Below are 56,274 nucleotides of genomic sequence, written 5' to 3'. Positions count from 1 at the left end.
ACCGCGGCGGGGCTGATCGTGACCGCTGCCCAGGCCGGGTACGCGCTGGGCCTGATCCTGCTCGTTCCCCTCGGGGACATCATGGATCGCCGAAGGCTCGCCGTGAGCCTGTTCGCGCTGACCGCCTTCTTTCTCCTGGTGACGGCCGCGGCCCCCACAGGCCCCCTGTTGATCGCCGGGACCCTGCTCACCGCGCTGACCTCCGTCGGGGCTCAGGTCGTGGTGCCGTTCGCGGCGACCCTCGCGGCTCCGGCCGAACGCGGCAGGATCGTCGGCGTCGTCATGTCCGGCGTACTGCTCGGCGGCCTGTTCGGGCGGCTGGCCTCCGGCGCACTGTCCGAGCTCGGCGGCTGGCGGACCGCGTACTGGGTGAACGCGCTGCTCATGGCCGCCATGGCGATACTTCTGCACAACCGGCTCCCCCGGCTGCCCCGGCCGCGCGACGCGGCCCCGATGTCGTACACCGGACTTCTGCGCTCCACCCTGTCCCTGCTTCGGCTGGAACCGCTGCTCCGCCGTCGGGCAGCCATCGGCGCGTTCTCCATGGCTTCGTACAGCGTGCAGCTGACCGCGCTGACGTTTCTGCTGACCCGGCCCCCCTTCCGCTGGGGCGCCGCCGCCATCGGGCTCTTCGGTCTGGTGGGCGTCATCGGTGTGGTGGGCATGAACTTCGCGGCCCGGTTGAGCGACCGGGGCCGGGTGCAGGCGGTCTCGGGAACGGCGGCCGCGCTCCTCACGCTCTCCTGGCTGCCACTGCTGGCCGGCGAGTCCTCCCTGCTGTGGCTGGCGGTCGGGGTGATCTCGCTGAACATCGCCCAGCAGGCGGGGCTCAACAGCAGTCAGAACGTGATCTACACGCTCCGCCCGGAGGCCCGCAACCGGATCAACTCCGGATTCATGACGCTCTTCTTCATGGGCGGGGCAGCCGGAGCCGCGCTCGCTTCGGTGGTCTGGGCGCGGGCGGGCTGGAGCGGCATCTGCCTCCTGGGCGGTTCGCTGGCCGCCGGAAGCCTTGTGCTGTGGGTTCTGGAGCGCGTCCGGATACCCTCCGACGCACGTTCCGAATCCGTCGCCGTCACTCGTTGACGGTCGTCAGCAGCACCACGGCGTCCTCCAGCGCCAGCAGCCCATGCCGCTCCTGCGGGATCGGGTGGAGTCCTCCGGCGCTCAGCTCCACATCGCCGGAGGGCGCCGTGAGGCGCACCCTGCCGCGGAGCACCTGGAGAGAGGCCGCGGCGGGTGCATTGTGCTCATCGAGGGCGGAGCCGGAGGTGAGGGCGATGACGGTCTGGCGCAGGGGTTCCTCATGCAGCAGGCGGTGGGCGCTGCGGCCGTGTGCTGAGGTGCGGGCCGCGGCCAGATGCTCGTCGGCGAGGGCATTCAGATCGTCCATATGCCCACTGTGCCGCAGCCTCCGTCCCCCCGCGAACCTGCCGGAGGTCCACCGCCCGGACTACACCGGTCGCCCCGCCGGCTCCCCCCGCGGTCGGTTCCGCCGCCAGGACGCCGTGCCCTGCGGGATCCTCCGCTCCTCGTCCAGTGGGCCGCTGGTGGCAGAGGGCGCGACGGCAAGATGCGGGCCCTGCGGCTGCGGGCCCCGCTCGTCGTGCGCTGTCAGCCGGCCGGGATCAGAGGCCGCGGGTGTACAGGAGCCGGTTCGGCGAACCCGGACTCAGGCAGGCCATCAGCCGTTCGCGGTCCACCGGTATCTGACGTCCGGTTCCTTCTCCTCGTTGCGGCTGCCGTCGTCGAACTCGACCGCGGTGAAGCCGTACCGCGCGTAGAAGGCCCGGGCGTCGGTGTTGCGCTGGAAGACGTACAGAGTGAGCTCGTCGGGGGCGATCTCGCGCGCCTTGGCCAGGAGCAGCGAGCCGATGCCCCGACGCCGTACATCGGGTCGCAGATACAGGTGTTCCAGCTCCGTTCCGTCGAGGGAGGCGAACCCCAGCAGCTCCCCGGTCCCGGTCTCGGCGATCCACACCGTTGTTCCGGGCAGGACGACATGGGTCATCCAGGCCAGCGTGTCCTCGTCGCTGTGCACCTTCGGCAGGTACGGCATGGCTGTGGCGCGGGAGGCGAGGAAGAGCCTGGTGAGCGGCTCCGCGTCCTCGGCGGCGGCCTCGCGCAGCAGGATGCGGTCGGCCGCTGCGGACTCGTTCGGTGCCATCTTGTCCCTTCCCCTTCGGTCGGAACCCGCCACTTCTCGGACTCTGCGGTGGGCTGCTCGTCGTCGTGGACGAACATATGTCGGGGCCGAGCCACGTCTCCACAGGATTTGGCCTGTTCATCCGGGCCGGCTCTCCGCTCCGCCCCGGTGTGTGTCCACGGCGGGGCAGTGACGGACCGGCGCAGGCCACCCGCGAAAATGACGGAGGGGAAGATCGCACGTACCGACCGATACGGAGGAGTGGGCAGATGCCGCACGAACGAGCTGGACAGCCGGCCCGGCCGGAGGATCTCACCGATGTGGCCCGGCTGGTGACCGCGTATTACACGCTGCACCCGGATCCGGCCGAGCCCGGCCAGCGGGTGGCGTTCGGTACCTCCGGCCATCGGGGTTCGTCCACGGCCACCGCGTTCAACGAGGACCACATCGCGGCCACCAGCCAGGCCATCAGCGAGTACCGGGCGCGTCAGGGCACGAACGGGCCGCTCTTTCTCGGTGCCGACACCCATGCGCTGTCGGAACCGGCCCGGATCACCGCCATCGAGGTGTTCGCCGCCAATGACGTGACCGTGCTCATCGATCCGGCCGACGGCTACACCCCGACCCCGGCGGTGTCGCACGCCATCCTCACCCACAACCGCGGCCGGACCTCGCAGCTCGCCGACGGCGTCGTGGTCACTCCGTCCCACAACCCGCCCGGTGACGGCGGGTTCAAGTACAACCCGCCGAACGGCGGCCCGGCCGGCTCCGAGGCCACCGGCTGGATCCAGGAGCGGGCCAACGAGATCATCGCGGCCGGAATGAAGGACGTACGACGGCTGCCCTACGTCCGCGCACGGGCGGCGTCGACCACCGGGACGTACGACTTCCTCGGCAGCTACGTCGCGGACCTGCCGTCCGTGCTCGACCTGGACGCGATCCGCTCGGCCGAAGTACGCATCGGTGCCGACCCGTTGGGCGGTGCGTCCGTCGCGTACTGGGGCCGTATCGCCGAACAGCACCGGCTCGATCTGACCGTGGTCAATCCCCTGACCGACCCCACCTGGCGGTTCATGACGCTCGACTGGGACGGCAGGATCCGGATGGACTGTTCCTCGCCGTACGCGATGGCCTCGTTGATCGGGCAGCGCGACCGTTTTCAGATCGCGACCGGGAACGACGCCGACGCCGACCGGCACGGCATCGTCACACCCGACACCGGGCTGATGAACCCGAACCACTACCTCGCCGTCGCCATCAACTACCTGTATGCCCACCGCGAGCAGTGGCCGGCCGCAGCAGGCATCGGCAAGACGCTGGTCTCCTCGGGAATGATCGACCGGGTCGCCGCCGACCTCGGCCGCGAGCTGGTCGAAGTGCCGGTCGGCTTCAAGTGGTTCGTGGACGGGCTGGCCGACGGATCGCTCGGGTTCGGCGGTGAGGAGTCGGCCGGGGCGTCCTTCCTGCGCCGTGACGGATCGGTGTGGACGACCGACAAGGACGGCATCATCCTGGCGCTGCTCGCCTCCGAGATCCTCGCGGTGACGGGCAAGTCCCCGTCGGAGCACTATGCGGCGCTCACCGCCCGGTTCGGCGAGCCGGCGTACGCCCGGATCGACGCTCCCGCCGACCGCGAGCAGAAGGCCGTTCTCGCACGGCTCTCCCCCGATCAGGTCACCGCCGACACCCTGGCCGGTGAACCGGTCACGGCCGTGCTGACGGAAGCGCCCGGCAACGGCGCACCGATCGGCGGCATCAAGGTGACCACCGAGAACGCCTGGTTCGCCGCCCGTCCATCGGGCACCGAGGACGTGTACAAGATCTACGCCGAGTCCTTCCTGGGCGCCGACCATCTCGGCCGGGTGCAGGAGGAGGCCAAGGCCGTGGTCTCCGCGGCGCTGGGCGCCTGAGTTCGGCCGGAGCCGCCTCGGGCGTGTGTCGAAAGCAGCGTCGTCCGCCCGCAGGGCGGGGCCGGGGGCGTCCGGTGCGTGCGATCGCAAGGCGGAGGGAGGAGAGCGCAGCGGGCTGCGCCGACGACCGACAACGCAGCGAGATGGGGTCTCCCCTGCTCGAGCGAAAGCCGAGAGCTTGGGGAAGTGCCGGACGCCCCCGGCCGGACGGGACTTTCGAAACACGCCCTCGGGCGGCCCCGGCCGTTCGGCGGGCTCAGCGCACGATGCATTCGGGCCTGGGGCGGGACATGACGCGACGTTCCGCTTCGTGCGGGGCGGCAACGGTCCGAGGCCCGGATCGCGGGACCACCGCCAAGAGAATTTCTTGATTCCGGAGCTGTCGGGTGAACCCGGGCTGAAGCGGGTCGCACCCTTGGCGTCCGTGAGCAGTGGCTGCGGACCGGCTGGGCGGAGGCCGTTCAGCGCGACACGCCGGGCACGTAACAGCGTGTATCGCTAGAATTTGGCCATGGGAGGACGGCCTGCCACGCCGACTGTGCCCGAACGCATTCTCGAAACCGACCCAGGCCCCACAGTGATGAGTCCGAGCCGGATTACCACGTCGGGCGCGGCCCCTCGAACGCCATCGTCATCGGCGATGCACGGGTTTTGTGGTGGAGGCAGGCACCCATGGTGACTCCGGAGTTCCGCCCGACACACGTCGTCCCCCAGGACGGGCTGCCCGCCTGGGAGGGGCCGGACGTGTCCCGCCCCACTGAACCACTCGACCCGCTGCTCCCGGTACAGCTCATCGACCGGCGCGGGGACTGGGGGCAGGTCCTGTGCGCCAACGGCTGGTCGGCCTGGGTCGACGGCCGCCTGCTCGTCTCCGTACCGCACGGGCCACCGTTGGCCGGGCAGTCGCTCGCCGGTACGGCGGACCCCCGCCCCTTGCTGGCCCGGGTCCAGGAGTCGCTGGCCCAGTACCGGCGCGCGGCGGAGGAACTGGCCGACGAGCATATCGACGGGGAGACCTTCCGCCGCCGTACGCAGGGGCTGCGGGTGGGGATGGTGGTGGACGGCGAGTCGGTGTGGCTGTACGACGCGGAGCACGAGCGCTGGGTGTACTGCGACGGAACACGGCTGAGCACCTACGCGGCCTCGGCCGGACCGGGCCGGCCGAGCGGGGCTCCGGCGGACGGCCCGGCGGAGGCGGTCGAAGCGGATCCGACGCAGGTCGTCGCGCCCGAGCAGTTGGCCGGCCCCCGAGCGCCGGAAGAGGACGACGGAGAACCGGCACAGATCGTCCGCCCGGAACAGATGACCCGGGACCAGCCGTCGGAAGAACCGTCGTTCTTCCGTGATCGCGGCGGCGGTTAATCCGTCTGCCGCTGAGCGGTGGCGAAGCGCGCAGGGTGCGTCGACGCTTGTCCCTACCCACCGATTCGCGAGGTGGACGGAGCCTGATGGGGGTGAATCCGTGTCGGACGCCGGTGTACCGGACCCCGCGTCGACTCCGGTCGACGATATGGGGGCGGCGGTACTCCACACACTGTTCGCCCAGTCCGCGGTGGGCCTGCACGTTCTGGACACGCAGCTGCGGGTGGTGCGGGCGAACCCCCTTTCCGGCGTCGTCCCCGCCGAGAGCCTTGTGGGGCGGCACTTCACCGACGCGTACCACGTCGAGCAACCGGAAAAAGCGGAGCGGATGCTGCGCAGAGTGCTGGACACCGGCGTGGCCTTGCGCGGCTGTGTGATGCGCGGCCGGCTCCTGGACGCCCCCGGCCCCAATCGCAGCTTCAGGGTGTCCATCTACCGTCTGAACGACACGCACAGTCGCATCCTCGGACTGCTGGCCACGGTCGTCGATATCAACGAGCAGGAGAAGGCGCGCACCCGGACGGCGTGTCTCGCCGCGGTACGCACGCAGGTGGGCAGATCACTCGATGTGGCGGCCACCTGCGAGGGGCTCGTCGAGGCCGTCGTTCCGGTGTTCGCCGACTTCGCCGTGGTCGAGGTGGTGGATGAGGTCCTGCGCGGTTCGGATCCACCGATCGGCCCCCTGGGGCGCGATGTCCCGCTGCGCCGCGCGGCGGTCCGAGGCCTCGGCGGGGACAGTCGGGGCGGCCTGGTCGGAGAGATGCGCAGGCTGCCCGTCCGCACTCCCTACGCTCTGGCCGCGTCGGATCTCCGGCCCCGTCTCGTCCAGATCGGTCCCCGGACACCGTGGCTCGACGCGGACCCCGACAGCGCCCGGGTGATCGAAGCGACCCGGGCCCACTCCTTGATCGTGGTCCCGCTGAAGCTGCACGGCACGGTCCTCGGCCTTGTGAGTCTCTACCGGTGCCGGGGGACGGAGCCCTATGGGGAGAACGATGTTCCGCTCGCTCTGACCGCAGCCGCTCACGTCGCACTGAGCGTCGACAACGCACGGCGCTACGAGCGCGACCATGTGATCGCGTCGACGGTCCAGCGTCGGCTCCTCCCCCAGCGCAACGGTGACCGGATCGCCGTGGAGACGGCGCACGTCCTGCTGCCGGGGCGCAACAGCGGCAGCTGGTTCGACACCATCAGCCTCTCCGGCGCGCGCACCGCCCTGATCACCGGCAATGTCGACGGACCCGGCCTCCAGACAGCCATCACCATGGGGCAGTTGCGCACCGTCATCCAAGCGCTGGCCGGTCTCGACCTGGAGCCCGACGAAGTGCTGGCCCGGCTGTCCGACATCGCCGGCCACCTGGCCGTCGAGCGGGCAACGCTGCCGCCCGGTGACCGGCTGCACAGGCAATCGCCCTGGGCGACCTGCCTGTACGCGGTCTACGACCCGTTCTCCCGTACCTGCACCATCGCACGGGCGGGGCACCCGGCGCCGGTCCTCGTCACGCCCGACGGCACCACAACCACCCTGGACGTACCCGAAGGGCCCCCGCTCTTCTCCGCCGACAGTTCGCCGTTCGCCACCGCCGCCTTCGAGCTCGACGAAGGCAGCGTTCTGGCGTTCTTCACGGGCACCCTCCTGACCGACCACGGGGCCGCGAGCCGGGTACGGGAAACGCTCGCGCAGCCTGGCCGGAGTCTGCAGGACCTGTGCGACGACGTGGTCTACAACCTTCCGGCCGACGCCTGTCCCGAGGGCGCCGCCCTTCTCCTCGCCCGTACCGGCGTCGTCCCGGCCGAACGGGCCGCGACCTGGGACCTGGCCCACGCCCGGACCACACCCGCCATCGCCCGCACGCTGGTGCGCGACCGGCTCGACGGCTGGAACCTCGACGAGGAGACGGCCGAGGCGACCGAACTCATCGTGAGCGAACTGATCACCAACGCCGTCCGTTACGGCACCCCTCCGCTGCAACTGCGGCTGATCCTGGACCGCTCGCTCACCTGCGAGGTGCACGACAGCAGTCGGGTGTCACCCCATCTGCGCCATGCGCGCACCGTCGACGAGGGCGGACGCGGACTGTTCATCGTCTCCCAGCTCGCCACCCACTGGGGCACCCGGTACAGCGACGACGGCAAGGCCCTGTGGACCGAGCAGGAGATCCCGTCCGTGGCAGATGAGTCCTGACGTCGGCGTGCGGCACCCGCTGCGCACGGCCGCCTCTCTCGCGGCGGCCCGATGAATTTCGTCGCCGTCTACTACACGTCGGTCAAAGACGTCCGCGGAGCGCCCCGCACGGCGGTCCGACGATCGCTGACAAGTACGGCGCCTCGCGGCCGGGTTGGCCGCTGGGCGCCGCGATCAGGGTGGTGGCGGCCGTTCCGGGGACAGGAGCGGTCGCCGGTCGGTCAGTCGCGACCGTCGTGGTGGCTACGGCCCCCACGGTCGTCGTGGCCGTCGTGGCCGTCGTGGCCACGGCCATCGCGGCCGGGCCATTGCACCGCGAGAGCAACAGTGGTTGAGTGACGGAGAAAGATATGAATAGAGGTTCAGAACATCGTGAGCCACCGGCCCGCCGCCCGGACGGAACGACTCGGCTCGTTGTCGCCGGTGGACGAGCGGACCGGCCCGGGACCGGTCGTCGAGGGCATCGCCACGCCGTACCTCGAAGCCGTCGGGGCCGACGGCACCTGATCGCGAGCCGCACACCGCCGTAGCCACTCCCCCGCCGCCCGCCCATCGACCAGGACAGGAACACGCGATGACCGTCACCCCGCACCGGACCGGCCTTCGGCCCGAGGCCCCGGCGCCGCACCCCACCCATGAGGTCACCAACCAGGCGCCGCCCCGGACCGGCCTCGACGAGTACGGCACCAATCTGCCGCTCGCACAGGCCGTCCGGACGTTCGGCGCGGCCTGGCACGAGCCGGAGCTGCACGACATCGGCGCCCTGATCGGTTCGGAGCCGTTCCAGACCAGTACGGAGCTCGCCCACACGTCCCTGCCCGTACTGCGCACCCATGACCGCTACGGCAACCGCGTCGACGAGATCGACTTCCACCCCGCGTACCACGAGGTCATCGGCGCGGCGGTGAGTCATGGCACGCACACCGCGGGCTGGGCCGACCCGAAGCCCGGAGCCGCGGTGGCACGAGCGGCTTCGTTCATGCTGTTCGCCCAGATCGAACCCGGCCACGCCTGCCCGATGTCCATGTCGCATGCCGTGGTCCCGGTCCTGCAGCGCGACCCGGACGTGGGACGGGACTGGCTGCCCGGCCTGCTCAGCCGTTCGTACGACCCCCGGCTGATCGCCCCGGGCAGCAAGTCCGGGCTGACCTTCGGTATGGGGATGACGGAGAAGCAGGGCGGCTCCGACGTACGCGCCAACACCACGCGGGCCGTCCCGCTGGCCTCCGACGCCGAGGGACGGGCCCATCTGCTGACCGGCCACAAGTGGTTCTTCTCTGCCCCGCAGTCGGACGCCTTCCTGGTCCTGGCCCAGGCCGAGGCCGGGCTCACCTGCTTTCTCGTACCGCGTGTACTGGCCGACGGCACCCGTAACACCGTCCGTATCCAGCGACTGAAGAACAAGCTCGGCAACAAGTCGAACGCCTCCTCCGAGGTGGAGTTCGACGGCACTTGGGCGGTACGGGTCGGCGAGCCCGGCCGCGGCGTCCCCACCATCATCGAGATGGTCAACCACACCCGGCTCGACTGTGTGCTCGGCACCACCGCCGGCATGCGCCAGTCGGTGTCCGAGGCGATCTGGCACGCGCACCACCGCAGCGCCTTCGGGGCCCGGTTGGTCGACCAGCCGGCCATGACGGCGGTTCTCGCCGATCTGGCACTGGAGACGGAGGCCGCCACCTGGACCTCGCTGCGTCTGGCCCACGCGTACGAGGCCGGCAGCGGCGAGTCCGAGGCGATGTTCCGGCGGCTGGCCACCGCGGTGCCCAAGTACTGGATCTGCAAGCGCGGCCCGCACCACGCCTACGAGGCGCTGGAATGCCTGGGCGGCAACGGCTACACCGAGGACTGGCCACTGGCCCGGCGCTACCGCGAGCAGCCGGTGATGGCGGTGTGGGAGGGCTCCGGGAACGTCATCGCGCTCGATGTGCTGCGGGGCATCGCCAGGACCCCGCAGTCACTGGACGCCTTCTGGGCCGAGCTGGAGACCACCGCCGGTGCCAGTTCCGTACTGGACGCGCACATCCGCCGGGTGCGACAGGATCTGGCCGAGGACCTGGGCGACCCACTCGCCGCGCAGACCCGCGCCCGGGCGACGGTCGAGGGCATGGCGCTGGCCCTCCAGTCCTCGCTGATGCTCCGTCACGCTCCCACGGCGAGCGCCGAGGCGTTCGTCGCCGCCAGGCTCGGCGAGGCCCGTGGCCACCAGTACGGCATTCTGCCGCGTGGCACCGATGCCGCGACGATCGTGGAGCGGCACTTCGGCGGGGCCGCCTGAGACCGTCACCCACGACGGGCGGGCAGCGGCCCGAAAAGGCCCTGCCCGCCCGTCGTCGCGCAACGCTTCCGGTGCCGTGGCCACGGAGCCGGGAAGGTCGAGGACGCCGAGGGTGTGCCCGCGGATCTCTGCGGTCACGGGCCGGGTCGCCGAAGCGGCAACGGCAACGGCGGGCATGGATCACGGAGTCATACGGATTTCAGCCGTGGCGGGTGGATCGCCCCGGCCGTGTCCGCGAGCGGGCTGCCGGTGCCGCCCCAGCGCAGTGCGACGATCTCCGCCGCGATCGACACGGCCACTTCCTCGGGGGTGCGCGCGCCGAGGTCGAGGCCGATGGGCGAGCGCAGTCGCGCCAGTTCCACTTCGCCGAACCCGGCCTCGCGGAGCCGGGCCATGCGGTCCTCGTGGGTCCGGCGGCTGCCCATCACGCCGATGTAGGCGGCCGGGGTACGCAAGGCCACCTCCAGCAGCGGCACGTCGAACTTCGGGTCGTGGGTGAGTACGCACATCACGGTCCGCCCGTCGATCTCCGTGCTGCGCAGATACCGGTGCGGCCAGTCGACGACCACCTCCGCGCCCTCCGGGAACCGGCGGGGGTCCGCGAAGGCGGGACGGGCGTCGCAGACGGTGACCCGGTAGCCGAGGAACGCACCGATCCTCGCCACCGCCGCGGCGAAGTCGATCGCGCCGAAGACCAGCATCCGGGGCGGCGGCGCGAACGACTGGAGGAACACCGTGACGTCGTCCTCACGCCGCTCGCCGTTGGGGCCGTAGTGCCGCAAGCCGGTTGCGCCCTGGGCGAGTTCTCCTCGTGCGTCGTCGGTGACGGCGGCGTCGAGGCCGATCGCCCCCAGCGATCCGGATACGGTGTCCGGCCAGACGGCGAGGGCGGCGCCGCGCGGGGCGGGTCCGTCGGTCACGGTGGCGACCACGACCGGTCGGTGCCCGGCGACGGACGCAGCGACCTCGCCGAAGCTGGTGTCGTACCCGGCTGTCACGGGGCGTACGAGGAGTGTGATCTCGCCGCCGCAGGTGAGGCCGACAGCGAAGGCGTCCTCGTCGCTGTAGCCGAAGTTCTGGAGCTGGGCCCGGCCCGTTTCCACGACCTCCTTGGCCAGTTCGAAGGCCGCGCCCTCGACGCAGCCGCCGGAGACGCTGCCCACGACCTCGTCGCCCGGGCCCACGGCCATCGCCGCGCCGGGGCCGCGCGGCGCGCTGCGGCTGACCGCGACGACGGTGGCGAGCCCGAACGGCTCCCCTGCGGCGTACCAGCGGCTGAGCGCCGGAAGGATCTCACGCATCAGCCGTCTCCCCCGGGCCGTGTCCGCGAAGGTGCCGTCCCCCAGGGCTCAGGCCGTGGTGTCGGACCATGCGTACGGCGGCGCGACGGGCCCGCTCGCGGGGCCGGCTCCGACCGTTTCCAGTTCCTGGTCGGCGGCCTTCATCAACTGCGCAGCGACGTCCTTCATGGCGCGGCTCGCCGCCAGTTCGTCACCGATGACGGGGATGTCCACGTCCTGCGGGTTGCAGCGGGCGACCCCGTGCCCGATGAGCTTTTCGGAGCCGGTGTCCAGCACCGCCTCGGCCCTGGTCGTACCGTCCTCCTCGGACAGACCGACGCGGACCTGCCACTCCAGCGTGCGAGTCATCGCGCACCTCCTGCGACCGCGCCCGGCCTCGGTCCGCCGCCACGACGCGATCCTGAGACCAGGATCCACCCGACCGGGCCCGTTCGCGCGTTCCGGCTCGTCGGGATGGCCGATGTGGTGGAGCATCCGGCGCCGGGAAGAGCGGCGGCCGCCCGGCCGCCCCGGTCCGAGGACGACCTCAACAGCCTCTGCCCTCGCTCCCCCGAGGTGGACACCGTCTCCCACGGCTCGGCCTCGGAGCGGGGCACGCTCAGCCGCTGCGCCCCGAACGTGATGTTTTCGGCCCAGTTCTTCTCCGCGGAAGTCACCGCACGTCCCCGCTTTCACCCATGGCCGGGTGTCGCGATCTCGACGGTGCGTCCTCCCGGAACAGACCCTTTTGGCGAGATCATGCAACTGGTGACGTACATGTCCGCACACCATCCGATTCCGGCACCTTCCAAATGCGAACAGTCACGCACAGACCAAGAGATCCAGCACGGAACGGGATGAGTTCCAAGTCAGTGCGCATGTCTGAACTTCACTGGAACTCCAGCGAAATGGCACGTGTGTGGATATCGTGCACCGAGCGAGGGCGCATCCGTCAGTCCACGGGATCGGCGGATGCGTCCCGTTTGTGGCGATGCAACTGTGACTGGGGGGTTCATGGGGCATGTCGAGCTACCCGATTCGAACAGATCAGGACCTGTGGGACTGGCGGGGGCACCTCGTCCACGAACTGCTTCAAATCGGCCTCGCAGCAAGGTACTTGATGATCTGTGGAAGACACCGACCGTACAGCGCGAACGTTCAGGACCGGCCGCGACGAAGAGAAGGACGGGCCGGCTTCTGCCGGTCGTCATCGGGGCCGAGCTTCTCGGCCTGGGGATTCCGGCATGGCTCGTCCTACAGACCGGCGGGCAGTCACGGGCCGCGGTCGCCGCGGCAGTGGCCGCGCTTGCGTGGTCCGGTGTGCGGGCCGCGCGCGGCAGGTACGCGGACCGGCCTCCGGGCGATCCGCCGGGGGTACTGAGCACGACCGGCGACTGGCTGCTGCTCATCGGCGTACTCGTCGTGCTGCGGACCATGACCGGCGATTCGGCCGATCCTGCGACGGCGGTCGTGGCACTGCTGCCCGGTCTGCTCGTGGGCGTGGCGATGTGGGGGGTGCGGCGGGTGCCCTGGCCGGGGCGGCAGCAGCGGGCGGTCCGGCGGGTACTGGTGGTCGGTGAGGCTCCGGGGGTGGAACGCACGGTGCGCCTGCTCGGTTCCCGTGCGGACCATCCATACTCGGTCGTGGCCGCCATACCGGTGGGGACCACGCCGCTGGAGTGCGAGGTCCAGGTGCCGGGCCGGCTCGCACCGGCACCGGCCGACGACGACGCTTCGACCGTGCTGGGCGGAGCCTTCGCCCATGACGCGGACCTGGCTCTGGTGGTGCCCGGGCCGCAGCTCTCCGAGGAGCGGCTGCGCCGGCTCTCCTGGGGGCTGCACGACGGCGGCCTTCCGCTGTCCGTGCTGTCGGAGCTCTCGGGCATCGCAGCCGGCCGAGTACAGCCGTCCGCTGCGGCCGGGCTGACCCTGCTGCACATCGCGCCGCCGCTGCGCCGGGGCCCGCAGATGGCCCTGAAGGCCGTGGTGGACCGCACCGGGGCCGCACTTGGGCTGCTGGTTCTGGCACCGCTGCTGCTCCTGATCGGGGCGGCGGTGCGGCTCGGCTCGAACGGGCCGGTCTTCCACCGCCAGATCCGCCACGGGCAGCACAACCGGCCGTTCACCATGTGGAAGTTCCGGACGATGGTGGTGGACGCGGAGAGCCACAAGGCGCAGCTGGTCACGGCGAACGAGAACGACGGCCCGATGTTCAAGATGCGCCGCGACCCCCGGGTGACCGGGATCGGCCGTCTGCTGCGCCGGACGTCTCTCGACGAGCTGCCACAACTGCTCAATGTGCTCCGGGGCGACATGTCGCTGGTCGGTCCACGGCCTCCGCTGCCGGACGAGGTGTCCCGCTACGACGAGCGCGAGCTGCGGAGGCTCGCGGTGAGGCCGGGGCTGACCGGCCTGTGGCAGGTCAGCGGGCGCTCGGACCTGTCCTGGCAGGAGACCGTCTCGCTGGACCTGTGGTACGTCGACAACTGGTCGGTGGCCACGGACATGGGACTCATGGCCCGTACACTGCGCGCCGTCACCGACGGCCGGGGGGCGTACTGAGTGCGACGGCCGTCGATGCGAGGAGTGCGAAACCACCGGTCGTGCGGGGCCGGAGGGACGGGCGGCCGTCGCGTTGCGGCGGCCGGCCCGTGCCGGTCGGCCCGTCGGGTCCGCTCAGACCTGTGCGGTCTGCCGCTCCAGCCACCATGCGTAGGTACGGGCGATCCCGTCGGGCAGCGGAATCTGCGGTGCGAAGCCGAGGGAGGTGAGCCGGGAGACGTCGAGCAGCTTGCGCGGGGTGCCGTCGGGCTTCGACGTGTCCCATTCGACAAGGCCTTGATACCCCGTCACATTCCGTATGATCTCGGCGAGTTCGCGGATGGTCAGATCCTCACCGCAGCCGACGTTGACGGGCTCGTCACCGTCGTAGCGCTCCAGCAGCAAGAGGCACGCGGCGGCCAGATCGTCGACATGCAGGAATTCGCGACGCGGGCTGCCGGAGCCCCAGAGCGTGACCGCGGGCGAGCCGTCCCGTCGCGCCTCGTGGAAACGGCGGAGCAGCGCGGGCAGTACGTGCGAGGTCTCCAGGTCGAAGTTGTCGCCCGGGCCGTAGAGGTTGGTGGGCATGGCGCTGATGTACGAGGCGCCGTACTGCCGACGGTAGGACTGGGTCTGCACGATGCCGGCGATCTTGGCCAGTGCGTATGCCTCGTTGGTCGGTTCCAACGGGCCTGTGAGCAGGGAGCTTTCGGAGATCGGCTGCGGGGCTCGCTTGGGGTAGATGCAGGACGAACCGAGGAAGAGCAGCCGCTCGACCCCGGCGGCATGTGCTCCGGCGACGACGCTCAGCTGGATGCGCAGATTGTCCTCGAGGAACTGCACCGGATACGTGTTGTTGGCCATGATTCCGCCGACCTTGGCGGCGGCCAGCACCACGGCGTCCGGACGGACCTCACTGAGAAATGTCTCGGTCCGCGCGGCGTCGCGCAGATCGAGGCGGTCGCGATCGCGGGTGATCACCTCGTGTCCGGCGGCGGTGAGGCACCGAAGCACCGCCGAGCCGACCAGACCGCGGTGGCCCGCGACGAATATGCGGGCGCCGGGTCGTAGGAGGGGGCGGACGGATTCCTGGGGAGGGCCGGGGAGATCAGTCGTCATGGCTCGGATTGTGCCAGCAGCCGCAGGCCGCGGTGACGTTTTGCCGCAGATCACTCAATTCCGATATTTCGGTGAGAACCAACAGCCTTTCAGGCGAACACAGAGGGGGAGCCGTGGCGAAGACCGCGCTCATCACCGGCGTGACCGGACAGGACGGTTCGTACCTGTCCGAGCTGCTGCTCGACAAGGGGTACACGGTCCATGGACTGATACGCCGCTCGTCGAGCTTCAACACCGAGCGGATCGACCACATCTACCAGGGACCGGAGGAAGAGAACCGTTCGTTCGTCCTGCATCACGCCGACCTCGCCGACGGGGTCGCGCTGGTGAATCTGCTGCGCGACATCCGGCCGGACGAGGTCTACAACCTGGGTGCGCAGTCGCACGTCCGCGTCTCGTTCGACGCTCCGCTGTACACCGGCGACGTCACTGGTCTCGGCACCATCCGGCTGCTGGAAGCCGTCCGCGCGAGCGGTATCGACACCCGTATCTATCAGGCGTCCTCGTCGGAGATGTTCGGCGCCACCCCGCCGCCGCAGAACGAGAAGACACCGTTCCATCCGCGGAGCCCGTACAGCGTCGCCAAGGTCTATTCGTACTGGGCGACCGTCAACTACCGTGAGGCGTACGGGATGTTCGCAGTCAATGGAATTCTCTTCAATCACGAGTCCCCGCGCCGCGGCGAGACGTTCGTGACCCGGAAGATCACTCGTGGGGTGGCCAGGATCAAGGCGGGTCTGCAGACCCACCTCCACCTGGGCAATCTCGATGCCGTGCGCGACTGGGGCTACGCCCCCGAGTACGTCGACGCGATGTGGCGGATGCTGCAGTGCGACAATCCGGACGACTACGTGGTGGCCACCGGCGAGGGTGTCAGCGTCCGGCAGTTCCTGGAGCACGCCTTCGCGCACGCCGGCCTGGACTGGCGGGAGCACGTCCGCTACGACGCCAAGTACGAGCGCCCCAGCGAGGTCGACGCGCTGATCGGTGATGCCGCCAAGGCCGAGGAACTGCTCGGCTGGAAACCGGCCGTGAAATCGCAGGAGCTCGCCAGGATCATGGTCGAGGCGGACATGCGTCAGCTGTCCGACCAACTCGCCGGAGCGGCCGTGCGGGTGGACCGATGAGAAACCCTGGCACATCCGACAGCCACACCGCCTTGCCGGTCACCGGTGTGTGGACCTGTTCGGCAATCACCCACAACACCCGGCCGTCGCACCCCACGACCGTGCCGGGGAGCAAAACGGGCACGACCTCGGTCTCCACCGGCTGCCCGGTGGACCCGAGCGCGTCCGCACCGGTCCGGGCCCAGGGCCCGGACCACTCACTCGCCCTTGCCGGCAGCGGGAAGGACAGTTTCCGCCGCCGTTCGGACGAGGCAGGAACCGCGGCCTTTCGGCCGCAGCTCGTTCTCACCTTCGGAGCTGAATGATGAATGGAAGTACGGGGCGCAGACCCATCGGACGCGGCAGGGCGCGTGCCGCGGCCGCCGCGCTCTGCCTGCTAGCCGGAGCCCTGACCGCCGCCGCGTCCGGGGGCTCCCCGGCCGCGGCCCTCACATCGCCGGTCTCCCTGACCGCGGACGACCTCACCACCTGGCAGACCAACGGCATCGTCTGGTCGATGGCCGCGTCGAACGCCGGTGTCGTGTACACCGGTGGCACCTTCTCCACCGTCCGGCCGCCAAAAGCAGCCGCCGGAACCTCGGAACAGCCCGCGGTGAACTTCGCCGCGTTCGACGCGGCGACCGGTGCACCGACCGGCTGCAGCCTGTCGTTCACGCTCTCGTCGGGGACGGCGACCGTACGAGCCCTCGCGCTCTCCCCCGACCAGAAGACCCTGTACGTCGGCGGGCAGTTCGGGGCGGTGAGCGGGGTCGGGGTGAGCAATATCGCCGCGATCGACACCGCGACCTGCACCCCGCGCCAGGACTTCAAGGTCTCCGTCTCCGCGACAGTACGGGCGCTGGCCGTCACGGCCGACACCGTCTATCTGGGCGGTGACTTCAACACAGTGGCGGGGCAGACCCGGAACAAGTTCGCCGCGGTCACCACGGGCGCCGCCCTCAAGGCGTGGAAGGCCAACACCGACGAGGTGGGCCGGGCCGTGGAGCTGACGCCCGACCGGAAACACGTACTGATCGGCGGTGACTTCTTCACCGTCAACGGCACCACCTCGCACGCACTGGCCGTCGTGGACGCCACCACCGGGGCCGTCGCCAAGAGCTACCCGGCCGGCTTCATTCCGAACACCTCCACGGTGCAGGACCTGACCACGGACGCCACCGGCTTCTACACCGCCAACGAGGGCACCGGAGGGGGTGTCTTCGACGGCCGGATCGCGCTGAACCTCAGCAATTTCGAGCAGCGCTGGCGGGACACCTGCCTGGGCGCCACCCAGGCCGTCCTGGTACACAACGGCGTTCTGTACAGCGGGAGTCACGCACACGACTGCGCCAGCATGGGTGAGTTCCCCGACCAGCCGCGCAAGCATCTGCTGGCCCAGTCCGTCGACGACCCGAAGCTGCTCCCCTGGTTCCCGGACACCAACGACGGCATCGGGGAGCCGGTCGGACCGCGGGTGATGGCGCAGACCGACAAGGGCGGCCATCACTATCTGTGGGTGGGCGGCGAGTTCACCACCGTCAACGGCTCCGCACAGCAGGGCCTGACCCGGTTCGCCGACGGCCCCGACACCGGGGCGCCGTGGGTGCCGAACGTCAGCCTGTCCACCGTTGCCCCGGGCAAGGTGGAGGTCAACTGGCAGACGAGCTTCGACACCGACGACGGGGAACTCACCTACCGGATCTACAAGGACGGTGCGAGCACCCCGGTGTACACCACGACGGGGTACTCGCTGTTCTGGGACCGGCCGCAGCTGAGATGGACCGATACGGACGTGGCCGCAGGCGAGACCCACTCGTACCGGATCAGTGCGAGCGACGGCACCAACACCAGCGCCAAGTCGGCCGCCCTGTCCGCCACCGTGGCATCAGCGGCCGAGAAGTACCCCGCCAGGGTGCTGGCGGACGGTGCTTCGCTGTACTGGCGGTACGACGAAGGCACCTCGACCTTCGCCGGAGACACCGGCAGCGGGCTGGACAACGGATTCCTGCGCAACTCCCCCGCCTACCGCCGGACTCCGGCCGCCGTGGCGGGTGACTCGACCGCGATCGGCTTCAACGGATCGAACCAGTACGCGTACAGCAACAAGCGTCATGCGCAGCCCACCAGGTTCTCGGTGGAGACTTGGATCAAGACGACGACCACCAAGGGAGGGAAGATCATCGGCTTCGGCAATGTGACCATGCAGAACAGCACCAAGTACGACAAGCATGTGTACATGGGCGATGACGGGAAGTTGGTCTTCGGGGTCTACAGCGGCGGTACCAGGACCATCACCACACCCGCCGCCTACAACAACGGGGCCTGGCACCATGTCGTCGCCACGCAGGGTACCGGCGGCATGGCGCTGTACGTCGACGGGCAGCTCCGCGCCTCGAGCGTTCTGTACACCGGCAACGAGAGTTACAACGGCTACTGGCGAGTGGGCGGCGACAATCTGAACAACTGGCCGAGCCGGCCGACGAGCAATTTCTTCGCCGGGCAGCTCGACGAGACCGCCGTCTACCCGACCGCGCTGAGCAGTTCGCAGGTCAGTGCCCACTACGCCCTGAGGACAGGTGGATGAGGTATCCGTTCCCGGCCGGCGCCGCCGTCGTCGTACTGACGGCGGCGCTGGCCGCCTGCGGCTCGTCCTTTGACGGACACGAGGCGGCGAGCGGCGACGGGCCATCCGCCACCCGGGCCCCTGTCACGGCCCCCTCGGCAGGTCCCGGCGCCACCGCGTCCAGTGGTCCTTCGGCTCCGCGGACGAGCGAACCACCGAAACTACCCACCGATGAACTCACCCCGGCGACCGGCTCCTTCAACAAGAAGCAGAAGGAGTATCTGGTCGACCGTGTGCCCAAGGGCATGGACCCGGCGGCCGTGCTCCAGACCGGTCAGGAGACCTGCGACAGGCTGACGTACCTCGTCAAGGTCGACCGGGACACGGCGGTCGGCGCGATCGTGACGGGCGAGATCGCCGATGCGAAACCGGCAGTCGAGCACCTCTGCACCCAGCACAGCGAGCTGGTGCAGGAGGCCTCGCGGGGGTACGCGGACGGCGCGTACCAGGACGAACAGATCCGGCCGGGCCGCTACCACGACGTCACTCCCACCGAGAACTGCACCTGGCAGATCACCGGGGCGAACGGCAAGAATCTGGCGTCGGGCTCCTCCGGCTCCGGGAAGCGGGCCGAGATCACCGTCCCGAAGGCGGCCCGCGCCTTCACCTCCACAGGCTGCTACGCCTGGCTGCCCGAAGGAGGCCATGGATGAGCAAGCTGCCGATAGCCGTGGCGATCCCCACGAAGAACGAGGGGCTGAACATCGCCGAGGCGGTGAAATCGGTGCTCGGCCACTTCGAGGCGGTCGTCGTCGTCGACTCGCACAGTACGGACGACACGGCGAAGATCGCCGAGGAGTGCGGGGCCGAGGTGATCACATACACCTGGGACGGTGGTCATCCGCGGAAGAAGCAGTGGTGCCTGGACCATGTCCGCACGGACCTGGACTGGATTCTGCTGCTCGACGGGGACGAGCGCCTCAGCCCCGGACTGCTGGCCGAACTGCGGCAGATCTTCGCCGATCCCGGCGCGCCGAAGCCCGCGGCGTACGACATACCGCTGGGTTACTGGTTCTCCGGGAAGCGGCTGCGGCACGGCTACACCATCCGCAAGCGGTCACTCACCGACCGCACCCGCTGCCGGTACCCGGAGGTCGGGGATCTCGAAGCGCCGGGCATCGGCGAGGTCGAGGGCCACTACCAGCCGGTCGCCGAGTCGGCCGGCTCGCTCCGCAATCCGATCGAGCACCAGGACCTCGACCCGGTCACCGCCTGGTTCGAGCGGCACAACCGGTACTCGGACTGGGAGGCGTGGCTGGAGCACCACCCCGAGGTCAAGGAGCAGGTGCGGAGGGTGAAGTCGCGCCAGGGACAGCTGTTCCACAAGGCGCCCTTCAAGCCCCTGGTGTCGTTCGCGTACATGTATGTGTACCGGCGGGGTTTCCTCGACGGGCGGGCGGGCTTCGACTTCGCACTGGCGATGAGTTTCTACCGCTGGCAGATCGCGCTCAAGTCCCGTGAGGGGAAGACCGTTTGAATCAGCGGCCCTTCCGGCGGACCACGTCCTCGTAGGTCCGCCGGAGGGTCCGGGTCACGGCCTCGATGGTGAAGTGCTCATTGACCAGGTCCCAAGCAGCCTTCCCGGAACGGGCGTTGGCCTCGGGTTCAAGAAGTTCCAGAATCGCCCCGGCGACCTTGAGTGCGTTCCTGCCGTCCTCGCCGACCCGGCTTTCGATCACCCGGCCCGCCCCGGCCCGTGCGACATCGGGGCCGAGGCCACAGGTACGGGTGATGACCACGGGGGTGCCGACCGACATCGCTTCGAGGACGGATACGCCCAGGGGTTCCTCGATCGAGGGCAGTACGTACACATCGGCCTGCCGCCCCGCCGCCAGGACCTCTTCGTGGCCGAGCGGTCCCACATGGTCAAGGGAGTCCATCACCCCCAGTCTGCGGGCGAGTTCGAGAGTTGCGGGCAGCGCTCCGGTGTCGGGGCCGGCCAGCACGAACCGAGCGTCCGGATGCTCGGCCAGGACCGTAGGCATCGCGGCGACGAAGTCCTCCGGGCGCTTGCGCTCCTGGATCCGGGCCAGGAAGAGGACCCTCGGCGGCCGCCCCGGCTCGCGGGCGGGCTTGTGTTCCTGCGGACGTACGCCGTTGACCAGCCGTACGGTGCGGGTCAACGGCACCGGTGCGGCAACGGCGTTCACATCGAGGCGTTCCATCTCGGTCAGGTGCAGCACGGCGTCGGCGTCGCGCAGCACCTTGCGTACCCCCAGCAGATCGGTCAGCTGAGCGACCCGCTTCTCGGTCGGGTCCACCATGCCGTGGGTCTGGACGACCAGGGGTGTGCGGGTGGCCAGGGCGAGCAGCGCGGCGGGCAGCGTCACCAGGTCGCGCATCAGATGGACATGGACGAGATCGGCGCCGCGCATCATGCGACGGGCGGCGAGCAGGAGCGCACCGGAGGTGATTCCGCTGACTTCGAACATGGGGAGCAGATGGCGGGCCTGAAAGAGATGGACCGGTACTCCCTCGACCTCGCGCGGCAGTCGGCCTTCGAAGCCGTCGCCCAGTGCCATGATCCGGGCGTCGTCGCCCCCGGCCCGCTGGACCTTCGACAGGTTGAGCGCCACCCTTGTCGGGCCGCCGAACGCATGGTCCGGGGTGTGCAGTGTGACGACGTGCAGAATCTTCACCAGGGGCCTCCTCGACCTCGGCCGACCTTTTACAGACTAGTCGTCCAAACCCCTCAAGTAGGTTGATTCGTTAGAGTGTTCACAGGTCCACAAAACGGGGGGCAGATGACGTCCGTGCACGAGGCGGCGCCGTTCGCACCCGTACCGGAGCACGGCCCGCATGACCCGGTCCAGCCGCCGGCGAAGCCCATGTCGTGGGCAATGCTGTCGCGGGCCCTGGCCGTGCCTCTCATCCTCGGCCTGGTCTGCTTTCTGCCTGCGGTGATCGCCGCGCAGCCGGGCACGGGCGTCCGGGACACCGCGTACTGGCTGCAGCTCGTGCTGACCTGTTATGCCGGGGCCCGGCTCGCCACGATGGTTCTGTCCACCCGGCGGCGTCTGCTGCAGGGCGTGTTCTGGATGTTCGTGTACATCGCGATGGGGGTGGCGCCGTTCGCGCAGGCGGTCATCGGGCAGACCCCCACCCCCATGGTCGGGCCGAGGTCGGATCTGATGACGGCCATCGCGCTGATCCTGGTGGGATGTGCCGCGTTCGACCTCGGGGCACTGCTGGCGTCCCGGCGTCCGCTGCGCCGCCGAGCCACCGCACGCTCCGGCAGCGGTCCGGCCACCGCGCACCGGGTGCGGCTCAGGCTGCTGGTGGTGCTGGCCTTCGCGGCGAGCGGCTACTACATCCTGAAGCTCGGCGGGCCCGCGATCTTCTTCACCAGCCGCCAGGAGATCAGCGCCTCGGTCGCGGTCAGCGGGGTGGCGTCGAGCCAGTCCAACGTGGGATCGGCCTTCCTCAAGGGCTTCGGTACGGTACCCGCGCTGCTGGGGCTGCTCTTCTGCACCCGTCGGCTGGTGACCTCGCGCAGGGCCCGGCGTTCACCGTCGACCGTTCTGGTCTGGTGTGCCCTGCTGATCCTCAACACCGTCGTCAACAACCCGATATCCAATGCCCGTTACTGGTTCCTGACCGTACTGGTCTCGCTGCTGTTCACCGCGTTCCCGAGCAGCGCGGCAATGTACCGGTCGGTGCTGGCCATGGGGGTGGTCGGGGCGCTGGTGCTGTTCCCGTACGCGGACCGGTTCCGCTACGACAGCGCCGGGTACCGGCCGGTGGATTCGTCGTCGGTGTTCGAGCCGCTGGCCACCAAGGACTACGACCAGACGGTGATGTTCGCCAACACCATTACCTGGGTCGACGCCCGCGGCCACACCTATGGGCGTCAACTTGCGGGCTCCGCCCTCTTCTTCGTGCCCCGGTCGGTGTGGAGCGGCAAGCCGGAGGACACAGGCGTGCGCGTCGGCCAGTGGATGGGGATGAACATGACCAACCTGTCCGCGCCGCTGTGGACCGAACTCTGGGTCGACTTCGGTGCTCCTGGCATGGTCGGCGGTCTCGCACTGATCGGGTACGTCGCCGCACGCACCGACCGCCGCTACGCGCGGGCGGTCTCCCGGGACGGCCCGGGCCCCGGCAGTGTTCTGGCCATCGCCGCGCCGCTGATCGCCGGGTACACCTTCATTCTGTTGCGCGGACCGCTGCTGCAGTCCATCGGAAAACTGGCGATCGCGGCGCTCTGTCTGCTGCTGGTCACAAGCTTCAGGAGCCGGAGCGGACAGCGCTCGCACTGACGGGTTCCTGGTCCACCGCGGTACGGCGTTCGAGCTGGGCCACCCGGGTCCACGTGGCCACTGCCTTGCAGACGGACCCCAGGCACAGGCCCCAGGCCGCGCCCGGCACCCCGCCGAGCGCATAGCCGCCGGTGAGGAAGGCGACGGCGGCGAGCGAGAAGACCACCTGGATGGAGAGGGTGGTACGGGGGTCGAGCATCCGGAGCGCCAGCAGCCCGCAGGTGCCGACGGCCATCGCCGCGTACTGGCTGCCCGTCGCCGGGAGCAGGGCAGCGGCTGTGGGCCAGGTGTCGCCGAGCAGCCGACGGCCGATTCCGTCGGGCAGCAGGGCGAGTGCGGTGGCCCAGGCGGCGGCTGTGGCGGCCAGGACGGCGGCGAGCGTCGCTGTGGCGCGTACCCTGCGCCGTTCGGAGGCGAGCCGTCCGAGCAGTGGGGGTCCAAAGCCGGTGGCCGAGGTGAACAGCACGTTCAGCGGCCCGAAGAGGGTGGTCGCGCCGCGCAGGGCGCCCACCACAAGCGGGTTGCCGACCATGCCGAGTCCGAGCACGGAGAGCTGGCTGGTGGCGTTGCCCACCCCGAACTCCACCGCGAAGCGCCGTCCCAGATGCCCTCTGCGCAGCAGGACCTTGAGCCGCAGCGGCGTACCGGTCACCCTGCGGTGCAGCAGGGCGGCCGACAGGAGAAGGGCGGGCAGCGCGGACAGCCCCCAGACGGTGACGAGCCGGGCGGCCGGGGCACCGTAAGGTTGCACGGCCAACGCGCCCAGCACACCGACCAGTCTGAGCACGTCGCCCGCCAATGCCAGGTGCGGCAGGTGCAGGGTGGAGAAGGCGTAACGCATGGTGTCCTGCCCCAGGACCACCGGCAGGACGAGTCCCAGCATCAGCAGGGCGCGTGCGGTGGCCCCCGGCAGCGTCAGGCAGACGGTGGCGAGCAGGGCGCCGAGCGTGGCCGCGGCGAGCAGGGTGAAGGTGACCGCCGACCGGCACGCGCCGCGTACCTCGTCGCTCTCGCCGCGCCGCAGCACGAGCGGCTGCCCGGTGTAGGCGCCGGATACCCCCAAAAGCACGGTGAAGACGAGGTAGACCGCCGAGAAGCGGGCGAAGTCGGCCACGGTGGAGAGCCGGGCGGCGGCCACCAGCACCAGGATGTTGGTGAGCGCCGCCACGCCCTGGTCCGCGACCGAGCAGACGATCGCGGTACGTGCCTTCATCTGTGTCCCGCGGTGGAGTCGAAGGTGCGCAGGCCGAGCGTCTCGGCCGGGTCGCCGGTGTGCTCCCGGCCGCCGCCGTCGTCCCGGCCCGATGCGGAGCGGGACCGGCCGCCGCCCGTGCGGCGCCTGGCGGCCTTCTTGCGGGCCCGGCGCTCGTAGCGGCTCCGGCCGGGGTGCAGCAGGGCGCCGAGCACGGAGCCTCCGGCCGCCCCGACGATCTCGCGGATCCGCTCCAGGTCGCTGCGGTGCACCTCGCGCGGGTCGCACACCACCACGACACCCTCCACGCGGTCGATCAGTGCGACGGCGTCGGCGTACGAGAGCACAGGCGGGGCCAGCACGATGACGACGGCGCCCGGCCGGTCGCCCTCGGCGACGATCCGTCCGACGGGCGCGGAGGTCAGCGCGCGCGGGACGTTGTCCGTGCGCCGGCCCGCTATCAGGGTGAAGGCACCCGACCCTGGTACGTCCACATTCATCCGGCTGTCCGACGGCCAGGCCCGTTCGCCCTGTGAGGCCCAGCGGGGCCCGGCGCCCAGCACGGCCGGGCCGAGGTCCCTGGCCAGCGAGGGGGTACGCAGATCGGCCTCGACCAGGAGTACGTCACGCCCCATCTCGGCGAAGGCGGCGGCCAGGTTGACCGCGGCGGCGGCCGCCGCGTCGCTGTCCCCGCGCGGCGCCGTGACCAGGAGTCTGCGGCGCTGCGCGAACGACGGGTCGTAGGCGAGCCGGAAGGCGACCGCCCGGTACTCCTCGGCGAGCCGGCTCCCGCTCCGCCCGATGGCGAGCAGCGCACCCGCGGATGCCCGTTCCCTGGGCAGGGTGCCGAGCAGCGGGGCGCCGAGCGAACGGACCAGTTCCCGGGTTGAGCGTACGGCCGGGTCGAAGACCAGGCGTACCCAGGACAGGAGCAGTCCGAGCGCGAGCCCGACGACACCGCCGAGTCCCAGCAGCAGGGGCAGCCCCGCACCGGTGGGGTCCGTGGGCGCGACAGGCTTCTTCGTCAGATAGCCGGGAGTGGTGTCCAGGGCGCGCAACTCCGAGATTTTTCTGCTCAGTTCGGAGATCGAGACCACGATGTTGGCCCGTGCGCTGGTGACGTCGTTACTCGCCCCGGCCTGCTCCGCCAGTTGATCGCGCTGTTCGGTGAGGGGCTTGAGCTGGGCGCGGTAGCCGTCGACCATGTTGGCGATGCTGTCCTCGGTGCGCTGCCTGCGGATCTCCAGATAGGCGTCGGCGAGCGCCTCGGCCCGCGCCTTCGCCAGGCCGGGGGTGCGGCCGGTGTAGGAGAAGCGGAGCACGAGGGTGTTCGGCGGGTTCGTGACCTGGAGACCGGACAGCAGGGTCCCGACCTCCACCCGGTCGCCGTGCCTGGCCAGGGTGCCGACGGCCAGGGTGCCCACGGTGTCGCTGACGGCGGTCTGCCGCTCGGAGCCGATGTTGATGCCCTTGTCGGCGGAGGCGCCCGCGGCGAAGGGGTCCGAGGCGGCGGAGCGTACGACCACCTCGCCCGTCGATGTGTAGCTCTCCTCGCCGCTCAGGGCGAGCCAGCCGCCGCCGAGCAGTCCGAGGGCCACGCCGCAGGCGAGCAGTGCTCGGTAGCGCAGAAGCTGACGGAACTGGTCCCTCAGCAGCGCGGGTTCGTCCTGGTCCTCCAGGGCGCGGATCGGCTGGGTCATCGGCGTGGTCTCCCTTGTGCGTCCGCGAGGACCTCGGTGAGCAGTGCGTCGAAGCGGGCCAGGCCCGCCTCTCGGCTCAGGTGACGTGCGACGTACTGCGGTCCGTTGGCGCCGAGCCGGTCCGCCTCGGCCGGCGCTTCGACGAGCTTGCGTACGGCCGAGAGCAGCGCGGCGGGATCCTCCGGTGCGACGAGGAGCCCGGCGCCGGACCGGTGGACCTCCTGGGCGGTGCCTCCCCCGTCGGCGACCGAGGCGACAACGGGGCGGCCCGAGACGAAGTACGAGGTGAGCTTGGACGGGACGCTCATGTCGAGTACGGATGCCCGCTGGGTCACCGCGAGCACATCGGCGGCCGCGAGAATGTCCGTGAACTCGTTCGCGCCGGCCGGTGGCAGGAAGTCGAGATTGCGCAGCCCCGTCGCACGCCCCAGCAGCGCCTCTCGCTGATTCCCGTCTCCCATCAGCACGATGCGTATCTCCGGCGCCAGCCGGGCCGCGTCGACCAGGACCTCCAGGCCCTGCTTGAGCCCCATGTTCCCGGAGTGCAGGACCACGGGAGTGCCCTCACTCCAGCCGAGTCTCGCCCGGGTTGCGGCACGGTCGGCCGAAGGTGCCTGCACATGCGACCAGTTGGGAACGACACGGATGCGCCCCGGGTCCACGCCGTACGCGGTGACGCGCGGGACGAAGCTCTCGTGGATGACTCCGACGAGGGCGGCGCCGCGCAGCGCGTAACGTTCGGCCGCCGCGGCGACGGCTGCCGCCCGGTCCCCGCCCCGGATACCGCTCTGCGCGGCGGCGGCACCCATCAGATCCTGCACGACCGGTATGTGCGGGACTCGGTGGCGGCCGGCCAGCCGGGCTCCGATGACACCGCCCGCGAGGCTGGGCAGCTGGGAGACCACCGCGTCCGGCGGACGCGAAACGGGCGGTGAAAGCAGGCCGTGCCCGAGCACGGTGGCCTCGAACATCGCTCTGCGCAGGGCAGTCTGACGGGGCGGCACATAGTGTCTTCGTCGGTGGACGGTGACCCCGGCCCGCTTCTCGGCGACCCTCCACACGCCCCGGTACTCCGCTTCGGTACGCCAGGACGGGTAGTGCGGCATGCCGGTCAGTACATGGGTCTCGGCCCCGGACGCGGCCCAGTGCTCGGCGAGCTGCGCGGCGTACGGGCCGATGCCCGTCAGCTCCGGTGCGTAGTTGGTCGACACGACCAGCAGAGTGCGGTCTTCGAACGGCTTGTGACGATCGGCATCGGACACGGACGCTCGCCTTCCCCCCGGAACATTCTGTGTTCCCCTCAAGGAACAGCCCCAAAAGTGAGCTTATCCGTTCACGAGATGCGCAAGTGGTCTTCACAGTAAGGTCGTTGCACCATCAACACCGATACCGATATCCCGCAGCACCGGATGCCATGTCCGGACAACTGCTGCTGGACACGGACATCACGTTCACCGTGGGGGGAGAGAACGGATGGTGCACAGGGTCGGCTACGCGCCGGGGGTCTACGACCTGTTCCACATAGGGCACCTCAACATCCTGCGGCATGCCCGCAGCCAGTGCGACTACCTCGTCGCGGGCGTCGTCTCGGACGAGATGGCCGCACTCGCCAAGGGCCACAAGCCGGTGATTCCGCTGCCGGAACGGCTGGAGATCGTACGCAGCGTCCGCTATGTGGACGCTGCGTTCGTCGAGACCGTGCCGGACAAGGTCAAGACCTGGCAGCAGGTCAGGTTCGACGTCATTTTCAAGGGGGACGACTGGCGGGACACGGAGAAGGGCAAGCGGCTGGAGCGCGACTTCGCCGAGGTCGGCGTCGAGGTGGTCTACTTCCCGTACACCGTGCACACGTCCAGCACCCAGCTGCGCCGGGCGCTGGACACGCTCGTCAGTCCGCAGTCCGGAGCGCTTTCAGCTCCCTGAACCACTTGGCGAGGAACGCCACCAGGAACAGTGCGTGCACGGCGGCGAGCACCGCATAGCCGATGCGGAACGCGGTCCGGTCGCCGAGCAGCAAAAACACCAGGCAGAACACCCCGTAGTCGGCGGGCAGCAGTGCCACAGCCCGCACCCGGGACACCGGTACCGCGGCACCGCTGCCCGCCGTGGGCCGGGCTGCCGCCTTGCCCAGCTGTTCGCGCAGCAGCCCGGCGCAGAAGATCAGCACGGCGGTGAACAGGAAGCCCAGCGGCAGGAGCAGCCAGCCCTCGGCCGGCAGATCGAAGAACCGCTGGAACGAGATCAGCACGGCGGTGTGTACGAGGATCATCTTGGCGCAGTCCACGACATGGTCCAGCCACTCGCCGTCCGGACCTCCCCTGCCGGTCAGCCTGGCCAGCTGCCCATCGGCCGAATCGAAGGCAAAGCCGATGACGAGCCCCGCATACACCGCGACCGCGAGCCCCCAGGACGGCCGGACGAGAGCCACCGAGGCGATGGCGGCGAAGGTGAATGCCGCGCTGATCAACGTGACTTGATTGGGCGTCAGCCCGATACGGTATGCGCCTGCCGCGAGCACCCGTCCGGCCGGGCGGTTCACGTACCGCGAGTACAACGACACCCCCTTGGCCGTCTTCTGCGCACCGCGCAACTCGCGCAGAACCGTGACTGTGCTTCCCATACGCCCCCCAGCGTGTCGCCGTTGCCGGCGGCATCGGCAGAGCACCTCGGACGCCGCCGTCGGAGCCGCATCATGGCACGCGGACCCCATTTCGCGCGGCCACTCGCCCGCTCCGGCCGGCGGTCCATGCCCCGGCGGGCCCGCACGCGGTGCGCAGGCCCGACGGGCCGCGCCTCAGGCGGGCGCGGTGCGACACTCCGGATGGCCCCAGCCGTTCGGGCTCTTGGCGATCATCTCCTTTACCGCATAAGGCTTTCCGCAGTGGCAGCGGCCCGCGAACTTGGCCCGGATGGTTCCACCGGAGCGTGCCGCGCCTCCTGCCTTTTTCGCCGGAGCCCCCTTGCTCCGCCCCTCGGTCGCCCGGGCCGGAACGGGCGTCGGCAGCTGCGAGCCATGCGCGGTACCGGCCGGCCGCTGTGCCACCGCGGCCTCGCTGGCCGCCTGATCGGCGAGGGCGTTGAGCGGATCTCCGTCCACCTGGTGGGCGGGCACATGGACGAAGTACACGGTCCGGCCGGTCAGCAGGGCGTCGATGCGGGTCACCAGGTCACGGTTGGCCACCGGCTTTCCGGCCGAGGTCTTCCAGCCGTTGCGCTTCCATCCCGGCAGCCACTTGGTCACCGCGTTCATCGCGTACTGCGAATCCATCCGTACTTCGATCGCCACGGACACATCCGTGGACTCCAACAGCTCCTGCAGCGCCGTGAGTTCGGCGACATTGTTGGTGGCGGTCCCCAGCGGTCCCGCTTCCCAGCGCTCCGGTCGCCCCTGCGCATCGGCCACGACCCACGCCCAGGCCGCAGGCCCCGGATTGCCCTTCGATGCCCCGTCACACGCGGCAATGATGCTTTCGTCCATGCCCTTGATAATGCCAGCGCCGCAAGGCCCCCACGGCATGGCGTAACGCTGAGTGACGATTCGAGGTGCGGTGAACCGGCGACGCTGGTTCTCTGATGGAGCCCGCTCTTCCCAACCGCACAAGGAGCGATGATGAGCGCTGCACGTGAATCCGGTGACCGTACGCAGCAACTGCGCGAAAAGGCCCGGCAGATGACCGAGGCCGCTGAGCGCACCACCGACCCTGAGCAGCGCCAGCGGCTCCAGGAGAAGGCCCGGAAGCTGCAGGAGCAGAGCGACCAGCAGGGCAACATCGGCAGCGAGAACATCCGCCCGCCGAAGTAGTGCCTGCCTCACACAAACGGCCGACGTCTTGCCGCTCTTCCATGAGTGAGTGGCAAGCCGTCGGCCGCCCGGTCCTCGATACCTCGACATCCGCAAGGCATTGACCGGGTTCTCGTTCCGAGCCGCTTCAGTACGGGTGTTTGTTCGTCTTGTTCCCCACGCCTCGTAGGACGTGGCCCCGAGCTCGAACGACGAAGCCGAGCTCCGTGAGTCGCCTTCCAGCCGCAGCTGTAATGGACGGTACTAATCCGGCACCAGTAGATGGCACTCATGCACATCGGAAGAACACCGGCCCGTTTTCTTCTTGTTGACGTTCATCCGGCGCAGGAACCTGAGGTGCGGTAAGCGTTTTCCAGCCGGGGCCGTGCCTCGGCTGGTCTGAGAGCGGGGTGCGCTCCGGCCGGCGCGAGCGTCACGGACCTGCTGAATCGCCCGCTCGCCAACGAGTCGGCCGAGGTGGTACGGCTGCGGCTGCGGCCGTTCCAGATCGTGGCGCTGCGGCTCACACCGACCGACGACGTATGAGGCGTACAGGGTGGGTGCGGGCCGCTGCGAGCCCGCCCCGTACCCTCTTTTCCATGAAAGCTGGGGGACCTGTACACCGTGTGATCGACGACCGTTTCGAGCTGCTGAACAGGCTCGGCAGTGGCGGCATGGGCATGGTGTGGAGGGCCCATGACCTGGCCCTGCACCGCGATGTGGCGCTCAAGGAAGTACGCCCCCCGGACCCCGCGCTCGCCGAGAACGACCCGCAGGCGGCCCGGCTGCTGCGGGCGCGGGTGCTGCACGAGGCCCGTGCGCTGGCCCGGCTCGACCACCCGGGCGTCGTCACGGTCCACCACATCGTGGACGGCGGCAACCACGCGTACCCGTGGATCGTGATGGAGCTGGTGCCCGGCGCCTCGCTCGCGGAACGTCTCGCCGAGGGAACCCTCACCCCCGTCGAGGCCGCCGGGATCGGCCGCGGCGTGCTGTCCGCGCTCCGCGCCGCCCATGCCGCCGGTATCCACCACCGCGACGTCAAGCCCGCCAACGTACTGTTGCGGGCCGATGGCAGCCCGGTGCTCACGGACTTCGGCATCGCCGCGATCCGTGAGTCCACCAGTCTGACAGCGACCGGTTCCATCATCGGCTCCCCCGACTACATGGCGCCCGAGCGGATTCGCGGCGAGGAGGGCGATCCGTCGTCGGACCTGTGGTCGCTCGGCATGATGCTGTACGTCGCCGTGGAGGGCCGGCATCCGCTGCGCAAGGCCACCACGCTGGCGACGCTGGCGGCCGTGCTCGACGAGGAGATCCCGCCGCCCCGACAGGCCGGTCCGCTGACTCCCGTGCTGACCGCGCTGTTGACCCGGGACACGGCCGCGAGGCCCGGGGCCGAGGAACTGGACCGGATGCTGGCGTCGGTGAGTGAGCCGGTCAGGGCGCCGCAGACCGCCGGGGCTCCGCAGGATGCGGTGCCGCAGCGCCCCGAGCCGGCCGTGTCGCGGGACGAGGTACCGCCCGGCCGCGAGCCGGTCGGCCCGACCACGGTCCTGCCCACCGCCCCCGTCCGTCGCCCCGTCGCCACACCCGACCGTCCGCAGCCCGTGACGCTGGGCGCGCACGAGGCCCGCCGCCGGGTGCGGCGCAGCCGCGCCTTCGCGATCTCGACGGCTCTCGCGGGGACCGCCCTGACCGGTGTCCTCGTGTGGTCGCTGCTGCCCACCCCGGACTCGAAGGCTTCCGGCAACACGCGGTCCGTTTCGGAGCACTCCTCCAGCAGCCCGTCGGCCACCAAGTCCAAGGAGGCTCAGAAGGCGAATGCGGCGAAGACGAAGGACCTGCTGACGCCTGCCGGGGCGCGGTCCGTCATCGCCGCGCTCGAACCGGTGATGGGCGGCACACGCGTCACCTCGTTCTCGCTGTACGAGGAACATGCGCGCATCGAGGCCCCGGTGACGAACAACAAGAGCTTGTACGACGTCTACGCGTACCGGGACGGCAAGGCCACCCGCGAACGCGCCGACGGCACCCTCATGCCGGGTGCCAAGGCGGTGGACCTCGAAAAGTTCGACTGGGACGCACTCCCGGCGCTGATGCGCCGGGCGGACAAGGAGCTCGGCGTCACCAAGCCCACCGGCCACTACGTAGACATCGATCCGGCCTCCCCGTTCGACGACTACCGGCCGACCATCAGCGTCTACGTCCTGGACGAGTACGGCGGCGCCTATCTGCGAGCCGACATCAACGGCAAGGTGCTCAAGCAGTATCCGCGCGGCGGCTGAACCGGGCCAGGCTCTCAGCCGACCAGTCGCGCCAGCACCAGCAGTACGGCCGCGAACACCACGCCCATCACCAGGGTCCGAAAGCCGGCCGGAAAGCCACCGACGCGGTTCTTCACCGCGGCCGGCGGTGTGAGGCTGTTCGCGCGGGCCAGCCATTCGCGGGGCGGGTTGTTGGGGATGACGACCCGCCAGGGCTGATCGGGGTCGTACTCGACGACCGCCCTGGACCGGTGCAGCAGTCCCTGTACGTCGAGGGGGTGACGGATCTCGATCCGGTACGCGGGGAGCCCCTCGGGCACTACGGTCAGGTCGAAGGCGAACACGGAGTTCACCGCCTGCCCGTCGGTGGCAGGCCGGCCGTTCGCCTTGTTCACGGCCTTGACCCCGTGGACCACGGCGGGCGCGAAGGCGCGCGGTCCGCCGGAGCGCAGCCCGCGGACCACGGTGCCCGACTCCGACGGCTCGGCCGCCTTGCCGAGCGCCGCCAGCGCCAGGGCCGACGCGGGGAGACCGGCCAGCAGCAGCCAGCGGGGGCCGTTCGCGGCGCCCTGGATCAGCGCGGCGAAGGCCAGGCCCGTGCCTGCCGCGGCCAGCAGGCTGAGTGTGGTGAAGGTCCTGCGCAGGAAGGAAATCGTCGGATTCATGAGAGGCGCAGCAGCTTTCGGCGGGGTATGGCGACCTTCTAGGGCGGCCACACCTCGAACGAGCGGCGGCACCTCGGCCGTGGCCGGCGCCGACCGATCCGGGGGCCTGACTGCCTGCGGGTTCTCGCTCGTTCCTGTCAGGGGGCCGCGTGGCGTCCGCCGCCTGCCGCGCGGCGCCTGCGGGCCGCGGCGACGATGCCCGCGCCTGCCAGCACGGTCACGCCCGCGAGTCCACCGAGGCAGGCCAGGACGAGGGCGCCGGCACCGGTCGCGGCCAGGGCGTCGGCAGCCTTCGCGGCCAGCGACGGCTCCTTGGGTGTTCCGGCTCCGGCGGCCTGCCGGATGAGATCGGCGACGACGTCGGGGTGCGACATCATCGCGACATGGGAGGAGTCGACCTCAACGGTCTGCGACTTGGCACGCTTGGCCTCGAAGCGTTCGAGATCCGGGGCGATCGCCTTGTCCCGGGTGGCGACCAGCGCCCAGGACGGAATGGTCTTCCAGGCCGCCGCAGCCGCCCTGTCCATGAACGCGGCTCCGTCGATGGGGCGCTGGGTGGCGGCCATCACGGCCGTGGTGCCCGCCGGCACGTCCGCCGCGAAGACGTCGTGGAACTTGGCTGGCTGGATGTACAGATCGGCCCCCTCAGTGCCGTCGGTCTTCGGGAACGGCACCGGCTTCAGAGCCGCGTTCAGCTCGCTTCCCGTGAACTTCGCCGACAGATCCGCCAGCCTCTCCCCCTTGTCCGGCATGAGCGCGGACACGAACACCAGCGACTTCACTTGGGGGTTCCCAGCGGCGGCGTTGCTGATCACCGCACCGCCGTAGGAATGCCCGGCCAGCACGATCGGGCCCCTGATGCTCTTCAGCACGCTGGCTATGTACGCGGAGTCATGGGCGAGCCCACGCAGCGGATTGGCGGGGGCCATGACCTTGTACCCGTCACGCTGCAGGCGTTCCACCACACCGTTCCAGCCCGAGGCATCGGCGAACGCGCCGTGTACCACCACCACCGTGGGCTTGGCTCCGGCCGGATCGGCACCGCCGTCGGCTGCGGCAGGTCCGGCGACCGCGACAAGGGCGGCCGCGGTGAGCGCCACGGCGGCGGTCTGCGCGCGCCGCCCGCGTATCCGCATCCGCGGGGCGAGGAAGGTTGACACAGTCATGGCTCTTCTCTCTTCGTCGAGGAGCAGTTGGTGGGCTCAGCGTTGCCAGGCCTGGCCCCAGCAGCGCGACACACGACGCAGGGGAGTGAAAACGGCCGACCATCCGAGTGGGTGCTGCGCAACACAGAGTGATGGGCGTATGTGCCGGTCCATGTCGAGCGGGCTGTGCCGATCAGCCGTACGGGAAGCGGTGGCCGACCGGGTGAGGTATCCCGGAAGCATGGCTTCCCGCTGGTTCCTGCAGTCGTTCCGCGAGTCCCGAAGGCGCACGAACGCACTTGTGGCCGTGCCGTTCGTTCTGATTGCCGTCGTCACGGTGGTCGACCTCCTCTCGCCGGCGGATGTCCATCTCGGCCCGTTCCTGGTGGCGGCGCCCGCGCTGGCGGCCTCGTTCACCGGCCCGCGCATGACCGCTTTCGTCGGCGCCGTCGCCGTGCTGGCCCAGTCTCTGGTGGCCTTCGTGAGCATCGGTCTCAACAACCTCAACCACACCTATCAGATCGTCGCGCTCGTTCTCATCTCCGCCTTCGTCACCTTCTTCGCCCATCTGAGACAACGGAACGAGCAGGCGGTGACCCAGTTGCGTTCGGTGGCCGAGGCCGCCCAGCGAGTGGTACTGCGGCCGCTGCCCAGGCACAGTGGCCCGCTGCGCATCGCCTCGGTCTATCTGGCTGCGGAGGCGGAGGCGCAGCTCGGGGGCGACCTGTACGCGGCCGCCCGCACCGTCGACGGAACCCGCCTGATCATCGGTGATGTACGCGGTAAGGGACTGGCCGCGATCGGTGAGGCAGCCAGCGTCCTGGGTGCCTTCCACGCTCTTTCCCGCCAGGAGTCGCAGCTGCCCGATCTGGTGGCGCATCTGGAGGCGAGCATCGCACCGGACGAGAACGACACCGTTCACGAAGGCGGGGACGACGACCAGGACCTTGTGGAGTCCTTTGTCACGGCGGCCGTTCTCGACATCCCCGATGCCGTCACCAAGCTCCGTCTGGTCAGCTGCGGTCATCCACCGCCGCTCCTGCTTCGCGCGGGAGAAGCGATGCCGCTCGATGTACGAACGCCCGCCCCGCCGCTCGGTCTGACGCACCTGCTGGTGACCAAGCACACGGCGGAGACGTTCTGCTTCGACGTCGGTGACACCCTGCTCCTGTACACGGACGGTGTCATCGAGTCCCGGGACCGGTCGGGCGTCTTCTATCCGCTCCCCGAACGGGCCGCGTCGCGGTGCGGTGAGGGCCCGGACTCCCTGCTGGAATCCCTGTGTGCCGATCTTCTGCGCCATGCGGGCGGCCGCCTGGGCGACGATGCGGCGCTGGTCGCCATCGAACGGCTTCCGGCCTCCGGGTAACCCGTACCAACCCGGCCCGCTTCAGGCCCGGTCGGTTCGCAGCCGTCGCGATACGGCGCGCAGCCAGGGGTGACGTTCATGCAGTTGCGCCGAGCGCCGGTCGAGCTCCTTGCCCAGGCGTTCCGTGCGCTTGTCGATGTCGAGCTCGTCCAGGATTCGGTCGACCTCGGCCAGCACGGCCCCGTGCAACTGCCATTGCCTGGGATGTTCCTGAACGTCTTCGAGAAGCAGATCGGCCACCCTGTCCCTGGTGGCGCGGCTGACGGCGAGTGCGTGGGCCAGCCGGGCCTCCGCCTCCTCGGCGTTCTCCGCGACCGGAGTGGTGATCAGCTCCGAGAAGCTCTCGATGGCACCGGCCATCTGCTCGAACAGATCCGTCAGGGACTCGGCCACGTCGGCGGGGAACAGCGTCTCTTCGGTACGGGCCTTGGCGAGGTCGGTCAGGGTGCGCGACAGCACCCGCAGGACCACGGCGCAGATCTCCAGGGTGTCCAGACCGGTGCGCAGCACGACCCGGTACAGCAGCCCCTGCCGGACACGCGGATTGAGCGTGAGGCTCTCCTCCGCCTGCCGCAGCGAGGCGTCGACCTCCACGATGTCATGGTCCAGCCGGCGGGCTTCGTGGAGCCGGTCGGCCGCCCGCTGGACGGAGATGTGGCCGCCCACGTCCCTCCCCATCGCGCGGAACATCTGTCCCATCTCACGGGCCAGGCTGTCGATGGAGGCGCCCGCCGGCTGCACCCACACGGGAGGCGCCAGGAGCAGGTTGAAAAGCAACCCCACGCCCGCGCCGATCAGTGTCTCCAGCACGCGGTCCCAGGCGGTGGAGGCGACCTGAGAGACGCCCAGGACGAGCATCGCGCTGATCGCCACCTCGGGTACGAACTCGCCGACGCGCACCAGCCGCCCGATGATCAGCGAGGTGAAGATCGCCAGTCCGAGGCTCCACCAGGTGAGGCCCACCAGGGAGCTGAGCGCAGTGGCGATGAGCACCCCGACGACGACCGAGTTCACCCGGCGGATCCCCGTGGTGAGGGTCGCGTAGAGAGTGACCTGAACGACGAGGAGTGCGGTGAGCGGTGCCGTGAGCGGTGCCGGATGCGGAAGGGTCCACACCGCCACGACATAGGCGATGACGGCAGCCGCCGTGGAACGCACGGTCTGTGCTCCGACGGGCTCGGTCGTACGCCGGACAAGCTTGATCACGGGTGCGGATACTCCTGGCATCTCTTTCCCATGCCCACCCGCGCGCCACCACAGCGCATCGGCGCACCGAACCCACCGTACGGACGTGCGTGCCGTGCCGGTGGCGGTGCGGTGCGGCGGTTCCCGGGCCGCCGCTTCGAGTTTCGGTGAGGCGACGACGAGAAGGCCGTCGCCCCGTGCCGTGCACGCGTCGTGAGGGGGATGAGTCGGCGGAAGCGGCCCGATCCGCTGGTCGAGGCGGAAAGTACACGCATGGCGTCGAACCCAGGGACGTCTGTCCACTGCCCGCCGGCCCACTTTCCGCCGCCTGCTTCCGGTGGCTCGCCGGAATTCTGTGCACCGGCCGGGTCAGGCCGCCCGGTCGTCGGTGACGCGCCGGTCCTGCACCTTGATCCGGTACAGCCACAGCAGTACGGCCACGATCAGGACGGCAAGTGCCACTCCCAGTTCGGTGTAGCCGCCGTATCCGGTGATGGAGAAACCGGTCGCACCCACCACCAGCACCACGGTGAGGAACCCGGCCAGCGTCCAGGCCAGGGGCACGAAGAAACGGGGCAGCCGGATGGGCCGCAGGGCGTCGGGACGGTCCTTGCGCAGCAGCGCGAAGCCGGAGACCGCCAGCACATGGGCGAGGATGTATCCCAGGTTGCCGGTGACGATGATGGCCAGCGGGGTCTGAAGCACCGTCAGCACGAAGACATTCAGCACCAGGGCCACCAGCAGCGCCCGGGCCGGCACCCCGCGCTTGTTCAGCACCCCCACCTGCTTGATGGTGAGCCCCGCCTTGCCCATCTCGTACAGCACCCGGGAACCGTCGGCGAGACCGGTGATCATGATGAGCAGCAGCGAGGCGATGAGGAAGACCACCATGAGGTCGGAGGCGCCGCCCACCAGGTCCCGGAAGGCGCCGACGAAGAAGGTGGTGGGTTCCTCGCCGATGGCCTTCTCGCCGACGTACCCCGACAGGGTCAGCGGCAGCAGGATGAAGACGCCGAGGGAGAACAGCACACCGGCGCGCAGGGCCCGGGTGGTGTCGCGCACCGTGTCCTTGTACTCGGGGGCGAAGGTCGCGCACACCTCCACACCGAATGACGTCCACGCCATGACGTACAGCCACACCAGCGCCTCGCGCAGCCCCGCGGCGCCGTGCAGATTCCAGTGCAGGCCCTGCGCGCTCCAGTCACCGGAGAACAGCGGCAGGACGATGAAGACGGCGAGCGGCACCAGCAGCGCACCGCCGGTGACGTAGACGACCCACATGGCGACATGGAGGCCGACCATCGCGGCGCCGAACAGCAGCAGCATCACGAGAAGGCCCACCGCTATGGGGAAGTCCACCTTCACCGGCCCGAACTCCACGCTCCAGTCCTGGCCGGGGAACCACTGGGCCTGGACGAAGGAGCCGATGAGCCCGGAGTAGACGGCGAGGGCCGTCGTCCAGGGGAACCAGTAGCCGATGCTCGCGATCGGGCCCACCACGGGCGCCCGCTTCTTCCAGCCCTCGGTCGCGTAGTGCGCGATCCCGCCGGAGGAGTCGGGGAACATCGCGGCCAGCTCGGTGTAGATCCAGTTGGTCGCGGTGGCCAGCACCATCGAGGCCGCCCACAGGGCGATCGCCCCCCAGGCGCCGAGGCCGCCGATGGAGGCGCCGAGCGAGGCGATGAGCGCCGCCGGCATGGTCAGCGACATCGCGAATCCGTCGAACCAGCTCATCTTCTTCGGCAGTGCCGGAGCGGACGCGCCCGCCGCTCCCGAGGAGCCCGAAGGGTCCGGAAAGGGTGGGGCTGGGGTCTGTGGCTGGGATGACATGGCGTTCCCCTCGGGGTGGGCGCAGACAGGAGAGTGGTTGGGGCCTGGTTATAGATGAAGCGAAAAACGCCTGTCAATACTCATGAACACGCAATGATCGACTTTTCATTTTGCTGATTCCGCAGTCTTGACACTTCCTGATTGCTCGGCGAGTCTCCAGTCATCGCTTCGCACCGGACCCGGGCCGGCGCGGCCCGGAGTCGGCGCGCCCTTTCCCGGTCAGGAACAGGACAGAGAGGCCACCGCATGACCACCCCGACCGCCGACCGGCACCAGCTCTTCATCAACGGCGCCTACACCGACGGCACCTCCGGGACCACCCACGAGGTCATCAGCCCCGCGACGGGCGAACTCGTGGGCACCTTCCCGCTGCCCGCGGCCGCCGACGTCGACGCGGCGGTGCGTGCCGCGAACGAGGCCCAGCCGGCCTGGGCCGCGACCAATGTGTGGACCCGTGCCGAGCTCTGTCACCGCATCGGTACGGAACTCGGCAGGCGCGTGGACGAACTCGCCCGCCTCCAGTCCCTGGAGCAGGGCAAGCCGCTCGCCGAGTCCGTCGCCGACATCGAGGAGGCGGCCAAGCTCTTCCACCTGCACGCCGAGGACGCCGTACGACTGCACGGCGAGACGCTGCCCTCCACCGACAACACCAAGCGGATGTTCACCTTCCAGCGCCCGGTGGGCACTTGGGGCATCATCACGCCGTGGAACTTCCCGCTGCTGATGCTCGCGGAGTTCGTCGCCCCCGGGCTCGCCACCGGCAACGCCCATGTCGTCAAGCCGCCGGCCAACACCCCGCTCACCGTTCTCAAGGCGATGGAGGCGTTCGCCGCCGCCGGACTGCCCGACGGCCTCGTCAACATCGTGCCCGGCGAGGGTGACACCGGCGATGCGCTGGTACGCCACGAGGGCATCCACGCGATCGGCTTCATCGGCTCCACCGCGACCGGGGCGAAGATCCAGTCCGCCGCCGGCCTCAAGCGCTCCATCATGGAGTGCTCGGGCAACGGCCCGCTCGTCGTCCTCGCGGACGCCGATGTCGAGGCCGCCGCCAAGGCCGCCGTCGACGGCGCCTATCCGTGCGCCGGGCAGGTCTGCTGCGCCACCGAACGCGTCATCGTGCACGCCGACATCCACGACGAGTTCGTCGAGGCCGTGCTGCGCGAGGCCCAGCGCATCACCCTCGGCGACCCGTTCGACCCCAAGACGGTTCTCGGCCCCCTCAACAACGAGGGCGTCGCGGCCAAGATGGACCGTCACATGGCCGACGCCCGCGAGCGCGGCGCGCGCATCCTGCTCGGCGGCAAGCGCGCTTCAGGACACCCCACGGACCTCTACTACGAGTTCACCGTGGTGGACAAAGTGCCCGAGGACAGCCTGCTGTCCCGCGAGGAGTCCTTCGGCCCGGTCGTCCCGATCATCACCGGGCAGGACGAGGACGATCTGCTGCGCATCGCCAACGACGACAAACTGGGCCTCCAGGGCGCCGTCTTCACCCGCAGCATGACCTCCGCCTTCCGCTTCATCGAGGAAATGGCCGTCGGCCAGGTCGTCGTGAACGAGAGCAACAACTGGTGGGACATCAACATGCCTTTCGGCGGCGCCGGCAGCCGCTCCACCGGCTGGGGCCGCATCGGCGGCAAGTGGACGCTCATGGACATGACCGACACCCGTACCGGCGTCATCAGTCTCTGACCGCCCCGCTCACCCGAACGTCCGCCGACCGGGGCCCCGACCAGCGTCGGGGCCCCGGCCCGCACTGCCCCACCACGCCGGCAACGAGGTACCCGCCACATGACCACCGCAGCCCCGCGCCCCACCGACCACCGCAGCCGACTGCGCGACACGAAGGCCGCCCCCTACTGGCTGGACCGGCCCGAGCACCCCACACCGCTGCCCCGGCTGACCGCCGACACCACCTGCGATCTCGCCGTCGTCGGCGGCGGTTACACCGGGCTGTGGACCGCCCTGCTCGCCAAACGCGCCCACCCCGAACGAGACGTCCTCGTCCTCGAACAGAACACCTGCGGCCACGCGGCCAGCGGCCGGAACGGCGGTTTCTGCTCCCCCAGCATCACCCACGGCCTCGCCAACGGCGCCGACCGCTGGCCCACCGAGGCCCGGTTGCTGCACCGCCTGGGCATGGAGAACTTCGACGCCTTCCGGCGCGACCTGGACGCCCACGGCATCGACTGCGGATTCGTACGCAGCGGCAAGGTCACCGTCGCCGCCACCCCCTGGCAGGCGGAAGGGCTCAAGGGCGCCCACGCGCTCGCCCAGCGGTACGGCGAACAGACCAGACTGCTGGACCACGAGGAACTGCGCAGTCACATCGACTCCCCCATCTGGACAGCCGGCCTCTGGTCCCCCGACTACGCGCTCCTCGACCCTGCCCGGCTCGTCTGGGGCCTGCGCGCCGCCTGCCTCGACCTCGGGGTCCGCATCGCCGAGCACACCGCGGTGACCGCCCTGACCACCCGTCATGCCGGCCGGGTCCGCCTCACCACCCCCTACGCCGCGGTCGGCGCCCGGCAGGTCGCCCTCGCCACCAACATCTACCGGCCCCTGCTCAAGCGCCTCTCGCTCAGCATGATTCCTGTCTACGACTACGCGCTGACCACCGAACCCCTGAGCACCGAGCAACTCGCCGCCATCGGCTGGAGCGGCGACCACGGAGTCACCGACGCGGGCAACCAGTTCCACTACCTCCGCAAGACCGACGACAACCGCATTCTGTTCGGCGGCTACGACGCCATCTACCACTACGGCAACCGGGTCGACGAGCGCCTCACCCAGCGCCCCGCCACCTTCGACACCCTCGCCGCCCAGTTCGCCGAGGCCTTTCCCGCCCTCGCCGACGTCCGCTTCTCGCACTCGTGGGGCGGTGTCATCGACTCCACCACCCGCTTCTGCATGTTCGCCGGCACCGCCGCGCACGGCCGGATCTCCTACGCCCTCGGCTTCACCGGGCTCGGCGTCGGCGCCACCCGCTACGGCGCCCAGGTGATGCTTGACCTGCTCTCGGGCCGGCGCACGGAACGACTCCGGCCCGCCATGATCCGCCGCCCCCCGGTGCCCTTCCCCCCGGAACCGGTCCGGTATCTCGGCGTCGAGGCCACCCGGTGGTCCATGGCCCGCGAGGACACGGACGGCCATCGCAACCTGTGGCTGCGCACCCTGGACCGGCTCGGCCTCGGCTTCGACTCCTGATCCGGGCAGGATAGTCCCGTACGACCGAAGATCCAGGCCCGCACACCGTGGCGGACCTTACATGAGAGCCGGAGCAACAGCATGAGCACGCTGGGTGGCAGCCCCCTGGACGACACCGACCGCCAGATCATCGCCGCACTTCAAGCGGACGGCCGCCGCCCGTACAGCCAGATTGCCGAGGAACTGAACATTCCGGCCTCCTCCGTGCGCTATCGCGTCCAGCGCATGGAGGAGAACGGCACCCTCCAGATCGTCGGCATCGCCAACCCGCTGACCATCGGCTTCGACCGGTTCGCCATGGTCGGCATCCGGACCAGGCCGGGCAGTGCCCAGGAGGTCTGCAAGCGGCTGCGTGAGCTGCCGGAGACCTCCTACGTCATCATGACGGCGGGCACCTACGACGTGATGGCGGAGGTGATCTGCCGGGACACCGACCACTTCACCGACCTGATGAACCGCAGGCTGCATCTCATCGACGGGGTCGTCTCGACCGACTCGTTCTTCGTACTAGAAGTGCACAAGCTGGCCTACGGGTGGGGTGTCGGCGAGGTGGACACCTCGCTGCTCGACGCCCCGCAGCCGCCGCTCAGCGCCGGTCTCGACCAGCGCGCCTGAGAGCCTGTCGGGTGACCTCTGATCGGGCGGCCACGCCCTGGCACGCACGCTTCCCGCGTTGCCGAAATGCCCTAGTAGCTCCCTCCCCAAGCCCTCAAGGAGCAGGGGAGACCCCATCCGAGGACATCCCGGCGCCTTGGAATCGCACGCACCAGACCGCGTCCGCTATCCGATCGAAGGCCACCCGACAGGCTCTGAGCCGTGGCGCGGGCATCAGCTCGCGAATCCCACGTGCACATGGTCGTGATGGGTGTTGTCGGTGAAGAACTGATTCGCCGTCGCACCCCCGGAGACCTGGAACGGTCCGCCGACGTTGTACGAGCCGGCCGCCGCCCCATCCCGCATGAACGACTCGATCAACCGGCGCGACGTGGCCGGATCGACGACCAAGTGCCCGTCGATCCGCCATACGTCGAAGGCCCTGCCCGCCGGATGGTCGCTGGGCCGATCGGTACCGAACACATGCAGCGGGTGCCCGGAGCGGATCACGCTGATGTCGATCCGGTACGTACCGGCCAGCCCCAACAGGGCCCGCAGTACCGTCGGGTGGATGTGTCCGCTACGGATGTCGGCCTGCGCCGCGGGCGGCAGGCCGATCCGCGGTTCGTCCAGCACCTTCCTCGCCGCCGTGGGCAGCGACGCCGCGGCGGCACCGGGGCGGGCCGGGTGGAGCGCGGTGACCTCCCAGCGGGGCCGCGCCCGGCTCAGCCGCACGTCGACGGTCGTACCCCCCGCATGTCCGGGGGTCCACTGACGGCACACCACCATCACACTGGCCGAGTCCGCCAGAATCCCGCCGTACTGCGCGTCGATCACCTGGAGCGCGGCCTCGTCCGCGTCGGGCCGCAGCGGGCCCGCCCGGTCCACCAGTGACAGCGGGGCCCCCAGCGCGGCCACCCGTCTCTTCGCCGCTGCCGCACCGCCCTGCCCGGCGGGCCAGGCACCGATCGCCTCCACCACCTGTACGGCGCGCAGCTTCACCGTGGGGTCCACGTCGCCGCGGCCGGGGCGCCAGGCCGTGGTCGCCGGCAAGGACGAGCGCGGGGACGGCGACGCGGATACCGGCGTGGCCGGGGATACGGACGTGGCCGGGCCTGCCTCGGTTCGCGAGGCTGCCGAGCAGCCCGTGGTTCCCGCCAGCAGCCCACCGGTGCCGAGCAGCAGTGCACGTCGGCCGAGCGGTTGTCGCATGCGATGCCCCAATCCCGTCCGGCCCTCGTGCACCTGGGCCCGGACCCGTACAGATTTCGATGGTCAGGCATGAATAGCTTCATCATCTTCCATTCACCCGGGCTCGACTGCCAGCATCGGCGCACCGCCACCCCGTGAGGGAGAATCCGATGAATCGTCCCCGTTCCCTGCGCTGCCTGGCAGCCCTGGCCGTGATGGCCCTCGCGGCCACCGCCTGTGGACGCTCCGGCCAGGGCGACGCCCCGTCCGGCAGTGCCTCGCAGGCCGCCGCCGGCCGGACCGCAGCCGAGCTGCTGCCTGCTCAGTACCGGCAGAAGGGTGTGCTGCGGGTGGCCACCGCGGTGGGATATCCGCCGATGGAGATGTACGAACCCGGGACCACCCGGCTCACAGGTGTCGACCCCGACCTGGCCAAGGCCATCGCCGAGCGGCTGAAGCTGAAGCTCGAACTCACCAACGCCGCCTTCGACGGGCTGATCCCAGGTCTGGAGTCCGGACGCTTCGACCTGGTCATGTCCTCCATGACGGACAGTGCCCAGCGGCGTCAGGCGGTCGACTTCGTCGACTACTTCCGCACCGGCGGCGTCATCATGACGAAGAAGGGCAACCCGCAGGACATCAAGTCCCTCGCGGACCTGTGCGGCAAGACCGTCGTCCTCGCCAAGGGCAGCTCGAACCTCCACATCGGCGAAGAACAGAACGCCAAGTGCCAGGAGAAGATGCGGATCTCGCAGAGCGAGGACGCACCGACCGGGCTGCTGCAGCTGGACAGCGGACGCGCGGTCGCGACGATCGTCGACTATCCCGTCGCCAAGATGTTCACCAAGAAGAGCAGCGCGTACGAGGTCCTGCCGCGGCAGTACGGCACCGCCCCCTGGGGCATCGCGGCCGCGAAGAACCAGGGCGGCCTGCGCGACGCCGTCCACAAGGCCCTGCAGGAACTGATCGACAACGGCGGTTACAAGAAGATCCTCGACACCTGGGGAGTCGGCGACAGCGCCGTAGCCGCGGCCACCGTCAACGACGGGCAGTGAGAACGGACATGAGCCACCAGAAAACGCCCGGCGCCGCCCTCGGTGCGGCACCGGACGTCACCCCCGTCGACGGGACACCGCAGGAGGACGACCTCTCCCTCCAGGTGACCAAACGCCCTCGCCCCGGGCGCTGGCTGGCGGTACTCGCCGCCGCACTGTTCGCGGTGTGGCTCGCCTACACCGTCATCGTCAACCCCAATCTGCACTGGGACATCGTCGCCAAGTACCAGTTCGACGGCGTGATCCTCGATGGCCTCGCGGTGACCATTCAGCTCACCCTCGTCTCGATGGTTCTCGGCATCGCCATCGGGGTCGTCGTCGCGGTGATGCAGCTTTCCGACAGTCCGGTTCTGCGTCTCACCGCAGGTGCCTACACCTGGTTCTTCCGGGGCACCCCGCTGCTGGTCCAGCTCATCTTCTGGTTCAACCTGGCCTTGCTGTTCCCGGAGATCAGCATCGGTATCCCCTTCGACGGCCCCAAACTCATCAGCTGGCAGTCCAACCAGGTCATCACCGGTTTCGTGGCGGCGCTGCTCGGCCTGTCCATCAACGAGGGCGCCTATATGGCCGAGATCGTGCGGGCCGGCATCCAGAGCGTGGACCCAGGCCAGCGCGAGGCAGGTGCGTCCATCGGCATGTCGAACCGTCAGATCCTTTCCCGGGTCATCCTTCCGCAGGCGATGCGGGTCATCATCCCGCCGTTCGGCAACCAGTTCATCTCCATGCTCAAGACGACCTCGCTGGTCTCGGTCATCGCCGGCGCCGATCTGATGACCGTCTCCCAGCACCTCTACCTCGCCAACTTCGAAGTGGTCGCGCTGCTCCTGGTGGCTTCGCTCTGGTACCTGCTCCTCACCACGATCGCCAGCATCGGCCAGCACGCCGTCGAACGCCGCTACAGCCCCGGCGCCGCTCCGCCACTGCGACGCAGGGTCCTGGCCAATCTCGTACCCGGGCGCACCAAGAAGGGGGCAGCGGCATGAACGACGTGATTCTCAGGGCCCGCGGGGTCCGCAAACGATTCGGTGACACCGAGGTGCTGAAAGGCATCGATCTCGAAGTCCGCAGCGGCGAGGTGCTCTGTGTCATAGGCCCCTCCGGGTCCGGGAAGTCCACGCTGCTGCGCTGTTTCAACCACCTTGAGCGGATCGACGCGGGGCGGGTGTGGATGGACGGTGAACTGATCGGCTACGAACAGCACGGCCCGTCCGGCCGCGTGCTGCGCGAGCGTCGTGCCCGCGACATCCGACGCCAGCGCGAGCGGATCGGCATGGTGTTCCAGCGGTTCCACCTGTTCCCGCACCGCACAGCGGTGCAGAACGTGATGGAGGGGCCGGTCGCCGTCAAGGGCCGGTCCCGTGCGCAGGCCGAGAAGCAGGCCCGGCAACTGCTGGCCGACGTCGGTCTTGCCGACCGGGCGGACCACTACCCGGGCCAGCTGTCCGGCGGGCAGCAGCAGCGCGTGGCGATCGCCCGCGCACTGGCCATGGAGCCCACGCTCATGCTCTTCGACGAACCCACCTCCGCCCTCGATCCCGAACTCGTCGGTGAGGTCCTGGGGGTCATGCGCGACTTGGCCCGCAGCGGAATGACGATGGTCGTGGTCACTCACGAGATGGGCTTCGCCCGCGAGGTCGCCGACCGCGTCCTGTTCATGGATCAGGGCGCCGTGGTCGAGGCCGGGAGACCGGACCTGCTGTTCACCGACCCGCGGCACGACCGCACGCGGGCCTTCCTGTCGACGGTGCTGTGATGGGCCGCCCCATCGATCTGCTGCTGCGCGGCGGAACGCTCGTCGACGGAACCGGCGCCCCCGCCAGGGAGGCGGACATCGCGGTGGTGGACGGGCGGATCGCCGTACTCCCCGCCGGCACCCCGGCCGCGGCGGCCGAGACCCTCGATGTGACCGGCCGGGCCGTCACTCCCGGCTTCATCGATGTGCACACGCACTCCGACGCCCTCGCGGCACCCCACGGCGCCGACGGCGCCACGGAGCCGATCGACGATCTGCGCCTCGCGCCGCTGCTCCAGGGCGTCACCACGGAGATCTGCGGCAACTGCGGGACCAGCCTGTTCCCCTCGCTCCCGGAACGGCTGCCGGTACTCGCCGAGCATCTCAGGGTGACGTTCGGGCTCGGACCGGTGCGGCCCGCGGTGGACTTCGACGCATTCGCCGCCGGACAGGACCCTGCCCTGCGCCACACCCATATCGCCTCGCTCGTCGGCCACGGCACGCTCCGCGCCGGAGTGATGGGCTTCGAGGCCCGACCGCCCCGTCCCGACGAGCTGGACACCATGTGCGCGCTGCTGGACCGGGCGCTGGCCCAGGGGGCGGCCGGTCTGTCCACCGGGCTGATCTACCCGCCCGGCACCTACGCCGACACCGAGGAGATCGTCGCGCTGGCCAGGGTCGCCGCCCGTCACGGCAAGCCCTACGTCACCCATCTGCGCGACGAGATGTCACAGGTGGAGTCCGCCCTGGAGGAGGCCCTGGAGATCGCGGTGCGCTCCGGCGCCCCGCTGCAGATCTCCCACCACAAGACCGCGGGCCGGCACGCCTGGGGCGCCACGCTGCGCACCCTGCCACGGCTGGAACAGGCCCGCGCCGACGGCGTGGACGTGCTGTGCGACGTCTATCCGTATACCGCGGGAAGCACCGTCCTGCACGCCATGCTGCCCCCGTGGACCAGCGAGGGCGGGGTCGGCGCCCTGCTGGAACGGCTGCGCCGGCCTGAAACGCGCGACCGGATCAGGAGGGACATCGCTCAGGGCGTCAAGGGGTGGGAGAACACTGTGGGAAACGGTGGCTGGGATCTCATCACGGTGGCCGCCGCGCAGGCGCATCCGGAGGCCGAGGGCCGCAGCGTCGCCGATCTCGCCACCGAGCGCGGCGTCCACCCGGTCGACTACGCGTGCGATCTGTTGCTGGCCGAGCAGGGCGAAGTGACCATCATCAGCCATTCCATGCGTGAGGACGACGTCCGCCGGGTGCTCGCCAGTCCGCTGTCGATGATCGGCTCGGACGGCGTCCCCAAACCCGGTCGGCCGCATCCGCGTTGGGCGGGGAGTTTCGCCCGCGTACTCGGCCATTACGGCCGCGACGAGCAGCTGCTCCCGCTGGAGAACGCGGTACACAAGATGACCGGACTGCCGGCCCGGCGGTTCGGACTCGCCGGCCGCGGTGTGGTCCGCGACGGCGCCCTCGCCGATCTGGTCGTGCTCGACCCGGCGTCGGTACGCGACGGCGCCACTTTCGACCGTCCCCTGCTCGCGCCCGAAGGCATCGATACCGTCGTGGTGGCGGGACGGGTCGCGGCAAGAGGTGGCTGCCCGACCGCGGTGAGAGCGGGAGAAGTGGTGAGGATCCGATGAGTCTGGCCCAAGTGGCAGCGGCGGCACGGCGCTCGGCCGCGCTGCCGCTCACCCTGGCTGTCGCCGCCGTCGACATCGACGGCGGCGAGACGGCGGGGGTCGACGAGCACGCCGTGCTGCCGGTCGCGTCCGCCTCGAAACTGCTGCTGCTCGCCGAGGTCGCACGCCGGCTGGACACCGGGGAGCTGCTTGCCGACAAAACCGTGGAAGTCCTCGACGAGGACGTGGCGGACGGTACGGGCCTGCTGCGCCGGATGAGCAGGCGCGGCTGGACCGTCGAGGATCTGGCCTGGCTGACCGCTTCGGTGAGCGACAACACCGCCACCAACGCACTGCTGCGCCTGGTGGGGCGCGAGTCCACGGCCCGGCTGGCGCAGGAGCTCGGGCTCGACCGCCTCACGCTGCACGACAAGGTCCGTGACATCCGGGGCCCCGACGTGCCGCCCGTCTTCGCCACCGGCACCGCGAAGGACCTGGCGCGGCTGGTGACGCATGCGGTACGCGGCACGATGAGCTCTCCCGCGGCCTCCGCACGGCTGCTGCACTGGATGCGCGCCAATACCGACCACGGCCTGGTCCCGGCCCTGGTGGATCACGACCCTTACGCCCCGGACTTCCCGAACCCGCTGCCCAACGGGCTCCTGGTGGCCAACAAGACCGGCACCGACACCGGGGTCCGCGCCGACGCCGGTGTCATCGTCGGGCGGCGTCGGCTGGCGTACGCGGTGGTGGCGCACTGGGACCCGGCGCTGGGCCACAGCACACAGCGGGCCGCGGTGCACGCCATCCGGGACGTCGGCCGCACCCTCGCGGCCTGCGCCCGACGCCGCGCCGCCGGATGAGAGCGGCGCACCCCACCGGTCAGGACCACTGCATCTCCAGCAGCGACCGGATCTCCTCGGCCGCCGACCGCAGCTCCGCGAGGAAAATCCGCAGCAGCGGGTTGCGGTTGGTCGGCCGGGTGGCGACCCCGATCTGCCGGTGCAGTCGGGGATGGTCCAGTCGGCAGACGTGCACACCCGTGGTGTCGCCGAGTCCGAGGGCCGGGACAAGTGCGATACCCATGCCCGCGCGGGCCAGGTTGATCGTGACCTGGTAGTGATCGCTGCGGCAGCGGACCCGCGGCCGGAACCCTTCGGCCGCGCATGCGCGTTCCAGGACCGGCTCGCCGGTGTGCCCGCCGTGCGTACCGATCCAGCTCTCCCCTTCCAGAGCGGCAAGCCGGACCTCGGTACGCCGCCCGAGCCGGTGCCGCAACGGCAGGACCACCAGCTGCGGCTCGTCGAAGAACATCTCCACGTCCACGGCCGCATGCCGGCACCAGGGGTCCAGCGGATGTTCGAAGACGACCGCCGCATCCAGCCGGCCCGCCTCCAGATCGGGCACCAGCTCGTGCGGCTGCCCCAGGATCAGCTCAAGCTCGACCTGGGGCCGCTCGGCCGCGAAGGCCGACAGCGCCCGGGGCAGCAGCTCCAGGCCCGAGGAAGCGAAGAATCCCAGCCGCAGTACACCTGCGTCGCCTTGGGAGTGCGCCCGCAGATCGTCCTGAGCGACAGCCATCAGGTCGGCAACGGCCTGTGCGTGCTCGGCCAGTCGCACACCGGCCGCCGTCAGCCGCAGGCTCTGCGGCTGACGCTCCACCAACGGCACTGCGAGTTCCTGCTCCAGCCGGGCGAGTTGATGCGAGACCGCGGAAGGGCTCAGATGCAGCGCCTGGGCCGCGGCCACGATGGTGCCCGTGCGGGCTATTTCCAGCAGGACGAGCAGTCGGGCACTGTTCAGCATCGGGTCAGGTTAGGCCGTGCCTGCGCACTGCGCCGCGTCGGCCCCCGACTGTTCCGTCGTCGGAGGCGCGATGAGCCCGGCGGGCTCGTCCACGTCCAGGCGCAGCAGGTCCTCCTCGGTCTCCCGCCGCACCACGGTGCGGGCACGGCCATCGGAAACGAAGACGACAGCGGGGCGCGGCAACTTGTTGTAGTTGGACGCCATGGCGTATCCGTATGCGCCGGTGACCGGCGTGGCCAGGAGATCACCCACCGCGACTCCGGCCGGCAGGGCGGCGTCGTCGACGATCACGTCACCGCTCTCGCAGTGTTTGCCGACCAGCCGTGCCCGCAGCGGTCGCGGTGCGCGGGGGCGGCCCGGCAGGAACACTTCGTAGCGGCTGCCGTACAGGGCGGGGCGCAGATTGTCGCTCATCCCGCCGTCGACGCTGACGTATGTCCGCACGCCCTCGATCCGCTTGATCGTGCCCACCCGGTACAGGGTCAGCCCCGCGCGGGCGGCGATGGACCGGCCGGGCTCCACCGTCACGTCGCCGCTCCAGCCCGCCTCGCGCACCGCGGTGCGCACCCGGGACGCCCAGTCGGCGAACGAGGGCACGGTCTGCCCCGCCTCGTACGCGACTCCGAGGCCGCCGCCGACGGTGAGCCGGTGCACCCCTGTCTCCGCGGCGAACCGTGCGACAGCCGCGGCTCCTGCCGCGAGCTCCGCCGTGTCCAGCACCTGGGAGCCCACATGCGCATGGACGCCCTCCAGGATCATCGCCGGGGAGCCGCAGGCCCGCCGCACGGCGGCTGCGGCGGTTGCGCCGACGAGGCCGAAGCCGAACTTCGAATCGTTGCCACCGGTACGGATCGCCTCGTGTGCGCCTGCGGCGACACCGGGCGCCACCCGCAACTGGACCCGGGCGGGCGGTAGTTGTTCCTCGGCGTGCAGGCGCTCGATGCGGTCCATCTCATCGAAGCTGTCGACCACCACGTGCCGCACGCCGGCCGACATCGCCGTGCGCAGCTCCGCCTCGTCCTTGTTGTTGCCGTGCAGCACGATCCGTCCGGCCGGAACACCCGCGTGCAGCGCCACCCGCAGCTCGCCGCCGGAGGCGACATCGAGCAACATCCCCTCCTCATGGGCCAGTCGGGCCATGGCCGTACACAGGAAGGCCTTGGAGGCGTATGCGACGTTGTCCTGGCCGAAGGCGGCGACCGCCTCCCGGCAGCGTCGGCGCAGGTGCTCCTCGTCGTACACGAAGAGTGGTGTTCCCAAGCGCTGTGCAAGTTCGGTGAGCAGGACCCCTCCGACGGCGAGCCCGTCCGGACGGATCTCGGAAGTAAAGGGCAGCAGACCCGTTTCGATTGCTGACGACATGGTTCCTCCCCGTAGGCCGGTTTCTCCGCCATCCTGCGGCCTGCACAAGGGGTCACAAAAGCGCATTCTTCTGTGGCTGAGCCTCATGTCTTTCGATGCTCGTGCCGTGTCGAGGGCTGGGGGAAGGGCCTCGTACCGGGCCGGGGAACTCCCGTCACAAGGTCGTGATCAGTCCTCCGCCCGCCGATTCAGTCGCCCCGGAGGGCGCCGACAGGCTCTCAGAGCCGTTGGATCTGCGCAGCCGCTTGGACCCAGTGCCAGTTGACCGGCGTCCACTGCTTCTTCAGCGCTGCGCGCTCCTTGGCATACCCGCGCAGGGCCGCTTCCACGACCGGCCCCAGATCGCCCAGGTCGTCGGGGACGGGCACGCGCAGGATCAGGTGCTGCTTGTTGTGCACGAGCAGGAGTTCGCCGGCCGGCGAGCAGGCCATCGGCGTGAAGTGGGTCAGCGGTTTGTATGTCTTCGACCCGGTGTCCAGTTTGGCCCGCAGGTGGCCTCCCTTCTTCCATGCGTAGAGGCCGTACCGGTTGAGGTGGAAGGCACGGCCGCGGCCCGGGTCGGCGACCACGTTGAAGCAGAAGCCGGTGAACGGGCTGTCCCGCCACGAATCCATCCCACGCAGACGGCCCGTCATCTCCCCCTGGTCGTTGAGAAGAGCGAAGACGAACGGCTGGCCCCTGCTGCCGCCGCGGAAGGTGCGGGCGAAGACCGGAACGACGAACAGGTCGTCGGAGAGCGGCGCGGGCCGGCCGAGCTCGGACCCGTCCCACGTGGCGGCGTTCGTCTCCGGCGTCAGCAGCTCCGTCAATGACGGCCTCGGCCGGTTGCCCAGGCCCATCGGCTCCCCTCGGAACCGGACATGGGGCCGCAGGTCGTCCTCGGTGTGACAGCTTGGCTCGGGGGCGAGCGAGGCGATCGCCCGCACGGTCGGTTTGGATTCCGGGGTCAGGACGCCGTCCGCCAGCCCGACGATGTTCGCGATGCTGCTGCCGTACCGGTGAACCGTTCCTAACCAGTGTGCGCGGACAGGTCGATGCCGTGGTGGTCCACGAGCGAGTCGGGCAATGCCAGGGGCATTGCAACATGGCTGACATTCTGTGCCAAGCGACTGACAGTCCGTTTCTCCACGCTCCGATCACGCCTCGCCAACGTGATCAGCAGCAACTCGGTTGTCATACCTCCGTGCCAAACTTCGTCACGGCCGCGCCGAAGAGCGCGTCCTCACCCGGTATCGGCCGCAGCCGCTCGGCTGCCGAAGGAGTGCACACCATGTCCAAAACCGACGCTGTCCGCACGTCCCTGGCAGCCATGGCTTCACTTCTGGCGCCTGCCCATCCGGCCGTCGCCGAGCAGGTACTGCACGCCCACGACGATCCCGAGCGCTATGTGCGAACCCACGCGGACCGACTGGCGGACCGGGGCATCGACGAGCCCTTCCCGAATCTCGCCTGGATAGCGCTCGTCGATGCCCTGGACGAGCACCAGCTGCTCGCGGAGTTCGACTGGAAGGAGGGATCGGACGAGATCCGGGCCCAGCTGGGGAGGCTTGTCTCCCGTCCGTCCGTGGATCCGCGGGTGCTGTTCGACGCCGACGACATATTCCTGCCGACCCATGAGTTCCTGGAGGTCTGCGGTCGGCGCTACCGCGAGGTCGGCGCGGCGCTTGCCGTTCTCGACATTGATTCGGACTGCTATCCGGTGGTGTGTCTGCGCACCGCGCGGGCCGAGGAGCTGACAGCACTCGCAGATCGTGCGGGCTTCGCCGCCCGGATTCTCGGAGCCTGAGGGCTGTCCGCTTCATCGTTCGGTTGCCGCCGCGGGCAACATGTGGGGTGGGTCGCTGCCCGCGGCGTCCGGGGCACGCCCGGAGGTCTGCTAACTCCTGCTTCGGACCTGATCCGCCGCCAGAAGGGCCTCCTCGGCAATGAGGGCGGTGGAGCCCGGAGCCGTGCAGGCGTGGGCGCCCGCCACCGCGCCCAGGCGGGCGCATTCCAGGGCGTCCCGGCCCAGGAGTCTCCCGTAGAGGAAGCCGCAGACGAAGGCGTCACCCGCGCCGTTGGAGTCCACCACCGATGCCGGCGGAACGGCTGCCGGGATGTGGTGCGCAACCGTGCCGCTGTCCCTGGTGAGGACATAGGAGCCGTCTGCGCCCGCCGTGACGACGACGGTGTCCGCGCGGCCCTCGCGGAGGATCTCCCCCATCAGGGCGGTGGCGTCCTCGCCCGCGCCCGCCGCGCTGAGGAAGACGAGGTCGGAGCGGAGCGCGAACTCCCGGTGGTGGTCGGCCAGTCCGTCCCAGTCGTGCAGATCCGTGGAGACGGGGACACCGAGATCCTCGATGTCGTCGTAGAGGAACCGCGCGAAATTCATGATGGAGAGGTGGACGTGGCGGGTGCGCCGCAGCCGGGGGAGATAGAAGTCCCGGGGCATCCGCAGATCGGCCGGGTCCCGGGCATCGTAGAAAGACATCCGGCGTCCGGTCGCGTCCACCAGGTTGACCGCGCGACGGGTGCCCGCCGGGGAGATCAGCGGGACGAACTCCACGTCCCCGTCGGCCAGCCGCTCACGCAGCTGCGCGCCCGTCGAGTCGTCGCCGATGCAGTCGAGCAGCGCGACCTTCAGGCCGAGTGCCCGGGTGCCGAGGGCCACGTTCCCTCCGGTGTGGCCGGGCCACTCCTCGATCGGCCCTACATGGACCGAGTCGGCGAGCGGGACCGGCAGGGAGTCGACGCGGACAATGGTGTCCACCCCGCTGCCTCCGACCACCAGGACGTCGTACTCCGCATGCTGTTGGATCACTGCTCCGCCTCTCTGTTCCCGCCGCGGCCCAGTATGGCGTGGGTACGGGGTACGGTTCGGCGCTTGTCGCAGTCGTGAACGTCGCGCTCCTTCCGTGGCCGACGCTCTCCGGTGTCCGGCACCGGCACGCGCCGGTCGCTGCGGCGAGCAGCGCGTCGGCAGTGATGTGCTGGAGGCGCTCAGGCAACCAGGGGCCGGTCCTGTGGGGCGATGGGCGCCAAAAGCACTGTTGAGCCGTTCAGATAGCGGTCCGTCGCGGCCGCGACGGACCGTCCCTCGGCAATGGCCCACACCACGAGGGACTGGCCACGTCCCGCGTCACCGGCGATGAACACCCCGCCGCTCCCGGCTCGGGCTGTCCGCTCGGCCGGCTCCGCCGATTCGGCCGCGAAGGCGGCGTTCCGGGCGAAGTTTCCCCGGTCGTCCAGCGTGAGCCGGAGCTGCCGCATCAGACCGGTGCCCCGTTCGGGACCGAAGAAGCCGAGGGCGAGCAGGACCAGATCCGCCGGGATCACACGTTCCGTCTCCAGCCGCGGCCTTCTGCCCTCGGGCTCCACTTCCGCCAGGCGCAGCGCGCGCACCTGGCCGGACCGGTCCCCGTCGAAGCAGAGGGTGGCGGAGGAAAAGACTCTCGGATCCGGGCCCTCTCGCCCCCGGGCCTCTTCGTGAGCGTGGGATATCCGATAGACCTTGGGGTACACGGGCCAGGGCTCGGTGTCCCGTCGGGTGTCACCGGGCTCCGGATTGATGTCCAACTGCACGACGGAGGCGGCACCCTGACGCAGGACGGTGCCCAGACAGTCCGAGCCGGTGTCCCCACCACCGATGATCACCACGTGTTTGCCCTCGGCGGTGACGACAGGCACGTCGTGGTCGCCCTCCGCGACCCGGTTGGCCAGGGTCAGGTAGTCCATGGCCTGGTGGATGCCGTAGAGCTCACGGCCCGGGACGGGGAGCTCCCGTTGTCCCGTGGCTCCGACGGCGATGACGACCGCGTCGTGTCGCTCCACGAGCTCGGTGGCGTCGAGATCGCTGCCGATGTCCACATCTGTGCGGAACTTGGTGCCCTCCGCCCGCATCTGCTCGATACGGCGGTCCAGGTGGCGCTTCTCCATCTTGAACGCGGGGATGCCGTAGCGCAGCAGCCCGCCGATACGGTCGGCGCGCTCGTAGACGGCGACGGTGTGACCGACGCGGGTGAGTTGTTGTGCTGCCGCCAGTCCCGCGGGACCGGAACCGACGATGGCGACGGTCTTGCCGCTGAGCCGCCCGGGCGGTTGCGGCGTCGCGTACCCACGCGCCCAGATCTGGTCGGCGATCGCCTGTTCGACATTCTTGATCGTCACCGGATCGGCATTGATGGTGAGCACGCAAGCGTCCTCACACGGCGCCGGGCACAGCCGCCCGGTGAACTCCGGAAAGTTGTTCGTCGCGTGCAGTCGCTCGGCCGCCGCCCACCAGTCGCCCTTCCTCGCGTATGCGTTCCACTCGGGAATGAGGTTTCCCAGCGGGCAGCCGCTGTGGCAGAACGGTATGCCGCAGTCCATGCAACGCCCCGCCTGCTCGGACACGAGCGGAAGTCGCACCTGTCCCGCGTAGACCTCGTTCCAGTCGCTCAGCCGTTCCTGGACGGGGCGCGCAGGGACGGGCCGACGGGGGGTCCTGAGGAAGCCGTAGGGGTCGGTCATGCGCCGCCTCCGTCGCTCACTCGCGGTGCACAGGCGTTACGGCCAGACTACGCCTGCATACCACTACGACCACCTGTACGGTGCAGCGGTTCCAACGCAAGCCTGGGGGGCTGCACGGGTGAGCCCGGCCGATTTCACGGTGCTTCGCCTGTACGGGTGGTGCATCCCTGGCCACGGTCGTAGCGTCGACTCAGGAACAACTGCTGGAAAGGGCGCCACCACCGACGACTGCTTCTGGCGTGCAGACTGCAGCGCGCGGGGCGGGTCAGGCGTACCCGGAGGGCCGCCCGGGCTCGGAAAGAGGCAGCTGGGGAGCCGATATGCCAAGAGACACGCTCAGAACAGCGGTCATGCTGTGTGCTGCTGCCGCACTCGCAGCAGGGGTAGTACCAGCATCCGCATCCGCACAGTCACGCTCGGCCGCTCGTGTAGTGGCCGTCGACTGCTTCTGGAATTCACAAGTGCGCCCCGACGACTTCTTGCTCGCCTGCGGGGACGGCAACAACCGCCTTATCTCACTCCGATGGTCCGATTGGGGACGTACGTCGGCTGTGGGTGGCGGACTCGACGCAGTGAATGACTGTCAGCCCTACTGTGCGGCAGGCAAGTTCCACTCCTACCCCGTCACCGTGAGGCTCGACCGCCCGAAGTCCTGGCAGAAGCACCCTGAGCTACAGCACTTCACCCGGCTGCAACTCACCTACACCGACGACCGGCCGTCGCACACGCAGCGGCACGTGACTTACAAGCTCTGGGAATGACGCTCAAGTCCGTCGGGGGTGACCGCCGGACCGGCGCTCGTGCCGGGCACCGTTCGACGAGGTCGCTCGTAGCGTGGTGAACGCAGGCAGTGGTCGGCGATGGGGCTGTCCGGCCGCGGCAGTGGTTTTCGCCATCGGGATGGCCGGGACCACCCTGCCCACACCGTTGTACGGGCTCTACCAGGAACGGATCGGGTTCTCCGAGCTGACGGTGACCGTTGTCTTCGCCGTGTATGCGGTCGCGGTCATCACCGTGCTTCTGGTGGCGGGAAACTACTCCGACGAGGTCGGCCGCAGACCGGTGCTCCTGTGCGCCATGGCTTTTTCGGCCGCGAGTGCGGGTTGCTTCCTGCTGCAGAGCGGTCTGCCTCTGCTCTTCGCGGGGCGGCTGTTGTCCGGCTGCGCGGCCGGCCTGCTGAGAGCCTGTCGGGTGGCTGATCATGCGTGATGCGTGACGGTCGTGATCTGCCTTCCGGGCATGGCGACGGCCCCGGAATGATCACGTGGTGTGTG

The 56,274-nt window shown here is 69.9% G+C and carries 47 protein-coding genes and 1 pseudogene (1 of these 48 only partly in view); 27 read left to right on the top strand and 21 right to left on the bottom strand.

From position 1 onward, the window contains the following. On the top strand, window positions 1-1,086 hold the 3' portion of the coding sequence (locus ABTZ94_RS04130; protein ID WP_351197269.1) for an MFS transporter. Its footprint begins 180 nt before the window's first position; only the last 1,086 of its 1,266 coding nucleotides appear in the window; its start codon lies off the left edge, out of view; it ends in the stop codon at window positions 1,084-1,086. On the opposite strand, the gene ABTZ94_RS04125 is transcribed toward ABTZ94_RS04130, so the two are convergent. Continuing rightward, window positions 1,076-1,393 (bottom strand): cupin domain-containing protein, encoded by a 318-nt coding sequence (locus ABTZ94_RS04125; RefSeq protein WP_114242880.1) that lies wholly within the window; start codon window positions 1,391-1,393, stop codon window positions 1,076-1,078. The genes ABTZ94_RS04130 and ABTZ94_RS04125 overlap by 11 nt on opposite strands. A gap of 291 nt (window positions 1,394-1,684) precedes the next feature. Then, window positions 1,685-2,167 carry a GNAT family N-acetyltransferase gene (locus tag ABTZ94_RS04120; RefSeq protein ID WP_351197267.1) on the bottom strand — a complete coding sequence of 161 codons (483 nt, stop codon included), beginning with the start codon at window positions 2,165-2,167 and terminating at the stop codon, window positions 1,685-1,687. 248 nt (window positions 2,168-2,415) lie between these two features. On the opposite strand from ABTZ94_RS04120, the gene pgm reads away from it, so the two are divergent. From pgm to ABTZ94_RS04095, 5 genes are all read left to right on the top strand, one after another. Then, a complete protein-coding gene (pgm, locus tag ABTZ94_RS04115; RefSeq protein WP_351197265.1) occupies window positions 2,416-4,056 on the top strand; it encodes a phosphoglucomutase (alpha-D-glucose-1,6-bisphosphate-dependent) in 1,641 nt (546 codons plus the stop codon). A gap of 672 nt (window positions 4,057-4,728) precedes the next feature. Further along, window positions 4,729-5,418, top strand: a complete 690-nt coding sequence (locus ABTZ94_RS04110) for an SH3 domain-containing protein (RefSeq protein WP_351197263.1) — start codon at window positions 4,729-4,731, stop codon at window positions 5,416-5,418. 100 nt (window positions 5,419-5,518) lie between these two features. Beyond that, entirely contained in the window at window positions 5,519-7,603 is a 2,085-nt protein-coding gene (locus ABTZ94_RS04105) for a SpoIIE family protein phosphatase (RefSeq protein WP_502967170.1), read from the top strand. Between the two features lie 372 nt (window positions 7,604-7,975). Next, the gene (locus ABTZ94_RS04100; protein WP_351197261.1) at window positions 7,976-8,110 is read left to right on the top strand and encodes a hypothetical protein; all 135 of its coding nucleotides are present in this window, start codon (window positions 7,976-7,978) and stop codon (window positions 8,108-8,110) included. A gap of 67 nt (window positions 8,111-8,177) precedes the next feature. Next, window positions 8,178-9,881: an acyl-CoA dehydrogenase family protein gene (locus tag ABTZ94_RS04095; protein ID WP_351197259.1), complete on the top strand. Its 1,704-nt coding sequence runs from the start codon at window positions 8,178-8,180 to the stop codon at window positions 9,879-9,881. A 188-nt stretch (window positions 9,882-10,069) separates the two neighbouring features. Here the strand turns inward: ABTZ94_RS04095 and ABTZ94_RS04090 are convergent, their stop codons facing one another. Both ABTZ94_RS04090 and ABTZ94_RS04085 read right to left on the bottom strand, forming a co-directional pair. Beyond that, the gene (locus ABTZ94_RS04090) at window positions 10,070-11,182 is read right to left on the bottom strand and encodes an XdhC family protein (RefSeq protein WP_351197257.1); all 1,113 of its coding nucleotides are present in this window, start codon (window positions 11,180-11,182) and stop codon (window positions 10,070-10,072) included. A gap of 48 nt (window positions 11,183-11,230) precedes the next feature. Beyond that, window positions 11,231-11,530, bottom strand: coding sequence for a DUF1876 domain-containing protein (locus ABTZ94_RS04085; protein ID WP_351197255.1), 300 nt, complete (start codon window positions 11,528-11,530; stop codon window positions 11,231-11,233). 645 nt (window positions 11,531-12,175) lie between these two features. On the opposite strand from ABTZ94_RS04085, the gene ABTZ94_RS04080 reads away from it, so the two are divergent. Beyond that, window positions 12,176-13,723: a sugar transferase gene (locus ABTZ94_RS04080; protein WP_502967169.1), complete on the top strand. Its 1,548-nt coding sequence runs from the start codon at window positions 12,176-12,178 to the stop codon at window positions 13,721-13,723. Window positions 13,724-13,837: 114 nt separating this feature from the next. On the opposite strand, the gene ABTZ94_RS04075 is transcribed toward ABTZ94_RS04080, so the two are convergent. After that, window positions 13,838-14,821 carry a GDP-L-fucose synthase family protein gene (locus ABTZ94_RS04075; RefSeq protein WP_351197251.1) on the bottom strand — a complete coding sequence of 328 codons (984 nt, stop codon included), beginning with the start codon at window positions 14,819-14,821 and terminating at the stop codon, window positions 13,838-13,840. 113 nt (window positions 14,822-14,934) lie between these two features. Here ABTZ94_RS04075 and gmd point away from each other — a divergent pair, with 113 nt between their 5' ends. The 4 genes from gmd (at window position 14,935) to ABTZ94_RS04055 (ending at window position 20,027) form a co-directional block, all read left to right on the top strand. Then, window positions 14,935-15,948, top strand: a complete 1,014-nt coding sequence (gene gmd, locus ABTZ94_RS04070) for a GDP-mannose 4,6-dehydratase (protein WP_351197249.1) — start codon at window positions 14,935-14,937, stop codon at window positions 15,946-15,948. Window positions 15,949-16,249: 301 nt separating this feature from the next. Next, a complete protein-coding gene (locus ABTZ94_RS04065; protein WP_351197247.1) occupies window positions 16,250-18,511 on the top strand; it encodes a LamG-like jellyroll fold domain-containing protein in 2,262 nt (753 codons plus the stop codon). Continuing rightward, complete coding sequence (locus tag ABTZ94_RS04060; protein ID WP_351197245.1) at window positions 18,508-19,203, top strand: Rv1352/Rv1906c domain-containing protein; 696 nt, start codon at window positions 18,508-18,510, stop codon at window positions 19,201-19,203. The genes ABTZ94_RS04065 and ABTZ94_RS04060 overlap by 4 nt, the downstream gene beginning before the upstream one ends. Further along, window positions 19,200-20,027: a glycosyltransferase family 2 protein gene (locus ABTZ94_RS04055; protein WP_351197243.1), complete on the top strand. Its 828-nt coding sequence runs from the start codon at window positions 19,200-19,202 to the stop codon at window positions 20,025-20,027. The genes ABTZ94_RS04060 and ABTZ94_RS04055 overlap by 4 nt, the downstream gene beginning before the upstream one ends. 1 nt (window position 20,028) lies before the next feature. On the opposite strand, the gene ABTZ94_RS04050 is transcribed toward ABTZ94_RS04055, so the two are convergent. After that, window positions 20,029-21,189: a glycosyltransferase gene (locus ABTZ94_RS04050; RefSeq protein ID WP_351197241.1), complete on the bottom strand. Its 1,161-nt coding sequence runs from the start codon at window positions 21,187-21,189 to the stop codon at window positions 20,029-20,031. A gap of 105 nt (window positions 21,190-21,294) precedes the next feature. On the opposite strand from ABTZ94_RS04050, the gene ABTZ94_RS04045 reads away from it, so the two are divergent. After that, window positions 21,295-22,809 (top strand): hypothetical protein, encoded by a 1,515-nt coding sequence (locus ABTZ94_RS04045; RefSeq protein ID WP_351197239.1) that lies wholly within the window; start codon window positions 21,295-21,297, stop codon window positions 22,807-22,809. Here ABTZ94_RS04045 and ABTZ94_RS04040 read toward each other — a convergent pair. From ABTZ94_RS04040 to ABTZ94_RS04030, 3 genes are read right to left on the bottom strand one after another with little or no spacing between them, the layout of a single operon-like run. Next, a complete protein-coding gene (locus ABTZ94_RS04040; protein WP_351197237.1) occupies window positions 22,778-24,022 on the bottom strand; it encodes an MATE family efflux transporter in 1,245 nt (414 codons plus the stop codon). The two genes, ABTZ94_RS04045 and ABTZ94_RS04040, sit on opposite strands and share 32 nt — an antisense overlap. Beyond that, on the bottom strand, window positions 24,019-25,701 hold the full coding sequence (locus tag ABTZ94_RS04035; protein WP_351197235.1) for a lipopolysaccharide biosynthesis protein: 1,683 nt from the start codon (window positions 25,699-25,701) through the stop codon (window positions 24,019-24,021). The genes ABTZ94_RS04040 and ABTZ94_RS04035 overlap by 4 nt, the downstream gene beginning before the upstream one ends. Next, a complete protein-coding gene (locus ABTZ94_RS04030; RefSeq protein WP_351197233.1) occupies window positions 25,698-26,963 on the bottom strand; it encodes a glycosyltransferase in 1,266 nt (421 codons plus the stop codon). Before ABTZ94_RS04030 ends, ABTZ94_RS04035 begins: the two co-directional genes overlap by 4 nt. Window positions 26,964-27,174: 211 nt before the next feature. Between ABTZ94_RS04030 and ABTZ94_RS04025 the strand changes: the two genes are divergently transcribed. After that, a complete protein-coding gene (locus tag ABTZ94_RS04025; RefSeq protein WP_351197231.1) occupies window positions 27,175-27,624 on the top strand; it encodes an FAD synthase family protein in 450 nt (149 codons plus the stop codon). Here ABTZ94_RS04025 and ABTZ94_RS04020 read toward each other — a convergent pair. Both ABTZ94_RS04020 and ABTZ94_RS04015 read right to left on the bottom strand, forming a co-directional pair. Further along, entirely contained in the window at window positions 27,590-28,321 is a 732-nt protein-coding gene (locus ABTZ94_RS04020; protein ID WP_351197229.1) for a CDP-alcohol phosphatidyltransferase family protein, read from the bottom strand. The two genes, ABTZ94_RS04025 and ABTZ94_RS04020, sit on opposite strands and share 35 nt — an antisense overlap. 174 nt (window positions 28,322-28,495) lie before the next feature. Then, entirely contained in the window at window positions 28,496-29,179 is a 684-nt protein-coding gene (locus tag ABTZ94_RS04015) for a ribonuclease H family protein (RefSeq protein WP_351197227.1), read from the bottom strand. Between the two features lie 132 nt (window positions 29,180-29,311). Here ABTZ94_RS04015 and ABTZ94_RS04010 point away from each other — a divergent pair, with 132 nt between their 5' ends. Together ABTZ94_RS04010 and ABTZ94_RS04005 are read left to right on the top strand one after the other, a co-directional pair. Continuing rightward, window positions 29,312-29,503, top strand: a complete 192-nt coding sequence (locus tag ABTZ94_RS04010; RefSeq protein ID WP_351197225.1) for a DUF6381 family protein — start codon at window positions 29,312-29,314, stop codon at window positions 29,501-29,503. A gap of 578 nt (window positions 29,504-30,081) precedes the next feature. After that, window positions 30,082-31,770, top strand: a complete 1,689-nt coding sequence (locus tag ABTZ94_RS04005; protein ID WP_351197223.1) for a serine/threonine-protein kinase — start codon at window positions 30,082-30,084, stop codon at window positions 31,768-31,770. A gap of 14 nt (window positions 31,771-31,784) precedes the next feature. Here ABTZ94_RS04005 and ABTZ94_RS04000 read toward each other — a convergent pair whose 3' ends face one another. Then, window positions 31,785-32,414, bottom strand: a complete 630-nt coding sequence (locus ABTZ94_RS04000) for a hypothetical protein (protein WP_351197221.1) — start codon at window positions 32,412-32,414, stop codon at window positions 31,785-31,787. 137 nt (window positions 32,415-32,551) lie between these two features. Beyond that, on the bottom strand, window positions 32,552-33,580 hold the full coding sequence (locus tag ABTZ94_RS03995; RefSeq protein WP_351197219.1) for an alpha/beta fold hydrolase: 1,029 nt from the start codon (window positions 33,578-33,580) through the stop codon (window positions 32,552-32,554). Window positions 33,581-33,800: 220 nt separating this feature from the next. Here ABTZ94_RS03995 and ABTZ94_RS03990 point away from each other — a divergent pair, with 220 nt between their 5' ends. Next, complete coding sequence (locus ABTZ94_RS03990; protein WP_351197217.1) at window positions 33,801-34,928, top strand: PP2C family protein-serine/threonine phosphatase; 1,128 nt, start codon at window positions 33,801-33,803, stop codon at window positions 34,926-34,928. A gap of 21 nt (window positions 34,929-34,949) precedes the next feature. On the opposite strand, the gene ABTZ94_RS03985 is transcribed toward ABTZ94_RS03990, so the two are convergent. Continuing rightward, a complete protein-coding gene (locus ABTZ94_RS03985) occupies window positions 34,950-36,155 on the bottom strand; it encodes an FUSC family protein (protein WP_351197215.1) in 1,206 nt (401 codons plus the stop codon). Between the two features lie 327 nt (window positions 36,156-36,482). Continuing rightward, window positions 36,483-37,943, bottom strand: coding sequence for an APC family permease (locus tag ABTZ94_RS03980; RefSeq protein WP_351197213.1), 1,461 nt, complete (start codon window positions 37,941-37,943; stop codon window positions 36,483-36,485). Between the two features lie 246 nt (window positions 37,944-38,189). On the opposite strand from ABTZ94_RS03980, the gene ABTZ94_RS03975 reads away from it, so the two are divergent. The 3 genes from ABTZ94_RS03975 to ABTZ94_RS03965 all read left to right on the top strand — a co-directional run bounded on the left by ABTZ94_RS03975 (window position 38,190) and on the right by ABTZ94_RS03965 (window position 41,768). Beyond that, the gene (locus tag ABTZ94_RS03975; RefSeq protein ID WP_351197211.1) at window positions 38,190-39,638 is read left to right on the top strand and encodes an aldehyde dehydrogenase family protein; all 1,449 of its coding nucleotides are present in this window, start codon (window positions 38,190-38,192) and stop codon (window positions 39,636-39,638) included. Window positions 39,639-39,737: 99 nt separating this feature from the next. Further along, entirely contained in the window at window positions 39,738-41,153 is a 1,416-nt protein-coding gene (locus ABTZ94_RS03970) for an NAD(P)/FAD-dependent oxidoreductase (RefSeq protein ID WP_351197209.1), read from the top strand. Between the two features lie 81 nt (window positions 41,154-41,234). Continuing rightward, window positions 41,235-41,768 (top strand): Lrp/AsnC family transcriptional regulator, encoded by a 534-nt coding sequence (locus ABTZ94_RS03965; RefSeq protein WP_351197207.1) that lies wholly within the window; start codon window positions 41,235-41,237, stop codon window positions 41,766-41,768. Between the two features lie 213 nt (window positions 41,769-41,981). Here the strand turns inward: ABTZ94_RS03965 and ABTZ94_RS03960 are convergent, their stop codons facing one another. Next, window positions 41,982-42,959, bottom strand: a complete 978-nt coding sequence (locus tag ABTZ94_RS03960; RefSeq protein WP_351197205.1) for a hypothetical protein — start codon at window positions 42,957-42,959, stop codon at window positions 41,982-41,984. 149 nt (window positions 42,960-43,108) lie between these two features. On the opposite strand from ABTZ94_RS03960, the gene ABTZ94_RS03955 reads away from it, so the two are divergent. The 5 genes from ABTZ94_RS03955 to ABTZ94_RS03935 are packed head-to-tail and all read left to right on the top strand — an operon-like array spanning window position 43,109 to window position 48,207. Next, entirely contained in the window at window positions 43,109-43,993 is an 885-nt protein-coding gene (locus tag ABTZ94_RS03955) for an ABC transporter substrate-binding protein (RefSeq protein WP_351197203.1), read from the top strand. An 8-nt stretch (window positions 43,994-44,001) separates the two neighbouring features. Next, complete coding sequence (locus tag ABTZ94_RS03950; protein WP_351197201.1) at window positions 44,002-44,976, top strand: amino acid ABC transporter permease; 975 nt, start codon at window positions 44,002-44,004, stop codon at window positions 44,974-44,976. Beyond that, window positions 44,973-45,746 carry an amino acid ABC transporter ATP-binding protein gene (locus ABTZ94_RS03945; RefSeq protein ID WP_351197199.1) on the top strand — a complete coding sequence of 258 codons (774 nt, stop codon included), beginning with the start codon at window positions 44,973-44,975 and terminating at the stop codon, window positions 45,744-45,746. The genes ABTZ94_RS03950 and ABTZ94_RS03945 overlap by 4 nt, the downstream gene beginning before the upstream one ends. Beyond that, a complete protein-coding gene (locus tag ABTZ94_RS03940; RefSeq protein WP_351197197.1) occupies window positions 45,746-47,365 on the top strand; it encodes an N-acyl-D-amino-acid deacylase family protein in 1,620 nt (539 codons plus the stop codon). Before ABTZ94_RS03945 ends, ABTZ94_RS03940 begins: the two co-directional genes overlap by 1 nt. After that, window positions 47,362-48,207 carry a serine hydrolase gene (locus tag ABTZ94_RS03935; protein ID WP_351197195.1) on the top strand — a complete coding sequence of 282 codons (846 nt, stop codon included), beginning with the start codon at window positions 47,362-47,364 and terminating at the stop codon, window positions 48,205-48,207. Before ABTZ94_RS03940 ends, ABTZ94_RS03935 begins: the two co-directional genes overlap by 4 nt. A 19-nt stretch (window positions 48,208-48,226) precedes the next feature. Here the strand turns inward: ABTZ94_RS03935 and ABTZ94_RS03930 are convergent, their stop codons facing one another. The 3 genes from ABTZ94_RS03930 to ABTZ94_RS03920 all read right to left on the bottom strand — a co-directional run bounded on the left by ABTZ94_RS03930 (window position 48,227) and on the right by ABTZ94_RS03920 (window position 51,438). Further along, window positions 48,227-49,150, bottom strand: a complete 924-nt coding sequence (locus tag ABTZ94_RS03930; protein WP_351197193.1) for a LysR family transcriptional regulator — start codon at window positions 49,148-49,150, stop codon at window positions 48,227-48,229. 9 nt (window positions 49,151-49,159) lie between these two features. Beyond that, window positions 49,160-50,512: a diaminopimelate decarboxylase gene (gene lysA / locus ABTZ94_RS03925; RefSeq protein WP_351197191.1), complete on the bottom strand. Its 1,353-nt coding sequence runs from the start codon at window positions 50,510-50,512 to the stop codon at window positions 49,160-49,162. A 218-nt stretch (window positions 50,513-50,730) separates the two neighbouring features. Next, window positions 50,731-51,438, bottom strand: coding sequence for a hypothetical protein (locus tag ABTZ94_RS03920; protein WP_351197189.1), 708 nt, complete (start codon window positions 51,436-51,438; stop codon window positions 50,731-50,733). Between the two features lie 344 nt (window positions 51,439-51,782). Here ABTZ94_RS03920 and ABTZ94_RS03915 point away from each other — a divergent pair, with 344 nt between their 5' ends. Beyond that, entirely contained in the window at window positions 51,783-52,298 is a 516-nt protein-coding gene (locus tag ABTZ94_RS03915; RefSeq protein WP_351197187.1) for a DUF6630 family protein, read from the top strand. Between the two features lie 90 nt (window positions 52,299-52,388). On the opposite strand, the gene ABTZ94_RS03910 is transcribed toward ABTZ94_RS03915, so the two are convergent. Together ABTZ94_RS03910 and ABTZ94_RS03905 are read right to left on the bottom strand one after the other, a co-directional pair. Next, window positions 52,389-53,312, bottom strand: coding sequence for a carbohydrate kinase family protein (locus ABTZ94_RS03910; protein ID WP_351197185.1), 924 nt, complete (start codon window positions 53,310-53,312; stop codon window positions 52,389-52,391). Between the two features lie 179 nt (window positions 53,313-53,491). Beyond that, window positions 53,492-55,000: a glutamate synthase subunit beta gene (locus tag ABTZ94_RS03905; RefSeq protein ID WP_351197184.1), complete on the bottom strand. Its 1,509-nt coding sequence runs from the start codon at window positions 54,998-55,000 to the stop codon at window positions 53,492-53,494. A 629-nt stretch (window positions 55,001-55,629) separates the two neighbouring features. Here ABTZ94_RS03905 and ABTZ94_RS03900 point away from each other — a divergent pair. Together ABTZ94_RS03900 and ABTZ94_RS03895 are read left to right on the top strand one after the other, a co-directional pair. Further along, on the top strand, window positions 55,630-55,761 hold the full coding sequence (locus ABTZ94_RS03900) for a hypothetical protein (protein ID WP_351197183.1): 132 nt from the start codon (window positions 55,630-55,632) through the stop codon (window positions 55,759-55,761). 73 nt (window positions 55,762-55,834) lie between these two features. Next, window positions 55,835-56,197, top strand: a pseudogene (locus tag ABTZ94_RS03895) (MFS transporter); the annotation flags it as partial. Between the last annotated feature and the right edge of the window lie 77 nt (window positions 56,198-56,274).

Origin of the sequence: Streptomyces sp. NPDC002785 (assembly GCF_040295565.1) — a bacterium.
Taxonomy (GTDB): Bacteria; Actinomycetota; Actinomycetes; order Streptomycetales; family Streptomycetaceae; genus Streptomyces.
Note: the sequence above shows the minus strand (reverse complement) of the source record. Positions and strands in the feature narration are given on the sequence as shown.

What these genes read in the sequence shown, in the direction of transcription:
- ABTZ94_RS04125 (WP_114242880.1), bottom strand. Translation starts at nt 1,393, where the DNA reads ATGGACGATCTGAATGCCCTCGCCGACGAGCATCTGGCCGCGGCCCGC.
- ABTZ94_RS04120 (WP_351197267.1), bottom strand. Translation starts at nt 2,167, where the DNA reads ATGGCACCGAACGAGTCCGCAGCGGCCGACCGCATCCTGCTGCGCGAG.
- pgm (WP_351197265.1), top strand. Translation starts at nt 2,416, where the DNA reads ATGCCGCACGAACGAGCTGGACAGCCGGCCCGGCCGGAGGATCTCACC.
- ABTZ94_RS04110 (WP_351197263.1), top strand. Translation starts at nt 4,729, where the DNA reads ATGGTGACTCCGGAGTTCCGCCCGACACACGTCGTCCCCCAGGACGGG.
- ABTZ94_RS04095 (WP_351197259.1), top strand. Translation starts at nt 8,178, where the DNA reads ATGACCGTCACCCCGCACCGGACCGGCCTTCGGCCCGAGGCCCCGGCG.
- ABTZ94_RS04090 (WP_351197257.1), bottom strand. Translation starts at nt 11,182, where the DNA reads ATGCGTGAGATCCTTCCGGCGCTCAGCCGCTGGTACGCCGCAGGGGAG.
- ABTZ94_RS04085 (WP_351197255.1), bottom strand. Translation starts at nt 11,530, where the DNA reads ATGACTCGCACGCTGGAGTGGCAGGTCCGCGTCGGTCTGTCCGAGGAG.
- ABTZ94_RS04080 (WP_502967169.1), top strand. Translation starts at nt 12,176, where the DNA reads ATGGGGCATGTCGAGCTACCCGATTCGAACAGATCAGGACCTGTGGGA.
- ABTZ94_RS04075 (WP_351197251.1), bottom strand. Translation starts at nt 14,821, where the DNA reads ATGACGACTGATCTCCCCGGCCCTCCCCAGGAATCCGTCCGCCCCCTC.
- ABTZ94_RS04065 (WP_351197247.1), top strand. Translation starts at nt 16,250, where the DNA reads ATGATGAATGGAAGTACGGGGCGCAGACCCATCGGACGCGGCAGGGCG.
- ABTZ94_RS04060 (WP_351197245.1), top strand. Translation starts at nt 18,508, where the DNA reads ATGAGGTATCCGTTCCCGGCCGGCGCCGCCGTCGTCGTACTGACGGCG.
- ABTZ94_RS04055 (WP_351197243.1), top strand. Translation starts at nt 19,200, where the DNA reads ATGAGCAAGCTGCCGATAGCCGTGGCGATCCCCACGAAGAACGAGGGG.
- ABTZ94_RS04045 (WP_351197239.1), top strand. Translation starts at nt 21,295, where the DNA reads ATGACGTCCGTGCACGAGGCGGCGCCGTTCGCACCCGTACCGGAGCAC.
- ABTZ94_RS04040 (WP_351197237.1), bottom strand. Translation starts at nt 24,022, where the DNA reads ATGAAGGCACGTACCGCGATCGTCTGCTCGGTCGCGGACCAGGGCGTG.
- ABTZ94_RS04035 (WP_351197235.1), bottom strand. Translation starts at nt 25,701, where the DNA reads ATGACCCAGCCGATCCGCGCCCTGGAGGACCAGGACGAACCCGCGCTG.
- ABTZ94_RS04025 (WP_351197231.1), top strand. Translation starts at nt 27,175, where the DNA reads ATGGTGCACAGGGTCGGCTACGCGCCGGGGGTCTACGACCTGTTCCAC.
- ABTZ94_RS04020 (WP_351197229.1), bottom strand. Translation starts at nt 28,321, where the DNA reads ATGGGAAGCACAGTCACGGTTCTGCGCGAGTTGCGCGGTGCGCAGAAG.
- ABTZ94_RS04015 (WP_351197227.1), bottom strand. Translation starts at nt 29,179, where the DNA reads ATGGACGAAAGCATCATTGCCGCGTGTGACGGGGCATCGAAGGGCAAT.
- ABTZ94_RS04010 (WP_351197225.1), top strand. Translation starts at nt 29,312, where the DNA reads ATGAGCGCTGCACGTGAATCCGGTGACCGTACGCAGCAACTGCGCGAA.
- ABTZ94_RS04005 (WP_351197223.1), top strand. Translation starts at nt 30,082, where the DNA reads ATGAAAGCTGGGGGACCTGTACACCGTGTGATCGACGACCGTTTCGAG.
- ABTZ94_RS04000 (WP_351197221.1), bottom strand. Translation starts at nt 32,414, where the DNA reads ATGAATCCGACGATTTCCTTCCTGCGCAGGACCTTCACCACACTCAGC.
- ABTZ94_RS03995 (WP_351197219.1), bottom strand. Translation starts at nt 33,580, where the DNA reads ATGACTGTGTCAACCTTCCTCGCCCCGCGGATGCGGATACGCGGGCGG.
- ABTZ94_RS03990 (WP_351197217.1), top strand. Translation starts at nt 33,801, where the DNA reads ATGGCTTCCCGCTGGTTCCTGCAGTCGTTCCGCGAGTCCCGAAGGCGC.
- ABTZ94_RS03985 (WP_351197215.1), bottom strand. Translation starts at nt 36,155, where the DNA reads ATGCCAGGAGTATCCGCACCCGTGATCAAGCTTGTCCGGCGTACGACC.
- ABTZ94_RS03980 (WP_351197213.1), bottom strand. Translation starts at nt 37,943, where the DNA reads ATGTCATCCCAGCCACAGACCCCAGCCCCACCCTTTCCGGACCCTTCG.
- ABTZ94_RS03975 (WP_351197211.1), top strand. Translation starts at nt 38,190, where the DNA reads ATGACCACCCCGACCGCCGACCGGCACCAGCTCTTCATCAACGGCGCC.
- ABTZ94_RS03970 (WP_351197209.1), top strand. Translation starts at nt 39,738, where the DNA reads ATGACCACCGCAGCCCCGCGCCCCACCGACCACCGCAGCCGACTGCGC.
- ABTZ94_RS03965 (WP_351197207.1), top strand. Translation starts at nt 41,235, where the DNA reads ATGAGCACGCTGGGTGGCAGCCCCCTGGACGACACCGACCGCCAGATC.
- ABTZ94_RS03960 (WP_351197205.1), bottom strand. Translation starts at nt 42,959, where the DNA reads ATGCGACAACCGCTCGGCCGACGTGCACTGCTGCTCGGCACCGGTGGG.
- ABTZ94_RS03955 (WP_351197203.1), top strand. Translation starts at nt 43,109, where the DNA reads ATGAATCGTCCCCGTTCCCTGCGCTGCCTGGCAGCCCTGGCCGTGATG.
- ABTZ94_RS03950 (WP_351197201.1), top strand. Translation starts at nt 44,002, where the DNA reads ATGAGCCACCAGAAAACGCCCGGCGCCGCCCTCGGTGCGGCACCGGAC.
- ABTZ94_RS03945 (WP_351197199.1), top strand. Translation starts at nt 44,973, where the DNA reads ATGAACGACGTGATTCTCAGGGCCCGCGGGGTCCGCAAACGATTCGGT.
- ABTZ94_RS03940 (WP_351197197.1), top strand. Translation starts at nt 45,746, where the DNA reads ATGGGCCGCCCCATCGATCTGCTGCTGCGCGGCGGAACGCTCGTCGAC.
- ABTZ94_RS03935 (WP_351197195.1), top strand. Translation starts at nt 47,362, where the DNA reads ATGAGTCTGGCCCAAGTGGCAGCGGCGGCACGGCGCTCGGCCGCGCTG.
- ABTZ94_RS03930 (WP_351197193.1), bottom strand. Translation starts at nt 49,150, where the DNA reads ATGCTGAACAGTGCCCGACTGCTCGTCCTGCTGGAAATAGCCCGCACG.
- lysA (WP_351197191.1), bottom strand. Translation starts at nt 50,512, where the DNA reads ATGTCGTCAGCAATCGAAACGGGTCTGCTGCCCTTTACTTCCGAGATC.
- ABTZ94_RS03915 (WP_351197187.1), top strand. Translation starts at nt 51,783, where the DNA reads ATGTCCAAAACCGACGCTGTCCGCACGTCCCTGGCAGCCATGGCTTCA.
- ABTZ94_RS03905 (WP_351197184.1), bottom strand. Translation starts at nt 55,000, where the DNA reads ATGACCGACCCCTACGGCTTCCTCAGGACCCCCCGTCGGCCCGTCCCT.